The 57,671-nt window shown below is 41.1% G+C and carries 53 protein-coding genes and 1 tRNA gene; 17 read left to right on the top strand and 37 right to left on the bottom strand.

Annotation, left to right across the window (positions count from 1 at the left end; all coding sequences use genetic code 11):
* The first annotated feature begins 48 nt into the window (after positions 1 to 48).
* Positions 49 to 822, top strand: a complete 774-nt coding sequence (locus G5T77_RS02745) for a M48 family metallopeptidase (RefSeq protein WP_125279059.1) — start codon at positions 49 to 51, stop codon at positions 820 to 822.
* Positions 823 to 962: 140 nt separating this feature from the next.
* Here the strand turns inward: G5T77_RS02745 and slyD are convergent, their stop codons facing one another.
* The 3 genes from slyD to G5T77_RS02730 all read right to left on the bottom strand — a co-directional run bounded on the left by slyD (position 963) and on the right by G5T77_RS02730 (position 4,394).
* The gene (slyD, locus tag G5T77_RS02740) at positions 963 to 1,445 is read right to left on the bottom strand and encodes a peptidylprolyl isomerase (protein ID WP_004784172.1); all 483 of its coding nucleotides are present in this window, start codon (positions 1,443 to 1,445) and stop codon (positions 963 to 965) included.
* A 136-nt stretch (positions 1,446 to 1,581) separates the two neighbouring features.
* The gene (locus G5T77_RS02735; protein ID WP_166136073.1) at positions 1,582 to 2,868 is read right to left on the bottom strand and encodes an NAD(P)/FAD-dependent oxidoreductase; all 1,287 of its coding nucleotides are present in this window, start codon (positions 2,866 to 2,868) and stop codon (positions 1,582 to 1,584) included.
* 212 nt (positions 2,869 to 3,080) lie between these two features.
* A complete protein-coding gene (locus G5T77_RS02730) occupies positions 3,081 to 4,394 on the bottom strand; it encodes a D-alanyl-D-alanine carboxypeptidase PBP6B (protein WP_166136076.1) in 1,314 nt (437 codons plus the stop codon).
* Between the two features lie 175 nt (positions 4,395 to 4,569).
* Here G5T77_RS02730 and G5T77_RS02725 point away from each other — a divergent pair, with 175 nt between their 5' ends.
* Positions 4,570 to 6,273: a M61 family metallopeptidase gene (locus G5T77_RS02725; RefSeq protein ID WP_166136079.1), complete on the top strand. Its 1,704-nt coding sequence runs from the start codon at positions 4,570 to 4,572 to the stop codon at positions 6,271 to 6,273.
* A 67-nt stretch (positions 6,274 to 6,340) separates the two neighbouring features.
* On the opposite strand, the gene paaI is transcribed toward G5T77_RS02725, so the two are convergent.
* From paaI to G5T77_RS02710, 3 genes are all read right to left on the bottom strand, one after another.
* Positions 6,341 to 6,733, bottom strand: coding sequence for a hydroxyphenylacetyl-CoA thioesterase PaaI (paaI, locus tag G5T77_RS02720; RefSeq protein WP_166136082.1), 393 nt, complete (start codon positions 6,731 to 6,733; stop codon positions 6,341 to 6,343).
* A gap of 170 nt (positions 6,734 to 6,903) precedes the next feature.
* Positions 6,904 to 7,302, bottom strand: a complete 399-nt coding sequence (gene uraH / locus G5T77_RS02715) for a hydroxyisourate hydrolase (protein ID WP_166136085.1) — start codon at positions 7,300 to 7,302, stop codon at positions 6,904 to 6,906.
* Positions 7,303 to 7,333: 31 nt separating this feature from the next.
* Positions 7,334 to 7,777 carry a heme-binding protein gene (locus G5T77_RS02710; RefSeq protein WP_240904205.1) on the bottom strand — a complete coding sequence of 148 codons (444 nt, stop codon included), beginning with the start codon at positions 7,775 to 7,777 and terminating at the stop codon, positions 7,334 to 7,336.
* A 174-nt stretch (positions 7,778 to 7,951) separates the two neighbouring features.
* On the opposite strand from G5T77_RS02710, the gene G5T77_RS02705 reads away from it, so the two are divergent.
* A complete protein-coding gene (locus G5T77_RS02705; RefSeq protein WP_166136088.1) occupies positions 7,952 to 8,623 on the top strand; it encodes a heavy metal response regulator transcription factor in 672 nt (223 codons plus the stop codon).
* A complete protein-coding gene (locus tag G5T77_RS02700) occupies positions 8,620 to 9,978 on the top strand; it encodes a heavy metal sensor histidine kinase (RefSeq protein ID WP_166136091.1) in 1,359 nt (452 codons plus the stop codon). The genes G5T77_RS02705 and G5T77_RS02700 overlap by 4 nt, the downstream gene beginning before the upstream one ends.
* A gap of 8 nt (positions 9,979 to 9,986) precedes the next feature.
* Here G5T77_RS02700 and G5T77_RS02695 read toward each other — a convergent pair whose 3' ends face one another.
* Positions 9,987 to 10,769: an rRNA large subunit pseudouridine synthase E gene (locus tag G5T77_RS02695; protein WP_166136094.1), complete on the bottom strand. Its 783-nt coding sequence runs from the start codon at positions 10,767 to 10,769 to the stop codon at positions 9,987 to 9,989.
* A gap of 857 nt (positions 10,770 to 11,626) precedes the next feature.
* Between G5T77_RS02695 and G5T77_RS02690 the strand changes: the two genes are divergently transcribed.
* Positions 11,627 to 11,812 (top strand): hypothetical protein, encoded by a 186-nt coding sequence (locus tag G5T77_RS02690; protein WP_166136097.1) that lies wholly within the window; start codon positions 11,627 to 11,629, stop codon positions 11,810 to 11,812.
* A 679-nt stretch (positions 11,813 to 12,491) separates the two neighbouring features.
* On the opposite strand, the gene G5T77_RS02685 is transcribed toward G5T77_RS02690, so the two are convergent.
* A complete protein-coding gene (locus tag G5T77_RS02685) occupies positions 12,492 to 12,650 on the bottom strand; it encodes a hypothetical protein (RefSeq protein WP_166136100.1) in 159 nt (52 codons plus the stop codon).
* Between the two features lie 877 nt (positions 12,651 to 13,527).
* On the opposite strand from G5T77_RS02685, the gene G5T77_RS17365 reads away from it, so the two are divergent.
* The 3 genes from G5T77_RS17365 (at position 13,528) to G5T77_RS02675 (ending at position 16,458) form a co-directional block, all read left to right on the top strand.
* Positions 13,528 to 13,656, top strand: a complete 129-nt coding sequence (locus G5T77_RS17365) for a hypothetical protein (protein ID WP_004784138.1) — start codon at positions 13,528 to 13,530, stop codon at positions 13,654 to 13,656.
* Positions 13,657 to 13,817: 161 nt separating this feature from the next.
* Entirely contained in the window at positions 13,818 to 14,381 is a 564-nt protein-coding gene (locus G5T77_RS02680; RefSeq protein WP_166136103.1) for a M23 family metallopeptidase, read from the top strand.
* A gap of 88 nt (positions 14,382 to 14,469) precedes the next feature.
* Entirely contained in the window at positions 14,470 to 16,458 is a 1,989-nt protein-coding gene (locus G5T77_RS02675; RefSeq protein ID WP_166136106.1) for an acyltransferase family protein, read from the top strand.
* A gap of 74 nt (positions 16,459 to 16,532) precedes the next feature.
* On the opposite strand, the gene G5T77_RS02670 is transcribed toward G5T77_RS02675, so the two are convergent.
* Positions 16,533 to 17,735 (bottom strand): YbfB/YjiJ family MFS transporter, encoded by a 1,203-nt coding sequence (locus tag G5T77_RS02670; protein WP_166136109.1) that lies wholly within the window; start codon positions 17,733 to 17,735, stop codon positions 16,533 to 16,535.
* Positions 17,736 to 17,944: 209 nt separating this feature from the next.
* A complete protein-coding gene (locus G5T77_RS02665) occupies positions 17,945 to 19,180 on the bottom strand; it encodes a pyridoxal phosphate-dependent aminotransferase (protein ID WP_166136112.1) in 1,236 nt (411 codons plus the stop codon).
* A 152-nt stretch (positions 19,181 to 19,332) separates the two neighbouring features.
* On the opposite strand from G5T77_RS02665, the gene msrB reads away from it, so the two are divergent.
* Complete coding sequence (gene msrB / locus G5T77_RS02660) at positions 19,333 to 19,752, top strand: peptide-methionine (R)-S-oxide reductase MsrB (protein WP_004784131.1); 420 nt, start codon at positions 19,333 to 19,335, stop codon at positions 19,750 to 19,752.
* Entirely contained in the window at positions 19,749 to 20,225 is a 477-nt protein-coding gene (locus tag G5T77_RS02655; RefSeq protein ID WP_004784130.1) for a glutathione peroxidase, read from the top strand. Before msrB ends, G5T77_RS02655 begins: the two co-directional genes overlap by 4 nt.
* 129 nt (positions 20,226 to 20,354) lie before the next feature.
* Here G5T77_RS02655 and dapC read toward each other — a convergent pair whose 3' ends face one another.
* The 6 genes from dapC to G5T77_RS02625 all read right to left on the bottom strand — a co-directional run bounded on the left by dapC (position 20,355) and on the right by G5T77_RS02625 (position 27,381).
* Entirely contained in the window at positions 20,355 to 21,524 is a 1,170-nt protein-coding gene (gene dapC, locus G5T77_RS02650; RefSeq protein WP_159123250.1) for a succinyldiaminopimelate transaminase, read from the bottom strand.
* Between the two features lie 22 nt (positions 21,525 to 21,546).
* On the bottom strand, positions 21,547 to 24,213 hold the full coding sequence (gene glnD, locus G5T77_RS02645; protein WP_166136115.1) for a [protein-PII] uridylyltransferase: 2,667 nt from the start codon (positions 24,211 to 24,213) through the stop codon (positions 21,547 to 21,549).
* A gap of 23 nt (positions 24,214 to 24,236) precedes the next feature.
* Positions 24,237 to 25,451 (bottom strand): formate-dependent phosphoribosylglycinamide formyltransferase, encoded by a 1,215-nt coding sequence (gene purT / locus G5T77_RS02640; protein ID WP_171521865.1) that lies wholly within the window; start codon positions 25,449 to 25,451, stop codon positions 24,237 to 24,239.
* A gap of 127 nt (positions 25,452 to 25,578) precedes the next feature.
* A complete protein-coding gene (locus G5T77_RS02635) occupies positions 25,579 to 26,211 on the bottom strand; it encodes a hypothetical protein (protein WP_171523031.1) in 633 nt (210 codons plus the stop codon).
* Positions 26,212 to 26,308: 97 nt separating this feature from the next.
* Positions 26,309 to 26,656 carry an L-valine transporter subunit YgaH gene (gene ygaH / locus G5T77_RS02630; RefSeq protein ID WP_159123254.1) on the bottom strand — a complete coding sequence of 116 codons (348 nt, stop codon included), beginning with the start codon at positions 26,654 to 26,656 and terminating at the stop codon, positions 26,309 to 26,311.
* Positions 26,653 to 27,381, bottom strand: a complete 729-nt coding sequence (locus tag G5T77_RS02625) for an AzlC family ABC transporter permease (protein ID WP_171505577.1) — start codon at positions 27,379 to 27,381, stop codon at positions 26,653 to 26,655. The genes ygaH and G5T77_RS02625 overlap by 4 nt, the downstream gene beginning before the upstream one ends.
* Before the next feature lie 128 nt (positions 27,382 to 27,509).
* Between G5T77_RS02625 and G5T77_RS02620 the strand changes: the two genes are divergently transcribed.
* Complete coding sequence (locus G5T77_RS02620) at positions 27,510 to 28,004, top strand: hypothetical protein (protein WP_159123256.1); 495 nt, start codon at positions 27,510 to 27,512, stop codon at positions 28,002 to 28,004.
* A gap of 527 nt (positions 28,005 to 28,531) precedes the next feature.
* Here the strand turns inward: G5T77_RS02620 and G5T77_RS02615 are convergent.
* The 9 genes from G5T77_RS02615 to G5T77_RS02575 form a co-directional block, all read right to left on the bottom strand.
* Positions 28,532 to 29,146 carry a superoxide dismutase gene (locus G5T77_RS02615; protein WP_166136124.1) on the bottom strand — a complete coding sequence of 205 codons (615 nt, stop codon included), beginning with the start codon at positions 29,144 to 29,146 and terminating at the stop codon, positions 28,532 to 28,534.
* Between the two features lie 213 nt (positions 29,147 to 29,359).
* Positions 29,360 to 30,451 carry a redox-regulated ATPase YchF gene (gene ychF / locus G5T77_RS02610; protein ID WP_166136128.1) on the bottom strand — a complete coding sequence of 364 codons (1,092 nt, stop codon included), beginning with the start codon at positions 30,449 to 30,451 and terminating at the stop codon, positions 29,360 to 29,362.
* Positions 30,452 to 30,562: 111 nt separating this feature from the next.
* Positions 30,563 to 31,222: a methionine ABC transporter permease gene (locus G5T77_RS02605; RefSeq protein ID WP_159123258.1), complete on the bottom strand. Its 660-nt coding sequence runs from the start codon at positions 31,220 to 31,222 to the stop codon at positions 30,563 to 30,565.
* On the bottom strand, positions 31,203 to 32,273 hold the full coding sequence (locus G5T77_RS02600) for an ATP-binding cassette domain-containing protein (protein WP_166136197.1): 1,071 nt from the start codon (positions 32,271 to 32,273) through the stop codon (positions 31,203 to 31,205). The genes G5T77_RS02605 and G5T77_RS02600 overlap by 20 nt, the downstream gene beginning before the upstream one ends.
* 10 nt (positions 32,274 to 32,283) lie before the next feature.
* Positions 32,284 to 33,126 carry a MetQ/NlpA family ABC transporter substrate-binding protein gene (locus G5T77_RS02595; protein WP_166136131.1) on the bottom strand — a complete coding sequence of 281 codons (843 nt, stop codon included), beginning with the start codon at positions 33,124 to 33,126 and terminating at the stop codon, positions 32,284 to 32,286.
* 9 nt (positions 33,127 to 33,135) lie between these two features.
* Entirely contained in the window at positions 33,136 to 33,966 is an 831-nt protein-coding gene (locus G5T77_RS02590; RefSeq protein ID WP_166136134.1) for a MetQ/NlpA family ABC transporter substrate-binding protein, read from the bottom strand.
* Positions 33,967 to 33,985: 19 nt separating this feature from the next.
* A complete protein-coding gene (locus G5T77_RS02585; RefSeq protein ID WP_166136137.1) occupies positions 33,986 to 35,410 on the bottom strand; it encodes an LLM class flavin-dependent oxidoreductase in 1,425 nt (474 codons plus the stop codon).
* Complete coding sequence (locus tag G5T77_RS02580; protein ID WP_166136140.1) at positions 35,410 to 36,633, bottom strand: SfnB family sulfur acquisition oxidoreductase; 1,224 nt, start codon at positions 36,631 to 36,633, stop codon at positions 35,410 to 35,412. The genes G5T77_RS02585 and G5T77_RS02580 overlap by 1 nt, the downstream gene beginning before the upstream one ends.
* Before the next feature lie 11 nt (positions 36,634 to 36,644).
* Complete coding sequence (locus G5T77_RS02575; protein WP_166136143.1) at positions 36,645 to 37,847, bottom strand: SfnB family sulfur acquisition oxidoreductase; 1,203 nt, start codon at positions 37,845 to 37,847, stop codon at positions 36,645 to 36,647.
* A gap of 381 nt (positions 37,848 to 38,228) precedes the next feature.
* On the opposite strand from G5T77_RS02575, the gene G5T77_RS02570 reads away from it, so the two are divergent.
* Positions 38,229 to 38,993, top strand: coding sequence for a glutathione S-transferase family protein (locus tag G5T77_RS02570; RefSeq protein ID WP_166136146.1), 765 nt, complete (start codon positions 38,229 to 38,231; stop codon positions 38,991 to 38,993).
* 167 nt (positions 38,994 to 39,160) lie between these two features.
* Here the strand turns inward: G5T77_RS02570 and G5T77_RS17055 are convergent, their stop codons facing one another.
* Positions 39,161 to 41,086 carry a hypothetical protein gene (locus G5T77_RS17055; RefSeq protein WP_205683236.1) on the bottom strand — a complete coding sequence of 642 codons (1,926 nt, stop codon included), beginning with the start codon at positions 41,084 to 41,086 and terminating at the stop codon, positions 39,161 to 39,163.
* A gap of 360 nt (positions 41,087 to 41,446) precedes the next feature.
* Between G5T77_RS17055 and G5T77_RS02560 the strand changes: the two genes are divergently transcribed.
* The gene (locus G5T77_RS02560) at positions 41,447 to 41,917 is read left to right on the top strand and encodes an Lrp/AsnC family transcriptional regulator (RefSeq protein WP_004784091.1); all 471 of its coding nucleotides are present in this window, start codon (positions 41,447 to 41,449) and stop codon (positions 41,915 to 41,917) included.
* A gap of 64 nt (positions 41,918 to 41,981) precedes the next feature.
* Here the strand turns inward: G5T77_RS02560 and G5T77_RS02555 are convergent, their stop codons facing one another.
* A complete protein-coding gene (locus G5T77_RS02555; RefSeq protein ID WP_004784089.1) occupies positions 41,982 to 42,731 on the bottom strand; it encodes a YebC/PmpR family DNA-binding transcriptional regulator in 750 nt (249 codons plus the stop codon).
* Positions 42,732 to 42,959: 228 nt separating this feature from the next.
* Complete coding sequence (locus tag G5T77_RS02550) at positions 42,960 to 43,514, bottom strand: 1-acyl-sn-glycerol-3-phosphate acyltransferase (RefSeq protein WP_166136149.1); 555 nt, start codon at positions 43,512 to 43,514, stop codon at positions 42,960 to 42,962.
* 795 nt (positions 43,515 to 44,309) lie between these two features.
* On the opposite strand from G5T77_RS02550, the gene G5T77_RS02545 reads away from it, so the two are divergent.
* The 4 genes from G5T77_RS02545 (at position 44,310) to G5T77_RS02530 (ending at position 46,489) form a co-directional block, all read left to right on the top strand.
* Positions 44,310 to 44,386 (top strand) — tRNA-Ile (locus G5T77_RS02545).
* 206 nt (positions 44,387 to 44,592) lie between these two features.
* Entirely contained in the window at positions 44,593 to 45,783 is a 1,191-nt protein-coding gene (locus G5T77_RS02540) for a tyrosine-type recombinase/integrase (RefSeq protein ID WP_166136151.1), read from the top strand.
* 168 nt (positions 45,784 to 45,951) lie between these two features.
* Positions 45,952 to 46,212, top strand: a complete 261-nt coding sequence (locus tag G5T77_RS02535) for a hypothetical protein (RefSeq protein ID WP_166136154.1) — start codon at positions 45,952 to 45,954, stop codon at positions 46,210 to 46,212.
* 43 nt (positions 46,213 to 46,255) lie between these two features.
* Positions 46,256 to 46,489, top strand: coding sequence for an AlpA family phage regulatory protein (locus tag G5T77_RS02530; RefSeq protein WP_166136157.1), 234 nt, complete (start codon positions 46,256 to 46,258; stop codon positions 46,487 to 46,489).
* Between the two features lie 366 nt (positions 46,490 to 46,855).
* Here G5T77_RS02530 and G5T77_RS02525 read toward each other — a convergent pair whose 3' ends face one another.
* The 9 genes from G5T77_RS02525 to G5T77_RS02485 all read right to left on the bottom strand — a co-directional run.
* On the bottom strand, positions 46,856 to 49,921 hold the full coding sequence (locus G5T77_RS02525) for a tyrosine-type recombinase/integrase (RefSeq protein ID WP_166136160.1): 3,066 nt from the start codon (positions 49,919 to 49,921) through the stop codon (positions 46,856 to 46,858).
* 775 nt (positions 49,922 to 50,696) lie between these two features.
* Positions 50,697 to 50,903 carry an AbrB/MazE/SpoVT family DNA-binding domain-containing protein gene (locus tag G5T77_RS02520; protein WP_166136163.1) on the bottom strand — a complete coding sequence of 69 codons (207 nt, stop codon included), beginning with the start codon at positions 50,901 to 50,903 and terminating at the stop codon, positions 50,697 to 50,699.
* 343 nt (positions 50,904 to 51,246) lie between these two features.
* Positions 51,247 to 51,951, bottom strand: a complete 705-nt coding sequence (arsH, locus tag G5T77_RS02515) for an arsenical resistance protein ArsH (protein WP_166136166.1) — start codon at positions 51,949 to 51,951, stop codon at positions 51,247 to 51,249.
* A 5-nt stretch (positions 51,952 to 51,956) separates the two neighbouring features.
* Positions 51,957 to 52,997: an ACR3 family arsenite efflux transporter gene (gene arsB, locus G5T77_RS02510; RefSeq protein WP_166136169.1), complete on the bottom strand. Its 1,041-nt coding sequence runs from the start codon at positions 52,995 to 52,997 to the stop codon at positions 51,957 to 51,959.
* A gap of 3 nt (positions 52,998 to 53,000) precedes the next feature.
* Complete coding sequence (locus G5T77_RS02505; RefSeq protein ID WP_166136172.1) at positions 53,001 to 53,474, bottom strand: arsenate reductase ArsC; 474 nt, start codon at positions 53,472 to 53,474, stop codon at positions 53,001 to 53,003.
* A 5-nt stretch (positions 53,475 to 53,479) separates the two neighbouring features.
* On the bottom strand, positions 53,480 to 53,803 hold the full coding sequence (locus G5T77_RS02500) for a metalloregulator ArsR/SmtB family transcription factor (RefSeq protein ID WP_166136176.1): 324 nt from the start codon (positions 53,801 to 53,803) through the stop codon (positions 53,480 to 53,482).
* 342 nt (positions 53,804 to 54,145) lie between these two features.
* Positions 54,146 to 56,338, bottom strand: a complete 2,193-nt coding sequence (locus G5T77_RS02495; protein ID WP_166136179.1) for a PhoX family phosphatase — start codon at positions 56,336 to 56,338, stop codon at positions 54,146 to 54,148.
* 204 nt (positions 56,339 to 56,542) lie between these two features.
* The gene (gene tatC / locus G5T77_RS02490) at positions 56,543 to 57,301 is read right to left on the bottom strand and encodes a twin-arginine translocase subunit TatC (RefSeq protein ID WP_166136182.1); all 759 of its coding nucleotides are present in this window, start codon (positions 57,299 to 57,301) and stop codon (positions 56,543 to 56,545) included.
* Positions 57,298 to 57,671 (bottom strand): twin-arginine translocase subunit TatB (locus G5T77_RS02485; RefSeq protein ID WP_166236185.1); only part of this gene is annotated, 374 nt, incomplete at its 5' end. The genes tatC and G5T77_RS02485, both read right to left, overlap by 4 nt.

Here is a 57,671-nt window from a genome sequence, read left to right as displayed (position 1 = left end):
ATTTTTTACAATGTAAATTAACCTTTTGCTTATGGTGGAGTCACTATAATGAAAAACAAATTCTTGTTAGGTATGGGTGCAGCCGCAGCCATTACTTTGTCTGGTTGTACAACTATTGCCGATATTGCAGGTGCAGATACTGCGACTTTAAATGCTTCAGCCAGCCAAAGCTACAATGCCATGGTGGCAGACGCTAAAGCGAAAGGCCAACTGGATACCAGTTCAGCGACATATAGTCGTATTAATGCTGTTTTTAACCGTTTAAAACCTTATGCCAACCAGCTGAACCAGACAGGCACTGCATTCCAATGGCAGTTGGCCGTACTGAAATCTGATCAGGTCAACGCTTTTGTGGCACCTGGTGGTAAAGTGGTGTTCTATACCGGTATCGTGAACAAGCTGAATCTGACCGATGCGGAGATCGCAGCCATTATGGGTCATGAAATGGTCCATGCCCTGGAAGAGCATGCGAAACAGAAACTTGGTGCACAAGCTCTGACTGACCTGGCATTGGGTATTGGTTTAAATGCAGCGGGCGTAGGACAAGGTGGCGCTGCAGTGGCACAATTGGGTAGCCAGATCGGTATCGGTTTGCCTTACTCACGTAACCTGGAAAGTCGTGCGGACCAAGGTGGTTTAACTCTCATGGCGCGCGCTGGCTATAATCCAAACGCAGCGATTACCCTTTGGGAAAAAATGAACAAGCTTGAAGGTGGTAGCACTGGCGCGACTTTCCTGTCTACTCACCCATCGAACAGTCAACGTATTGCAGCAATGCGTCAAAATCTGCCAGCAGCAATGCAGATCTATAACAAACGTTAATGATTGTGTAATTTGAGTGATTCGTGATTTTAATGATGAAAAGCAGGGCAGTAGTCCTGCTTTTTTTATATTTAAAATCTTAAGGCAATAAAAAAGGCAAAGTTTTCACTTTGCCTTTTTGTGCTAAAGACTGGGAAGTCTTAGTGGTGGTGACCACCTGCACCGTGTACGTGACCGTGATCAAGTTCTTCTTGAGAAGGTTCACGGATAGACACGATTTCAACTTCGAAAGTTAAATCTTGACCAGCAAGCGGGAAGTTAGCATCAACAACAACATTGTCACCTTCAACTGCTTTAACAGTTACGATTTGAACGCCGTCATCAGTTTGTGCTTGGAATTGCATGCCTGCTTGGATGTTGTCTACGCCTTGGAACATTTGTTTAGGCACTTCTTGCACTAGCTCTGGGTTATATTCGCCATAGCCTTCAGCAGCAGGAACATTTACAGTGAATTTTTCACCAACAGTTTTGCCTTCTAAAGCTTTTTCTAAACCAGGGATGATGTTACCTGCACCGTGCAAATAGGCAAGTGGTTCACCTTGAGATTTGTCGAGAGTTTCACCCTCTGCGTTAGTCAATGTGTAGTGGAAAGAAACCACGAGGTTATTTGCAATAGCAGTCATATTAATTGATCCATTCAATTTTTTAAGGGTACATCATAAAGTGAAATTGTATTTTTGTAGACTAAAAATAGCAAAAAAATGCAATTTGACATGTTTAATGACGATTTTTTCATATATGAGGACAATATTTACAATTTCAATGCAATTTCAGCTTGGGTGCAATTTTTCGTGTAACAAAGTCTTTGGCAGTTAACAGGCCAGCATGGGTATAGCCATGAATAGTGGCCTGATGAATCCGGTACAGGGATACATACATGGATTTCGCGACAAAGCCTTGAACATTGACCTGACCCAATAATTCACCGACAGCGCTGTTTTGACTTAAAGACACTAATGAACCTTTGTCAGAAAACTTGAACATCGGTAAATAACTTTCGCCATTAATGCGTGCTTTTAAGGCTCTGACCAGAAAAGCGGCCTGCTGGCTGGCGACCTGTGCACGGGGGCCTAAAACCGGTTGATCTGCTTCAGGCTGACAGTGAGCACAATCACCAAAAACGAAAATATCCGGGTCTGACAGAGTTTGCAGAGTTGCATAAACTTTTAGGCGATTAATGTTGTCTTTTTCCAGCTCTTTAAGTTTTGCCAGAACTTCAGGTGCTTTAATTCCAGCAGCCCAGACTTTAATTTCTGCTTCGAGGCTTGAACCATCTGCAAAATAAATCTGGTCTTCATCGACTTTAGCGACCCTATGACTGGTTAATACCTCAATACCTAGACGATCGAGTTGCTCCATGGTGTGTTCAGCCATTTTCTCAGACAGTGCAGGTAAGATTCGGTCAGCGGCTTCAATCAAAGTGATTTTGACTTTATTTGGATCGATCTTGTTCAGACCATATTTAAAAAAGTTTTGTTTGGCGATCACCAGCTCGGCAGCCAGTTCTACACCAGTTGCACCGGCTCCAATAATGGCAATTTTAAGCTCACGCGAAGAGGTCTGATTTTGAGCATTGAGATAAAGATGTAGCAGATCCTGCTGAAAGACATCGGCCTGCTGGCGGCTGTCGAGAAAATGACAGTATTGGGCAACACCTTCCGTATTAAAATCATTGGAAGTGGAACCTAATGCCAGCACCAGCGTGTCATAGCTGATGTGTTTCTTCTGTTTAGGCTGAGCTTTTTTAGAAAAGTAATCTGTTTCCAGAACAATTTCTTTAGCCTTACGATCCAGATCAACAAATGTTCCCAGCACAAAGTGATAATGATGAGCTGCAGCATGACTAAAATAATTGGTTTCTTCTGCATGCGGATTAAGCGTACCTGCAGCAATTTCATGCAATAAGGGTTTCCAGATATGTGTCAGTTTCTGATCTACCAACGTGATATGCGCTTGGCCACTTTTGCCTAAGGTTTCGCCCAGTTGAGTAGCTAGCTCCAATCCACCTGCGCCACCACCTACAATTACGATTCGATGTGCTGTCATATATTATTAACCTATTTATTTTTCTAATAAAAATAAGAGAAATTTAGACCAAATATACTATGGCATGGGCAGCAGGCCGTCTTGATTAGAATTGTTATACAAATTACAAAACGTAGCAATTATGGCAGAAGAGGTAAAATCGACGAGAGAAGAGAAGAAATCTATGGTGGGAGTTAGAAGACAAATGAGGGCCTTCTAACTGTATTCAGCGTTTATTTCTGGATTGGATAGAGTTTGGCACTTGGTGCATTTTCTGCAAAGATGCCAAAGAAGCTAGATAACCAGCTCAGGAATTTCTGGAAGAAACCGGCTTCTTCAAGTTCCACCATATCTTCAATCTGGATGGTACGAATAAGCTGATTATTCTGATACACATGAATCGTCGCTAATGGCATCACTTTGGCCATAGGTGCAATCAACTCAGAAGCAGTCATTTCTACATTAATATGGGTCTGGGTTTCATGGAGCGGTTCAATGCTTTGCATTACACCATCACCTGTATTCAACATTACCCGTTGATGGTTTTGATCGAACTGGTTCAGGTCAATGGCATAATTCTGATCATATAAAGATGTCGTAATAATCTGCGGCTGTTTAGTCTGAACCTTAAACATTTTCAAAGTCGATTTGATCACCGGTAATTCAGCGAGTAGCTGTTTGTCTTTAATGGCGACTTCATTACGGGTATAGGTATACGCCAGATTCATCAACTTATGCGACACTTCAGCGCGTTTGGCAGCACTTTTGGTACCTAGAACTACCACGATCAAACGACGGTGGGGCAGTTCCATATCATAAGTTGGACGATTGGCGGTGAGCGCCAGGTTATAGCCGGCTGCACGAGTAAAGCCAGTTTTTAAACCATCGACGCTTGAGTCCACTTGCAACACACGGTTAGTGGCACGGTGGAAATGGTTGTTATAGCTAAAACTTGGCTGTTTGGAATAATACAGATAGTCCGGAGTCTGATTGACTACAGCTGCCGACAAACGCGCCAGATCCGCTGCAGTAGAATAGTGCTCAGGCATGGTAATACCGGCCGGATTCTGGAAATGGGTATGAACCATACCTAAAGCTTTTGCTTCCCGATTCATTCGCTCGACAAAGCTCGGAATATCACCTGAAATTTTTTCTGCCAATGTCACAGCAGCATCATTCGCCGACATGATAATCAGACCTGCCAGAAGTTGATCAATCGAAATCTGCTCACCTTCTTTCAGGTACATTTGTGACTCATCCCACATCACTGTTTTCACAATCGGTGTTGCAGTTAATACTTCACTTTTATCTAATTTACCCGCCTGAATTTCTTTCAATGCAATATAAGCGACCATCATTTTGGTGAGGGAAGCTGGAGCACGTTGAACGTCGGCATTGTGTTCGGCAATGACTTGGCCTGACTGTGAGTCAAGAATGGTCCAGGCTTCTGCTTCAACGCTTTCAGGCAAAATATTCAGAAGGGCAGCATATGAAATTGCAGGCACAAACAGGCTGAGAACTGCAAGCAGTGAGATGATGTATTTCAAAGGTGTTCCTTAATAACCAACCGGTCGATGAACGATTTAATTTTCACGCATGCTATGCCTTTTTTTTAAGGATAGCTAGTCAGAAATGTAGACAAATGCGACAGCTAAGCAATACTGGCCTAAAAAATGCTAAGCTAAGCTATAACTCATTTATTTGTATTTTATATCGCCCATTATGTTGCATTATCAAATCGAATTTGACGATTATCGTCAGCACCTTATTCACGTAACTCTTCGCTTTTTAGCAGACCCAACACAAGTCCTTTCTTTACCGACCTGGATTCCGGGTAGTTACCTGATTCGCGAGTTCTCCAAGCATATTGAAGCAGTCAAGGCTTATGATGAGGATGGACGCCAGCTACAAATCCAGAAGTTTGAAAAGAATAAATGGCGTTTATTCAATACGGATCATGAACTGATTACGGTGGAATATGATGTCTATGCGTATGACCTGTCTGTTCGTGGTGCATATGTGGATCAAAACCGTCTTTATGTGAACCCGGCTTGTGCATGTTTAGGGCTGGAAGGTCAGGAACATAAAGAAATTGAAGTAGAAGTATTCCTGCCGGATGAGCTAAAACATTTCCAGCTTGCGACAGGTATGCAGGCTAAAAGTCTGGTGAAAGGTCGTTATACCTTAAAAGCTAAAAACTATGCTGAACTGATTGATGCGCCGTTTGAACTGGCAGAGCAGACCCGTTTCAGCTTTGAAGCCAATGGCATTCCGCATGAGTTTGTGGTGTCAGGCAAGCATGCGATGAATGAACAGCGTATGAAGCAGGACATTGAAAAAATCTGTGCGACAGAAATTTCCATGTTCGGTTCTGCGCCATTCAATGATTATACCTTTATGACCATAGCCACCGGGAACAGCTATGGCGGTTTGGAGCATCCAAACTCAACCAGTCTGATTACACCGCGTGATGATTTCCCTAAAGTAGATGAGCCTGAAGAGCCATCGAAAGATTATCAGCGTTTCCTTGGCCTATGTAGTCATGAGTATTTCCATTCATGGTTAGTGAAATTTATTCGTCCAGAAAACTTCGTGAATTATGATCTAAATAAAGAAGGCTATACCTCTTTGCTTTGGATCTTTGAAGGGTTTACGTCGTATTATGATGACCTGATTCTGCTCCGTAGTGGCGTGATTAATCAGGAATCTTATATTGCATTGCTCAAAGCGCAGATTGACCGTTATTTGCAAAACCCGGGACGTTTTATTCAGTCAGTATCTGAGTCTAGCTTTGATGCCTGGGTAAAATTCTATCGTCAGGATGAAAACTCAAATAATGCCGGTACCAGCTACTACAATAAAGGCTGTTTAGTTGCACTTTGTCTGGATCTAGGTTTACGTCTGCGTGGCTCAAGTCTGGACGCTTTGATGCGTAAGCTATATGAAAATACGCAAAATGGCATTCAGGTCAATGAACGCACTATTTTCGAATTGTGTCAGGAATTGACTGGTGATAACTGGTTAGAACAGATTAATCACCTGATCAATACCACAGATGAATTGCCTTTAGATCAGTTACTACCTGAATTTGGCGTGAGCTATACACTGAAAAATGACAAGTCATTACCATTTGGTTTGAAACTTGCAGATAAGCCTGAAGGTGTGCTGGTTCAGTCTGCACGTCGTGATGGAGCAGGGGTGAAAGCGGGCCTTTCAGCGAATGATGTAATTGTGGCGATTGATGGCCTTAAAGCAACGACGAAACTTGTCGAGAAATATGCGAAACAGGAAGGTACGTATACTGTCCATGCATTCCGTCGTGATGAGCTGATGACTTTTGAAGTTCAAAATGGTGGTTCTGAACTGACTGAAGTTGAGTTAAAAGTTGAAGATCAAGCTAAAGCCGAGAAATGGTTGAAAGCTTAATCAGAATGTTGCTATTAAAAAAACCGCTGTTAAGACAGCGGTTTTTTTATTGGGTTTTTTAGATGATTTATTTAATGATCAGTCGTGAAGTTCCACGGAACTCAGCCACGATTTGCTCTTTCTGATTCAGGATCTGAATATCGTAAATTCCACTACGACCGCTACTGGCCTTATGTTCAGCTATGGCGGTAAGGGTATCACCTAACAAAGCTGGTTTTAAATAATGAATCCCGCAATGTTGGCCGACTGCTGGGTATTCGCCGGTATTGCAGGCAATGGCAAATGCAGCATCAGCTAATGCAAAAATCACAGCGCCGTTACAGGTCTGATGTCCCTGTAAATGTTGTTCAGACACTTTAAGTTCAATCTTCGCATGATTGTGGTTATAGGAAATTAGATGTGCACCGAGATACTGAATTAATCGGTCCTGATTAAACATCTGGTTCACTTGCTGATCCATTGCAGAACTCCTTTTTTAGATACACTTTGTTTTAAAAATATTAATTATGTGAATCATAAATAACATTCCAGGAGATAAATAACAAGCGAAAGCCAGATGAATGATGCAATGCAGCTGTTTTACGCTTCAAAATAAAGCGCCATGAAAATGATGCTTTTAGGGATTAAGAATTAGTTGCCACGATAGGTAGAATAACCATAAGAGCTCAGTAATAACGGAATATGATAATGCTCCAAAGCACCGTCAATCGTAAATACCACAGGTACTTCAGGGAAGAAGGTGCGTTGATTGTTGGCCTTAAACCAGTCACCGGTTTTAAAAGTCACTTTATAGATGCCTTTCTGTAAAGCTATATCTTTAGGATAAAACTCTTTAATACGGCCATTGGCATCTGTTTTTAACTCATTCAGTTTTACCCACTTGTCACCCTGCTGAGCTTCCAAAATCACCGCGACATTGGCGGAAGGCAGACCAGTTTCCTGATTCAGCACATGCACACTTAAAGGATTCTGTGCAAAAGAAAAGCTTGCTGTCGCCGCTAGAAGAGCACCAAAAATAATTTTTTTCATAGGTCTGTTCCTATTCAATAGATAGATAAAATTAAAGTTGTTTTAAAGTATGTTGAATGCCTTGTGCGGCACATTGATGATCCTGTTCAGAGCCACCAGAGCCTGCAACGCCAACAGCGCCAATGAGCTGGTTTTTATAAACCACAGGTACCCCGCCGCCCAATAATAACAATTCATCCAGGGTATTTAAATTTTGTGCATCCGGGTTCTTTTGTGCATGACGCATGAAATCCAATGTACTGGTCTTAGTCGAGTATGCAGTAAAGGCTTTACGCTGTGATGCAGTTAAATTGTGAATTCCGACAGATTCATGCCGTTGACTGGCCAAGACATTGCCGCCTTGATCCAGTACTGTGACTGCAGCGGGTTTGCTGGCTTTCTGACAAGCTTGCATGACGTTCTCAGTAAGCTGATTTGCTGTACTCAAGTCCATAATATAGGCCGTTTTTAATTCAGCATGGCTTAAGCTAACCATTGCTAAACTCGCTAGATATAAAAATATTTTTCTCTGATTTAATCTACTTCTCATGATAATGTTCAGTCATATAGAAATTGAGAAGATCATAATCAAAGAATGGAAGCTCATGGATGACAATCAGATTACCAATTTGTAATCTTTGCGCCGTATGAAATTGATTAAACTCAGCCCATGCATATTTTAATTGTAGAAGATGAAACCAAAATTGCCGGCTTCTTGGCTACAGGCTTAAATGAATCCGGCTACCAGACTACACAAGTGGGTAATGGCCTGCATGCCTTATCGGTGCTGGAACAGCAACAGATTGATCTGGTATTGCTGGATGTGATGCTGCCCGACCTAGACGGCTGGCAAGTCCTCAAAACCTTGCGTACTTTTTCTAAAGTGCCCGTACTTATGCTGACTGCCAAAGATCATGTGCTTGACCGGGTCAAAGGATTGGAACTGGGTGCAGATGACTATTTAACTAAGCCTTTCTCTTATATCGAACTTTTGGCCAGAATCAAAAGCCTGCTGCGCCGTGTACCAAAAACTGAACACGAAACGTATCAGGTGGCCAATTTAGAGCTGAATCGTTTAACCCGGGAAGTATTTCGAGACCAGCAAAAAATTGAGCTTACCCAAAAAGAGTTTGCACTTTTGCAGTTGCTGATGGAACACCAGTCCGAAGTGTTAACCCGGACACAAATTGCTTCACTGGTCTGGAATATTAATTTTAATACTGATACCAATGTCGTTGATGTTGCTGTACGCCGATTACGTTCTAAAATTGATGATCACTTTAGTCCAAAACTTATTCATACTGTACGCGGTATGGGCTATAAAATGGATGTGCAAGCATGAAAATGCATTTGGGCACACGTCTCGGCATCGCTTTTGGCCTCATTTCTTGTATCGTTTTTTTAAGCATCGGCGGATTGTCCTATCACAATATGCAGCAGATGGTGCTACAACAGCAGGATGAAGCTTTGGCCTTGCGGATTTCCAGGATTGAAATATTTCTGGCTGATCAGCAAAGCTTTCAGGTGCTGATCGAACATCCAGAGCTTTATGAGAATATGCTTGGACAGGAAGACAACTTACTGATCCTTAAAAACGCGCAGAATACATTAATTGATATTAATCCTTTAAATATTACTATTCCTCTATTGGATTATCACACCAGGCTGAATTATCAAAATAATAAGCTTGAACAACCCACGACCCGTTTGGCATTTAAGCAAGTGGACTTTAATGGACAGTCTTATCAACTGATTGCCGGTAAGCAGCTCGCAGCAGGGCAACAGGTTTTAAAACATTACCTGATAAAATTAGTGATCTACACTCTGCTTGGTATTATTTTATCTACTTTGTTAGCCTGGCTGATGGGACACTATCTACTGCGATCCATGCGCCAATTAATTTACGCCACTCAGCAAATTAATGTGCAGCAGCTGGATCAGCGTATCGAGTTGCCATCCCGAACTATTGAGGTGCAGCAACTAACAGAGGCTATGAATGCCATGCTGGACCGAATACAGCAAGGCTATGAACAGTTGGCCCGATTTTCTGAAGATATTTCCCATGAATTACGAACGCCCCTGAATAACTTGATGGGGCAAACCCAGATTGCCTTGTCGAAGTCACGTAGTCGCGATGAATTAGAAAATTTGCTGTATTCCCATCTGGAAGAGTATGAACGTCTGACCCAGATGATTGAAAATATGCTATTTATCGCCCGGGTGGAACATGGCCACTATCAGATAGAAAAACAGACACTAGAACTGAGCCAGATCATAGAAGATTTGCTGGCATATTTTGAGTTTCTGGCAGAAGAAAAAAATATATCTATTTATACGGATATTCCGGCTCAACTGAATATAGCTGCGCATCCGGAACATCTGCAACGTGCGCTTGCCAATTTACTCAGCAACGCAGTGCAGTATGGAAAGGAAAATGGCGAGATCAGAATCACGGCGATGACTACAGAAAATAGCTGTCGGATTGATGTGCTGACAGCAGGTGTACAGATCCCCGAGCAGCATTTAGCCCATCTGTTTGAACGCTTTTATCAAGTTGATAGCAGCCGGCATCAAAAAGCCCAAACGGGTGGTTTGGGCTTGGCGATTGTGCAGTCCATTATGCAGTTGCATCAGGGGGAAGTTCAGGTGAATAACCATTCTCAAGGGGTGGTCTTTAGTTTGATCTTCCCGATCTAAGCAGTGGCTTAACGTGTACGACGGCCACGACTCTTGGTATTTGGACGGGTGGTACCATTGGTCTTGCGACGTGGTTTTTCACCTTCTTCCATTTGCCAGATACGTGGTGTACCGGTTTTTTTCTTGGTGCCGTCTTTCGTTACTTTCTTGTTAATCGGTTTACCACCGGTGCCACCCGGTTTCTTCACATAAGAACGCGAACGATACGGTTCCTGTGCAGGCACATCTTTAAAGTCTGGATAAAGTAGGGGTTCAATTTCTTTAGTTTCACCTGGCTGTAAACCTAATTGAACCAGATCAATTGAACCGATTTTGGTACGGATCAAACGTAAGGTAGGAAAACCAACGGCTGCAGTCATACGACGTACCTGACGGTTACGGCCTTCACAGATTGAAATTTCGACCCATGAAGTTGGAACAGAAGCACGGAAACGTACAGGAGGATTGCGCTCCCATAACCATTCCGGTTCAATGACTTTAATTGCTTTAGCTGGCAGCGTAATACCGTCATTCAGTTCAACACCCCTACGAAGCTGTTCTAGAGCTTCTTCGGTTATATCCCCATCGACCTGAACCAGATAAGTTTTGAATTTTTTGCTGGCTGGATTGGTAATATATTGGTTTAAACCACCATGATCGGTCAGGAACATCAAACCTTCAGAATCCATATCCAGACGACCGGCAATACGCAGATCCGGATCGTCTACGAAATCCGCCATAGTCTGATGTTTTTCATCTGGACGAAATTGGGAGAGGACGTCATAAGGCTTGTTAAGAATGACAATTTTCACTTTAACCTACTAAAATATATAAAATAATTCTGGTGTGGCAGTCATGTTGCCCATTGTGATACTCCTTTACTTATAAGTAGGAGATAAGGGAAGACATAAAAGAGTCCACTAAGTGGAAGCTATCATAGCAGATTCTGATTTATCTTCCTTGAATTTATGTTTTGTATCTAATCTGATTGCGACCATGCCGCTTTAAAATGATGTACTTTTTGTATTCAAATATGATCTTCCGTTTAAGAATGTTAATCCTCAATGATCTTCATTTTCTACTGAACTTGTCGAGTCAGTTAAGGGAAGATCAGACAATTCAAGGCTAAGCAAAAAATTGACAATGATTTTTATAGAGCTGAAATGGTCTTAACGGATTTACATACCATACAAAAGCTTTCCAAACTGGCTTAGACCACTACAAAGCAAGCTGATATTTTAATTTCACAGTTTCTAATATTTTTAATTTTGAGGTGAACAATGAAATTGTTGACTTTAATTAGTATGGGTATTGCAGCGAGTTATTGTTATAAAAGCATCAAACATAACAAGCAAAATCTTTCAAATCTAAGTTTTGATGAAGTGATAAATCAACACATTTTACGAGATTTTATAGCCTGAGCATTATTCATATTTACCGTTAGCTTAAGCTAATTATAAATAGAGAATCTCAACATATCCTGTTGGGATTTTTTATTTTTATCATTTAAATATTTTTAGATAAGATGAGTAAGAAAATTTATATCAAAATGAAAGTTACATGATTAATCTATTAAATAGTCAATTAATACAACTCTATAAAGCAATGTAAACGAAAAATTCAAATCTTCTGCTAAATTAAAAAATAAACCAAATGTGTGGAGGTTTGTATGAGAAATATACCAGAAGGAACCCAGGTTATTCATCATATATCAGCTCAGGACGGTGCATTCTATAAGGAAGAAAATGGAATTCTGAAAGTCTGGAATAGTGGCATTTGGGTGAATGCGATTGTACCAAATCTGGAAAAGATGATGGAGCTTGATTTTGAGTTAGAAGTACTCAAATCTATGTAGTAATTTAAAATTTAAAGATCCTTCTATTTAGGATCTTTAAATTTATATATTGAGGTTTTAAAAATAATAAAAAATATCTTTACGGAAAAAGAGAATTTTATTGAAAATAAATTAGCAGTCGTTGATTATTTAAAAATATAGATCTGATGTTTAGTTTCAATTTGATATCAAATAAGGAAAATAAATTATGAAATAGTAAATTAAAACCTATGAAATGACTTAAAAAGACATTAAGTTCAGAAGCTTAAATTTTGGAATGGCAATATATTACATAGAAAAATTTTTTATAAACAAAGATTATTTTATGATTTCAAAGAAATAATCTATTAATTTTTTAAATAAAATTTTTTAAGTAATTGATAATTAAAAATATATTGATTGATAATTAAGGTTTAATTTATAGTTTTACTCTCTTATATTGTGTTTTACTTTAGTTTAAATATTCAAGATTATGTAATATTTTGTTATTTGGTTTTATGCTTATGTAGTGTATAAATAATATACAACTCTCCATGAGGGTAAAACACATGACTAAAGCAGAATTAGCTGTCTCCGCATTGGTCGTATTCCTTATTACCTTGATGGTTTATGGAGTAGGACAATCATTGAGTTATTAAAATAACTTTTTTCTAATGATTCCCGTATGTAAATAAAGCCCTTCGTGGGCTTTATTTTGTTTTTAGTCTGAGTCACTCTTCTGATTTTCAGAATATTCTAGTGCAGCTTTTTGTGCTTCTGCGGCGGCTTTAGCTTCCAAAGGAATAGCATCTGCTGCAATAGTAGAAGTACCATAAAGGCCTATCATAATGAGTATTAGAATTTTCGAAAACTGTTTCATATGAAATCCTCTAATTTTCTAAAACTTGATTTCAGTGTAGGGGATAAAACTCTCTGGGCATGTATGGGCGGTGTCTGCTTATGTAAGATATTCGGGCTTAGCGTGAAAACCCTTTCACCTTATGTAAGAACAATTATCTTATGAATTATTTTGTAGAATTAATTAAAGAAATGTTTTAGAAATTGAAAACATTAAATGTTCTTAAATTTATAACTTGGAAGATATAAATTTTATAACCTTAAAATTTAATTCCTTTAAAGAAAATATTACCATTTATTGAATAAAATAATGTGGATTAAAAAATAGTTCAAATAGGAACAATAAAAATATTATAGAGCTAAGAATATTTGAACCTTAGCAGATTCTATGCAAGTAGTAGCACAATCAAAATTAATAAATTGTTAAACTTCAAAATGGTGACAAGATGACTCTGAATACAGATCTAATATTCAATCTACCTTATCATCCAGTTATTCCTTGACTGCGAAAACTGTGGCATACATTTTATAGCCTCTCGTACTAAATATACTATTACTGCGTTAGTTCGATTCTGAACTGGAAACTTTGTGAACGTTGATACATCAATGCTAAATTTGGATCATCACGTTGGATCCACATCTATTGTTAGATTTTTGAAGGGTTTTATTCAGAAAACCATATTTATATTCAGAGTTAAAACAGGTATCAACATGCAACGCTATGTAAGCGATGTAAATACCTCGAATAAAGATCTAATCAGAATTGAATGACTTAACTAAAGATGCTTTTACATTGACGTATTTGGATACAGCTCAGCGATTGGCTTATTTTATATAAAGGTTAGAGTGATTAATGCAACTTCCAGTGATAGAGACAGTTCTCCAAAGGAGTTTATTCTATGGCTAAATCAAGAGCAAAACACAAGCAGGTTCAGCAAAAGGATAAAAAGGACAGTGCTCAAAATGAAGAGCAACAACAGCAACAGCAGCAACCCTCTAAACCATCTCGTGCGAAAAAGCGTAAATAAAATTTAGACTTGATTCAACAAAACCCTCAGCTGAGGGTTTTGTTATTTTTAAGACTGTTTCCGACAAATAATCTGGAAAAAACATCACTAAAAATAACAGGATTTTGACTTTAAATTTTTCTGTATTCCTTAAGATAAAACGAACCACTCATTAAACGGCAATGCGAGCTATTGTGAAAATTCCCAAAATCCTGCTTTTAATATTTTCCTTAAGCATATTACTTACTGCCTGTCAGCCACCGCCATCAGGTGAGCCAGCGGGCTGGAAAAGCCCGTATCTGTACTGGCAATTAAAAAAATCTGAGCTGATGAGACCGGTAGAAATTCCTGTACAAGGAGTAAAACCTCGCCAGATTCAGGATACTTGGGGTGGAGCGCGCAGTGAGGGACGTAAACACGAAGGAACCGATATTTTTGCTCAACGAGGTACACCGGTAGTCAGTGCGACCCAAGGGATCGTCCGCAAGATTGGAACCAATAATTTAGGAGGTAAAGTTATCTGGATTACTGGTCCGAATTTAAGCCAACATTATTATGCACATCTGGAGGATTATGCTGAACATATTCAGGAAGGAGACTGGGTAGAAGCAGGTGAAATCATTGCCTATGTCGGTAATACCGGTAATGCGAAAAATACACCACCACATTTGCATTATGGGATTTATCTCAGTGGGGAAGGTGCAACCAATCCTTATCCTTATTTAAAGGTAGAAGAATTGGAATAAGTGCAGGTGAATGTAAAAAAAATGTAAAAGATCGCCATCTAAAGAATGAAAAGCATAAAATAGCGTATCTCCCGCTTTTCCTGTTTTTATGAGTTTTGCTTATCGACCAGATATCGATGGCCTGAGAGCTATTGCAGTATCATTGGTTATTTTCAATCACCTGGGCTGGTCATTATTTTCTGGCGGCTATATTGGTGTTGATATTTTCTTTGTCATTTCCGGCTATCTCATCACGACCATTCTGACGCGCGATATTGAGTTGCAGCAATTTTCAATTGCACGGTTTTATAAGAAACGGGTGATCCGTCTGGCACCTGCATATTTTACTGTACTGGCAATTGTCAGTCTGATTGCTTGGCAGGTGATGTTGCCGGGTGAACTGACAGAATATTTCAAAAGTGTCATGTATGCGACTGTACTTATTGCCAATCTGTATATGCGGAATGAGGTAGGAGATTATTTCAGTCCGAATGTAGAAAATGTGCCTTTGTTGCATTTATGGTCATTGGGCGTAGAAGAGCAATTTTATATTTTCTGGCCGCTCTTGCTATGGCTATTTTTGAGTAAAACCTCGCGTAAATATCTTTGGCTCGTCATCAGTGTATTCATTGTCGCTTTGGTTCTATATGCCCAGCAGCAACTGACTCAAAACCCGGCCAAAGCTTATTATAGTATGCCGGTACGGGCATTTGAGTTGTTGATTGGTGCATTGATTAGCTGCTTGCCAAAACCAAATCTGCCAAAAAAACTATTACAGGGATTGGTCTGGGCTGGGGTAAGTGTTCTATTTGCAACTGCAATTTATTTTGATCAGCAAACCCCATTCCCAGGACTGATGGCATTGATCCCGTGTCTTGCAACAGCACTGATTATTTATCTGGGACAATCCATAGCTTCAAGTAATTTATTGCTAAGTAATCGTCTTAGTACATGGATTGGCAAAATTTCATATCCTCTGTATTTATGGCACTGGCCAATCATCGTGTTCTTTGGCATTTATATGCTGCCATTGAATCTGGAAAATCAGATTATTATTGTTTTTCTATCATTTATATGTGCATTTCTGACTTATAAACTGGCTGAAACACCACTGAAACGCTTTGTGATGGCTGCAAATTATAAAGTGATTATTCTTGGATTTCTGTTACCTGCAGCCAGTTTTATTGCGATCGCCCAAACCATCAAAACACATGAAGGTTTCCCGGAGCGTTTTCCGCAGTCTGTATATGCAAAACAGGAAGCATTACATACCTATGCTCATGTGATTCGCAGTAACTGTATGGATACCGCGGATCCAAATGTTTTGCCCAGTGCTCAAGATTGTGTCTTAGGGCAATCTAAAGAAGATATTGATTTCTTGTTGATTGGCGATTCGCATGCTAATGCCTATACTGCAATGCTAGATGAATGGGCAAAGGATGCTGATTTACGTGGTTATGATGCAACGCAAAGTTCAACTTTTTATCTGCCAGGTGTGCAGCGATTTGAGTTAAAGCTGAATCAATGGAAAGAACTGACCAAATTCCAAAAACGTAATGATGCTATTACTGCACATCTTAAAGAAACCCATTATCCAATGATTATTCTGGCGGGATCTTATGCGCAGTATTTTGACGATGATGTAAAACTTAAAGATAGTGTCCATCATACTGAGGAAGAGATATTTAAAGCAGGTTTGATAAAAGCCTTAGAAATTGCCCATCAATCTAGTGATCAGGTGGTGCTAATTAATGATGTACCACATCTAGACTGGGAAGGGATTCCATCTGATTGTAATATTCGTAAAGAGATTTTTCATCGAGACGCTTCATGTACAGTTTCTCGAAAAAGTTATGAAGCACATTTAAAGCAATTCAATCAGATTTTGGCAGAAGCAAAACTGAAATATCCGCAATTGAAAATCGTTGATCCAACCAAAGTCATCTGTGATCAGCAGGCATGTAAAACGATGCTGAATGATGTGCCTTTGTATCGTTTTAAGGATGATAATCATCTTAATGATCAGGGTTCACGGCAATTGGGTGTTGAATATCTAAAACAGTTTGGTAACCCGCTTAAAGATTTGAAGAAAGATTAAATGGAATAAAACCACGTTTAATGATGTGGTTTTATTCCCTGGGATTTGGGGCATTGACCGATTTTAATCTTTATTTAATTCTTTTCTTCTTGAACAGAAATCGGTTGCTCATTCGTCTTATATTTGGAAGAACGTGTATTCCAGAACAGTTGCAAAGTTCCGGCTAATAAAACTAAAGCGGCCAGCATAAACTGTTGATGGTAGTTCAATCCTAGATATTGCAGGGAGCTAAAACTCAATCCTCCAATCAGCTGAACAGCAGCAAAACATAGAGTCGCAATGCTCCAAAGCTTTTTATAGGCCAGTCCATACAGCTGCAAAATGGTATAAGAAGTGAGGAAAACCACAGCGGGATTCAACATTCCGGTAAAAAAAGAAGAACTGAAAGTGAGAAACGGATTAGCATTTAGAGTCGCAATGAAAATCGCCAGAATATATACACTATAAAGAATCTTCAGGGCAGTAAAATTGCCAAATTTTCTTGCAAGAACATAAGCAGAAAAAGCACCTAAGGCACTGCCCAATCCATATAGAATCCAGTTAAAGTTAATCCAGAACAAGCTTAATCCTAGTTCATGGCTGAGATAGTCAATCCAGAACAGGGAATGCGGAATATAGGCAAATGCACTACAGGCATAAACCGCCAGTAAACTATAAAAGACTGTATTTAAAGGTGCTTGCGCAGGATGAGAAACAGATTGTTTAGCTAGATAGGGTTTAAATTGTGGTATCAGTAGGCTTAAGCAGATACAAATCATCAGGGCAAACCCACATAAGATCAGCCAGGCCGTACGTATGGAAATCTGGTCAAGATAAGGCAAAAACAGGGTAGCTAATAAAACCCCTAATCCAATCCCGCTAAAACCAATAAAATTGATTTTAAAACGGTCTTTTAAATCACAGCACTGAGCCACGACACTTGGTGACAAAATCATGAGCAGGCCACCACTAATACCGGAAATCACGCGCCAGCTGATATACCAGATTTCAGAAAACCCTGAAAAAGCGCAACAGAATAGGCTAACCATTCCAGCTATTGCAGCAAGCTGGATATAAGTACTCATGCTTCGGTCTTGGGGCAAGCGCATCGCTGCAAAAGCACCGATTAAATAGCCCAGCAGATTGGCACTACCCAAAAGACTGGCAAAGCTCGTGCTCCAGGCAAAGGCTTCACGTGTACCAGGTAACAATGCGGTATAGGAAAAACGCAGAATGCCGATGCCTAAGCACATGCTCAGGCAGAGAAAAAGGCTAAGCTTGACCGTATTTGAGAACATCCATGCACTCTTGGATTTTTATATTTGTTCAAAAAATAGCATGAATCATCAAGCTAAAGGAGAAAAGGCTGAATAGATTTTATTAAAAAAAGAAACTCTAGATTAACAGCATGCTTCTATTGTAAATATCTGTAAAGCTTATCGCGGAACTTTTTAGACAATAAAAAACCGCATTCATGAATGCGGTTTTTTGGAATTAATTTTATAAATTAACGCATTTTTGCCAAGAAACGGCCTAAACGGGTAATCGCTTCACGCAGTTCATTTTCTGCTGGCAGGAATACCACACGGAAGTGATCCGGTGTTGGCCAGTTGAAGCCAGTACCTTGAACCAATAGAACTTTTTCGGCACGTAACAGATCAAGCATCAGTTTCTCGTCATCCTCAACTGGATAGATTTCAGGATCAAGACGAGGGAAACAGTACATCGCACCTTCAGGTTTTACACAAGATACCCCTGGAATCTCGTTCAGCATTTCCCAGGCAATATTGCGCTGTTCATATAGACGGCCACCTGGGCGGATCAGGTCATTAATAGACTGATAGCCACCGAGTGCAGTCTGAATTGCATATTGTGCTTGGTGATTCGCGCAAAGACGCATTGAAGCCAGCATATCTAGGCCTTCAATGTAGTCCATTGCCCGTGATTTATCACCAGTAATCGCCATCCAGCCTGAGCGATAGCCAGCAATACGATAGGCCTTAGATAAACCGTTGAACGATACACATAATTGCTTGCCTGCGAGTGAAGCTACTGACACATGTTCAATGCCATCGTAAACGATCTTGTCATAGATTTCGTCTGCAAACAGGATTAAGTCATATTTCTTCGCCAAATCAACGATTTGCTGTAATATATGACGCGGATAAACCGAACCGGTCGGGTTATTTGGGTTGATAATCACGATCCCGCGGGTATTTGGCGTGATTTTGCTTTCCATATCCGCAATATCTGGATACCAGTGATCTTCTTCATCACATTTATAGTGAATCGCAGTACCGCCAGACAGGTTCACTGCCGCAGTCCATAATGGATAATCCGGCATTGGAATCAGCATTTCATCACCGTCATCCAGTAGGCCTTGCATCGCCATTACAATCAGTTCAGATACGCCATTGCCGACATACACGTCGTTCACGTGCATATCCAGAATGCCTTTTTGCTGGTAATACTGGCAGATCGCTTTACGTGCCGGGAAAATCCCTTTGGAATCCGTATAACCAATCGCATTTGGCAGGTTCAGTGCAACATCATTAATGATTTCTTGCGGGGCTTCAAAGCCGAATGGGGCGGGATTCCCGATATTCAGTTTAATAATTTTATGTCCGGCTTCTTCCATCTCGTTGGCCGCTCGTAACACTGGTCCGCGAATGTCGTAGCAAACATGCTCAAGCTTAGACGATTTCTTGATCTCGCGAGGGGGGGTGTTACCAATACCGGACATAATTCCATCCAATTAATTTTTAAGTTAAACCTATAGATTACGCAAATATCACAATCTATGCTGAAATTTCGCTAGAAATTTTTTCATCTCTAGCGTAAATATGGAAGTACTGAAGCATGACATTGAATGTCAAAGATTTAAAGGAGTTAGTGATGGGAAAACTCAATAAAACAGACCGGGAATGGCAAAGAGAGTTATCACCAGAAGAGTTTCGCATTACGCGTGAAAAAGGAACTGAACCGGCATTCACAGGTAAGTACTGGAATACAAAACAGGAAGGGACTTATGTCTGCCGTTGCTGTGGTACACCACTGTTTTCTTCAACCACTAAATATGACAGCGGTTGCGGTTGGCCAAGCTTCTATCGTCCTGTGAGCAGCTCAGTTGTAGAAGAATTACCTGATACTTCACATGGTATGGTGAGAACAGAAATTGTTTGTCATCATTGTGATGCACATTTGGGACACGTTTTCCCGGATGGTCCGGAACCGACTGGCTTACGTTATTGTGTAAACTCGGCCTCTTTAGAATTACAAACACAAGAAAAAACTGACGAGGAAACTTATCCATGACCAGCATTTATCAGTTTGAAGCTGAGTTGTTAGATGGGAAAAACAAACGGCTTGCAGATTATGAAGGAAAAGTACTTTTAATCGTAAATACCGCGAGTAAATGTGGTTTCACTCCACAATTTGCAGGTCTGGAAAAGCTTTACCAGAAATATAAAGAGCAGGGACTGGAAGTTTTAGGTTTTCCATGCAACCAGTTTGGCGGACAGGATCCAGGTTCAAATGAACAGATCGGGGAATTTTGCCAGAAAAATTATGGGGTTTCTTTCCCAATGTTTTCCAAGGTAGATGTTAAAGGTCCGGAAGCGCATGCAATCTTCCGTTACTTGACCAATAATTCCAAAGGAATTCTAGGAAATGGCATTAAGTGGAATTTCACCAAATTTCTGATTGGTCGTGATGGCAAGGTATTAAACCGTTTTGCACCTACCACCAAACCTGAAGATCTCGAAACAGAAATTGAAAAGGTTTTATAAGTTTATTTGAAATGTCTAATTTCTAATGAATAGAAAATAAGTGAAATAGAAGAATAATTTGTAGCCAAAATCCATAAAAAACCCACTTCTGGAAAGTGGGTTTTTTATTTGTGTTTAGATCTTAAAAGATTAAAGAATCGCTTTTAAACGCTGAATTACCTGTTCACATTGTGCCAGATCAGCCACCAATGCCAGACGCACATGATTTTCACCCGGGTTACCTTGCGTAGTTTCACGAGACAGATAACGGCCTGGCAATACTTTGATATGCGCTTTTTCCATCAACATTTTGGCAAAAGCTTCATCATTGTCCACTTTGAGCCAATAGTAGAAACCCGCATCCGGTTTTTTCAGCGGAAGCAAGTGCCCCAATTCTTTCTGGAACAGATCGAACTTGGCACGATACTGTACCCGGTTTTCTTCCACATGCGCTTCATCACTCCAGGCTGCAATTGATGCTAACTGGTGTTGCACCGGCATCGCTGCACCGTGATAAGTACGGTATTGCAGATAAGGTTTGAGTAAAGTGGCATCACCTGCAACAAAGCCTGAACGCATGCCTGGCAGGTTGGAGCGTTTAGATAGAGAATGGAAAACGACACAGTTTTTATAGTCATCTCGGCCAATCTCGGCACACACTTCCAGTAAACCTGTCGGTGCTTCATCAAACCAGAGTTCTGAATAGCATTCATCAGAAGCAATGACAAAATCATATTTGTCTGACAGTGCAATCAGCTTTTTAAACTGCTCTTTAGAAAGAACAGCACCTGTTGGGTTGCCCGGTGTACACACAAATAACAGGGCAGTTTTTTCCCAGACTTCAGCCGGAACTGAATCAAAGTCGCCTAAGTAGTCATTTTCTTCAGTACAGTTAATGAAATAAGGTTTTGCACCTGCAAGCAGGGTAGCACCTTCATAAATCTGGTAGAAAGGGTTTGGCATCACCACATAAGGCGCATCTTCACGATTAATCAGCGCCTGAACAAAAGAAAAGATTGCTTCACGGGTACCAGAGACCGGTAATACATTGCTGTCTGCACTGATGCTATTCAGTTTAAAACGACGAGTCAGCCAGTTGGCAATGCTTTCTCGTAATTCAGGTAAGCCTTTGCTGTTCGGATAAGTCGATAGATGCTGAAAATTATCAATAATCGCCTGTTTCACAAACTCGGGTGCTGGATGCTTTGGTTCACCAATTGAAAGGGGAATCAAAGGCATATTCGCAGGCTGGATATCCGCAAAAAGTTTATTCAACTTTTCAAACGGATATGGATGCAATAAAGACAAGCTAGAGTTCATGAATGTGTTACCGAGCAGTGTGTTAGTGTTGAGCATTGACCTGATGTGAGGCCTCATCTAGAGCAGCTTTTAATGCCGCTGCAAAATTGTCAGACTCTATTTGGGTCATTGGGCTGCCATCTTTTTTGGTGACAAAGAAAATATCTTCAGCACGTTCGCCAAGCGTAGCAATTTTGGCAGAGTGAATATCCAGACCCTGCATCATAAATAAACCGCCAATTTTCGCAAGTAAACCAGGATGGTCAAGTGTCGCAATTTCAACCATATTCTGGTTTAAAGCTTCATTAAGGGTGATATCGACGGTATTTTCAATATCAAAATGACGTAACTGACGCGGAATCCGGCGCTGCATCAGACCTGGATATTCATCAGAATGACTTAAGGCATCCTGTAAGGCTTCAATGACAGTTGCCTCACGTTCCGGATCGGTCAATAACGTGCCAAAACGGTCAAGGACGACATAGGTATCCAAACTGAAAGCTTTGGTTGCGGTAATAATCCGGGCATCCTGAACGTCCAGATTCATGCGATCCAGAACAGCAACCGTGGTAGCGAACAGATTTGGTTTGTCTTGGGTATAGATGAAGATCTGCACGGCATCCTGTGCATATTTACGATGTGCACGCATTAATACCAATGGTGCAGGATTATCGCCATGTTCCAGAATGGCGCGGGTATGCCAGGCGATTTCATCGGCAGATTCTTTCAGGAAGTAGTCATCGCCCAGTTCCTGCCAGACTTTTTCGACATCATAAAGCGAGAAATGTTCCACTAGACGTTCACTGGCTTCGAACTTGGTATCTTCAATCAGCATCTGGTAATCAACCGGACGGCCCAAGCCAGAACGAATCACATCACGCGCATGCGTATAGAGTTGACGCATCAAAGATGAACGCCAGGTATTCCAGAGTTTTGGATTGGTCGCATTAATATCTGCCACGGTTAGGGTATACAGATAATCCAGATGCTCCATATCTCCCATTTTTTCAGCAAATTCTTTGACCACATCCGGATCGGAAATGTCTTTTTTCTGTGAGGTCACTGACATGGACAAATGGTTTTCAATCAGCCAGGCAACCAGATTGCATTCACGTTCGGTAAAGCCATGGGTACGGCAGAACTGAATCGCATCGGCTGCACCAAGCTCACTATGATCACCGCCACGACCTTTGGCAATGTCATGGAAAATAGCCGCTAGATAAACAATGTCACGACGTGCCAGACGCTGGAACACGGAGCTGACCACTGGGAATTCTTTGGCAAATTCGGGTTCTTTGAAGCGGTTCAGATTGCGGATCAAGAGCAGGGTATGTGCATCCACGGTATAGATATGGAACAGGTCATATTGCATCAAGCCGGTAATCTGTCCGAAAGCCGGAATATATTTGCCCAGAACACCATAACGTTTCATCGCAACTAGCGTTTCGTACAGGCGATGCGGTGAACGAATGATGGCCATAAACAGGGCTTGGTGTACCGCATTATCACGGAAATCCTGATCAATACGTTTAGCTGCCAGGGTAAGCAGACGTAAAGTACGAGCACGAATGCCCTCAATTTCAGGACGATTGGCCAGCAAATAGAAAATTTCCAGAATGGCACTTGGCTTTTCCGAGAAAATCTTGTGATGTTGAACTGCTAACTTGCCATCGACCAGTTTAAAGTTTTCATTAATTTCTTCAATCTGGCGTTCATATTGGGGTAAACGTGGGGTAATGACTGATTCATTAAAATAAGCCAGTAGCATTTCATTCAGAGTCGAAACCTGCTGCGCGCTACGGTAATAGCGCTTCATGAACTGTTCGATTGGATAGTTCGGTGACTGACCTTCTTCACGGGTATAGCCAAACATCGCTGCAATATCCCGTTGATAATCAAACAGCAGGCGGTTTTCATCGCGCTTGGTCAGGCGGTGTAAATGATGACGAATTTCCCAGAGAAAGCTTTCAGCTTCTTCGAGTACGGCAAGTTCAAACTCTGAAATAAAGCCCAGATGCACCAGGTCATAAATACGGTTGACACGGAAATGACGTTTGGCAATCCAGCCAATCTGGTTAATATCACGGATACCGCCCGGTGCATTTTTAATATCCGGTTCCAGATTGCTTTCAGTATTATTGTGCTGAGCATAGCGTTTGTGCTGCTCGTCCATTTTCGCATCAAAAAAGGTTTTATCAGTCCAGGTTTGTGACACGATCCGGCGTGGCCACTTGGTTAAATTTTCATTGCCAATAATCAGACGTGCCTCGATCAAGGACGTCGCTACAGTAAGGTCGCTGCTGGCCTGATTGACACATTCATTGATGGTACGAACACTGATGCCCGGTTTGAAATTGCCCACATCCCAAAGCGAAGAAATAAAGCTGGAGATCAGCTTTTCCTGCTCTGAAGTGAAATCATCTTCTGAGAGGATCATGATATCGACATCTGAATATGGCAGCATTTCGCGGCGGCCATAACCGCCGACTGCGAAAAGCGCCAAATCGGTCTGATCAAGTTCAGCATGATTCCACAGAAATTGCAGGGCTTCATCAATCAGGTTAGAACGGGCCTGAATGATGTCACGGATGGACTGTCCATTTTCAAAACATTCCTGAAGCTGATTTTCTACATCGCTACGCCATTGATTGATCGCTTTGATGTCATTGTGACTTTTAATGTAATTCAGCAGCGGGGAGGTATTGATCATGAACAGTGGTCCGTTGTATTTACTTAATTTTGATGAACATTAACTTGGTCAGCAACCTGTTGAGCCAGCTCGCGAGCCTGTTCAATGCTTTCTGCACGCGCAGTCGCGACACCCATACGGCGGCGTTTAAAACCTTCAGGTTTACCAAACAGGCGTAAATCGGTATCGGCATGGGCTAAAGCAAGATTCAGGCCAGAAAATGAAAGATTGCGATCATCGACACCTGCGTAAATCACGGCACTGGCAGCCACACTATGGCGAGCTGTATTGACTGGTAGGCCTAAAATAGCACGGGCATGCAGTTCAAATTCACTCTGGAACTGGGAAGCTAATGTAACCAGACCAGTGTCATGCGGGCGAGGTGAAACCTCACTAAACCATACTTTGTCGCCTTTGACAAAGAGTTCTACACCAAAAATACCGCAACCGCCCAATGCTGTGGTAACTTTATTCGCGATACGTTTTGATTCTTCCAAAGCTGCCGGGCTCATTGGCTGAGGTTGCCAGCTTTCTACATAGTCACCTGAGTCCTGACGGTGTCCAATCGGATCACAGTAAGAGGTTTCGATTTCGCCAGTTTGAGGATTTTTAGCCCGCACAGTAAGCAGGGTAATTTCAAAATCAAAATCAATCTGTGACTCGACAATCACTTTGCCCTGATTAACTCGACCACCTGTTTGCGCATATTCCCAGGCAGCATCGACTTCTTCAAAACTTTTCACGCGAGATTGGCCTTTACCTGAAGAAGACATCACCGGTTTCACAAAGTTTGGATAACCAATGTCATCACAGGCTGCGCGGAAAGATTCCAGAGAATCGGCGAAGCGATAAGCAGACGTCGGTAAGCCTAGTTCTTCAGCTGCCAGACGACGAATGCCTTCACGGTTCATGGTCAGGTTCACTGCTTTGGCAGAAGGAATTACAGTTGCAATATTCTGTTCTTCGATTTCAACCAATACTTCAGTTGCAATCGCTTCAATTTCAGGAACAATGAGATGCGGCTGAATTTTTTGAATGAGCTGTTTGAGTTCCGCTGCATCTGCCATATTTAAGGCATAAGAAAAATGTGCCACCTGCATGGCAGGAGCATCTGCATAACGATCTGCAGCATGAACTTCTACACCTAAACGTTGCAAGGAAATCACCACTTCCTTACCTAGTTCTCCTGAACCTAGCAATAGAACTTTAAAAGCTGAAGATTGAAGAGGAGTACCAATAGTCACGTTCATGTGTATTATCCATGCTTGATTTTATGGACTTTTAGCATAACAGAACTCAATGCCGAGATAAGCCGAGTTTCATACAAAATTGTGATATTGGCCAGCAGTTTTATTTATAAAAGTTTATAGAGAATCGCATCTGAAATCAGGCAGTTTGCTTTACTGTATTTTTCACAGGGTTTAAATGATAAATCCGGTTTTGCGGATTGAGTTTTTCCATATGCAAAATTTGCTTGTCATTGAGCTGAAGTTGATGGAGAAGTTTCAGACTCTGTATTCTCTTAAAGGCGTAAAAGGGAATGACAAAAGGACAGATAAAACCAAATATCCATAGCAATAAACCAAATCCTGAAAATTGCAGTGCATCGTGGAATACAGTGAAAAAGTGGAATTGATGATTTGACACTGCGACAAGTGCAAAAAATAGAAACAGTAAAATTATACTAAAGCAAAATACATAAATGAGATTTGGAATGCCTTTATGTAACAGGCTCCATCGGCTAAAAATGATTTGTTTAGGATGCAGATGGATCACCTGTTGAGTCTGATTGTAGAGGGCAATGATTTTATTTTTGCCATGCTTCTGAATATAAATGACACAGATATGATCTGCGGGTTCAGCAACCACTTCTACAAAATGACCAGTAAAATTCTGTGCATTGATAAAACATTCAAAATAACAGCCGGGTAATTCGTATTGATTAAAAATAGCTAACATTTCATCACGTCGATGATGAATAAATATTTTCCCTTCGAGCTTTTGCTTTGGCTCGAACATGCCAATATTTTCCTTATTTTTTTCTTCTTATATAAAAAAGACTTATGCCTTTAATTTAGCATAAGTCTTGAATGAGATTTCTAATTTTCTAAAAAGCTTAAAAAGGCACAGAGATATACGTATAAATCAGGCCATAGGTTAAGGCTGCAGTTAAGGTCGCCATGACGATTTTCTTGAACTTAAAATATAGTCCGGCCAGCACAATAAAACCGATCAGCATGGCAAAGCTTTTATCTGGCGTTTCCAATAAGGGCGGTAAGGTCGCCACAACCAGCATGGAACTGATAGCAGCAATCCCAATTGAACCCAAAGCAATTTTCAGCCATAGCGCACCACGTTTTTGCGAACCCTGCTGAAATTTTTGAATTACATAGAAAGGGCCAAAACGTGAGGCAAAATTGGCAATCCCGACAATAATTCCGACCAAGATAATTTCAAGATTCATGATTGATCTCCTGCATATTCAGGATCTGGTTTTTTCAGCACATAGTGCTTGAACAGGCCGGCCAAAATGCCGGAACTGATGCCGATAAAGATCGCAGCGGACAGATCGATAAAATAACAGGCAACTGCTGAGACAATAATCGTGATGGTCACCACAAAGGTGTGTTTCTTTTCAAAGGCTGCCAATAAGAAACTTAAGAACAGGGCAGGTAGCAGGAAATCTAAAGCCGCCTGCAAGAATTGTGGCAAATTACTGACTTGATCAGCAAATAATCCACCTAAAAATGAACCTGTCGCCCAAGACAGCCAGCTAAACAGACTTAGACCTAACATCCATGATTCTGACCATTCTTGGCGCCGTTGCGACAGCTTGATCATACCTGAAGCAAAGACTTCATCAGTAAGACCCCAAGCCCAGACTGCGGTTTTCTTCAGGTTTAAACGATCTTGGATCAGGTTTTGTAAAGCTGGGCCGTATAAAAGATGGCGAATGTCCAAAGCAATCACGGTCAGTGCCGTCATCCAGATCGATGTACCGCTACCAAGTAGTGCTACAACTAAAAACTGACTGGCACCGGCATACATGGAGCAGGATAAAAATAAAGCTTCCCAAGCAGTAAAGCCGAACTGGGTGGCAGAAACGCCAAAGGCAAAGGAGACCGGAAGGTAAGTAAATATAATGGCCTGGCTATCTTTGGCACCTTGCCAGAAACCGGCAGGTTGCATCGCTACTGGATTGTGGTCAGACACAAAACACCTTAAGGGAGAGAGTTAAAACAGGGATTAAATCAAGATTGTGTATTGTACGCGAATTTACTAGCATAGTGCCGAAATGTTTAACTGGCGATTCTGATATGTTGATGTTCAAGACACGTGCAATGCTGGTCGGTGTTTTAATCGGCAGCACCTTATTTCTTCAAGCTTGTGGAAATGACAGTCAAGCGCCAAAGGCCGAAATTAAAGCGGCACCTAAACTCTCCAATGATGCGACGACTTATGCCAATGCTGCATGGCAATTCATGAATGAAGTCGATCCGCTGGTCTATAACAAGGAAATGGAGCAGATCGATGCTCAGGTACGTCAACCGGCCCGTAAATTGAGTACTGACTGGCGCATTAATGTGAAAATGACTGACTCAGTGACGGAAGGAAAATATGCCTTATGTCGCAAAGCTTTAACCAGTCTGGAAATCTGGGCACGTAGCACCGTTGAAAATAGCAGTAGCGTGGCACAAAAACAGGCCGACTATGAGCGTGATAAACAGCAATGTCAGGGAGCTATTGCTCATCCTGAACTGGGAAATACTGATCCAAAGCAGAAAGGTAATGCAGTAGCTGAACAGTCTTAATCGGATTTTATAATCTTCAGGCGGGACTTCGGTTCCGCTTTTTTGTTATAAAAAACGATTCTATTTATATAAATAAACAATAATTAAAATCAAAAAGATTGCCCTGAACCATTAAAAAAGTCCTATAATTGACTCATAATCAAGCGATTTAGAGATAAAAGTTAATTTTTGGAGTCATTTTAAATGTTCAATAAATTGTTTTTAGCGATAAGTATGAGTGCTGTTTTAGTAAGTGGAGTACAAGCTTCTTATGCGTGTGAAGTGGCACCATGTACCAATGGCTTCGATAGCGTCAATGTCTGTGAATTGCGTTCTTAAATTTTAAATCCATCTCCCTATAGAAAAAATTAAACAGCAAAAATTAAAAGAAGCCTCAGAATAAGGCTTCCCATACAATAGACGATCATGTCTTAAAGCAACATGAACAGACGTTCTAGATACAACACTGCTCCGCCCAAAAGTATACTGAGGCCGCAGAGCAAACGTAAAGAGTGCCAAGACATGAGATTACGTCCTACTGTGTTCATTTATGTTGAAAGTGCTTCTAGATAACGGCGATTCACTTCCTTCCAGTTCACAACATTAAAGAAAGCGGCAATATATTCAGGACGACGGTTCTGGTATTTCAAATAGTACGCATGTTCCCAGACATCCAGACCTAGAATCGGGGTATTGCCATGCATGAGGGGTGAGTCCTGATTGGCACTGTTTTCTACAATAATGGTTTGATCAGGTGCCACGCTGAGCCAGGCCCATCCGCTACCAAAACGGGTCAGGGCTGCTTTGGTAAAAGCTTCTTTAAAGGCTTCAAAGCCGCCAAGCTCCTTGTCGATCGCCTGTGCAATTTCACCTTCAGGATTGCCACCTCCACTTGGACTCATTACTGTCCAGAACAGGGAATGGTTGGCATGACCGCCGCCATTATTAATCACATTATTTTTCAGATCTTCAGGGACCTGATTGGCTTTGCTCACCAGTTCTTCTACAGAAAGATCTTCCCATTCTGTGCCTTCAATACCTGCATTGATGTTGTTGATATAAGTTTGATGGTGCTTGGCATGGTGGATTTCCATGGTTTTAGCATCAATATGCGGTTCCAATGCATCATAAGCATAAGGGAGTTCGGGAAGGGTATAGCTCATTTTTAATTGTCCTTAAGCGTGATTGAGTGAGTGGAATTCTCGACTAAATTTTAAAATACGCTTGAGTTGTATTAAATACAATGAGAATTATTATCATTAATGTTATGGGAAGAGATTTTTATAAATAGGATGTAAAGATGCGTATGAGAATAGCAAGAAGCCAAATTTAGTAACAAAAAAGCCCCAGATTTGGGGCTTTTCTTTGGCTTCAACTTATACGTTGAAACGGAAGTGCAGAACGTCACCGTCCTGAACGATATAAGTTTTACCCTCTAGACGCCATTTACCTGCTTCTTTAGCGCCAGCTTCGCCGTTATACTGTACAAAATCATCATAAGCAATACATTCTGCACGGATGAAGCCTTTTTCGAAGTCAGTGTGAATGACACCCGCTGCCTGAGGCGCAGTAGCGCCGACTTTAACCGTCCAGGCGCGAACTTCCTGTACACCGGCAGTGAAGTAAGTTTGTAGGCCAAGCAGTGAATAACCTGCGCGGATCACCACGTTCAGACCTGGCTCTTCCATACCCATTGCTTCCAGGAACTCAGCACGGTCTTCATCTTCAAGCAATGAAATTTCAGCTTCGATCTGGTTGCAAAGCGGAACCACGATTGCATTTTCAGCAGCTGCCAGTTCACGTACCGCATCGAGGTGCGGGTTATTTTCAAAACCGTCTTCTGCCACGTTAGCGATGTACATCGTTGGTTTAAGCGTTAACAAACCAAAGCCACGTACCAGTTTACGTTCGTCATCATCCAGATTTGCTGCACGGGCAGGTTTGCCTTCATCAAGCAAAGGTAGGATTTTTTCAAGAACGGCTTTAGTGGCTACAGCTTCTTTATCGCCACCTTTTGCAGACTTCGCCAGACGAGTCACTGCTTTAGTCACAGTTTCAAGGTCAGCTAGAGCAAGTTCAGTGTTAATCGTTGCGATGTCATCAAGCGGATCAATTTTACCGTTGACGTGAATCACGTTTTCATCTTCGAAACAACGAACAACATGAGCAATTGCATCAGTTTCACGGATATTCGCCAGGAACTGGTTACCCAGACCTTCGCCTTTAGATGCACCAGCAACCAGACCCGCGATGTCCACAAATTCCATGGTAGTTGGTACCATGCGTTGTGGTTTTACGATTTCAGCAAGTTTATCCAAGCGTGGATCTGGTACAGGCACGATACCGGTGTTTGGTTCAATCGTACAGAATGGGAAGTTTTCCGCAGCAATTGCAGCTTTAGTTAATGCATTGAAAAGCGTAGATTTACCAACGTTAGGCAGGCCTACAATACCACAATTAAAACCCATGAAATAACTCACAAAGCGTTATATAAAAATTGCCAGTGATTTTACATGAAAGCCATGACAAAGTCAGGTCATGGCTGGGTGCTTTGTTGAAAACTTATGAAATAGATGTTTTTAAATTTTACGTTTATCGAGCTGATTCGATAGGGTGTCACCAGTGGCCTGAACCAGCATGACCAGAATCACCAGCACCACAATCACCGCCAGCATGATCTGCATGTCAAAACGCTGATAACCATAACGGTAGGCAATGTCGCCCAGACCACCGGCACCAATAGCACCGGCAATTGCTGATGAGTTAATCATGGTCACCAAAGTGACGGTAAAACCGGCCACAATCCCTGGTAAAGCTTCAGGTAATAGCACATGCCAGATAATTTGCTTACGGTTACAGCCAATCGCTTGAGCCGCTTCAATCAGTCCCTGATCTACTTCACGTAAACTCACTTCAGCAATACGCGCAAAGAAAGGAGTCGCGGCCAACGTTAAAGGTACAACTGCTGCCCAGACGCCATAGCTGGTGCCTACAATCCAGCGGGTAAGGGGAATTAAAGCGACCATTAAAATCAGGAAAGGCACCGAACGGGTAATATTTACAATCCAGCCCAGAGCCTGATTAATGGGTTTGGATGGATAGATCCCGTGTTCAGATGTACTGACCAGTACTACTGCCATCGGTAAACCAATCAGAAAGGCAACGATTGCGGATACACCAACCATGATGAGGGTATCGGTGGTTCCTGTTAGTAATAAATCAATGAGTTGGTCGTGCATAGCCAATCACCTCAATCTGTGCAATGTGTTGTTTTAGTTTTTGCTGAAGTAAGTCAGTATCCAGATTTAGATCGGCAACTGCGACAATCAGGCTACCGACCAGATGATTCTGGATGCTGTCGATATGACTTTGATAGAGATGCACCGGATGCTCGAACTGTTCGAAAATCACTTTCAAATCTGGGGAATACTGAACACTAGAGGCATAGCGCAGTTTGATAATGCTATGCGTGGTATCTGTTGTCACTTCAGGACTGATCGAAAATGGCAGTTCCAGCTGTTCCAGATTCAGCAGTTCCTGGGTAATCTGCTGCTGTGGATTGGAAAACACTGACCAGACTTCACCCGCTTCAACAATTTCACCTTTTTCAATCACGACGACTTGATCGCAGATTTCACGAATGACCTGCATTTCATGGGTGATTAGTACAATAGTGATGCCGAGTTTCTGGTTGATTTCTTTCAGTAAAGACAGCACCACTGAGGTACTTTCCGGATCCAGTGCAGAAGTGGCTTCATCACAGAGTAGAATTTCCGGGTGATGCACCAGCGCGCGGGCAATACCGACACGCTGTTTTTGGCCACCGGATAGCTGAGAAGGGTAGTTCTGAGCCTTATCGCTTAAGCCGACCAGTTGCAGCACTTCGTTTACACGCGCATCAATGTCTGATTTTTTATAATTTGCAACTTTTAAAGGCAGAGCTACATTTTCCCAGACGGTTTTGGCAGACATCAGGTTGAAGTGCTGAAAAATCATGCCAATACGCTGACGAAGCTGGATCAGTTCAGCATGGGTTAAGCCAGCCAAATCCTGCTGATGGATATGGATATGACCTTCGCTAATCTGTTCCAGACCATTTAGGGTACGTAGCAGCGAGGATTTCCCCGCACCACTTTTCCCGATAATCCCGAAGATCTTGCCTTCAGGAATATCCAGATTGATGTTTTTCAAGGCATGTACCGATTTGCCTTGTACCTCATAGTATTTATTCAGGTCACGGATTTTGATATGTGGGACGGAAAACGCCACCTGAGAACCAAAACTCACCATAGTATTCACCTTATTTCCAGCCTTCAAACCACATACCAGTACCAAAATCCTGGTCCAGAATTGCTTTGACTTTTTCAGAATTCTGGAAAGCTTTTACGAAAGTCGCCAGTTTCTGGTTTTTATCTTCATAGTCTTTGCGTGTCACAAACAGAATGGCGTATTTCTTGTCGATTGGATCCAGGAACAGAGCATCATGTGGATCTGCTGCTTTAGCAAGTTTTAGATAATGTGGATAACCAAAGATCAGATCAGCTTCATTCAAGGCATGTGCCGTTTGTGGGCCTTCAACTTCAATAAACTGCAACTGTTTAGGATTATTCTTGATGTCCTTAACGGTTGATAATTCATTGTTGATATTTTTCAGTTCAATCAGTTTTGCACGGTTAAGAAGGATCAAGGCACGTGCCAGATTCACCGGATCATTTGGAATGACCACACGGGCATTTTGTGGTAACTCATCCAGCGATTTATATTTCTTAGAATATAAACCGACATGGCTACCCGTACCGGGCGCGAAACTATGTAGATCGAAGTTGGTTTCGCGAATGACATTTCTTAAGTACACACTTTGTTGAAAAAAGTTGACATCAATATCACCGTTTTGTACCGCGACATTGGGTGCATGCCAGTCGGAAAATTCAACCAGTTTCACATTAATACCTTGCGGTTTCAGTTCATCAGCCACACTTTGCAATAAGTCTGCATAAGGTGGGCTAATGCCAATGGTCAGTACATCTTCCTGCTGCTGACCCTTGGTCCAACGGTAAGCCGCCAGACCAAGAATAAGTGCGAGGATGACGCCGCCAATGATCCACTTCTTTGCATTCGAATTTGACGAATTTACTTGTGTCATAACTACACCTTATTTCCAGCCCGGGAACCAGAGTTTCGCACCGAAGTCAGCATCTAATGCTTCCTTCACGCGAGGTGAGTTCTGATAGATTTCAACAAATTTTTTCAGCTTGTCATTTTTGTCCTGATAGTCCTCACGTACCGCAAATAGGATCGCGTAACGGTTGTCTTTGTTAGAGTCAAATAACAACGCTTGTTCTGGATCAGCTGTTTTAGCCAGACGTAGATAGTGCGGGTAACCGAAAGCCAGATCAACATCATCAATGGCACGTGCAGTTTGCGGACCTTCAACTTCAACGAACTGTAGATTCTTCGGATTCGCTGCAATATCTTTCAGGCTAGACAGGTGGTTATTTGGATCTTTCAATGTCACCAGATTCGCTTGTTGTAATAACAGCAGAGCACGGCCCTGGTTGACTGGATCGTTTGGTACTACAACTTTCGCGCCGTCTTTTAGCTTATCCAGACTGTTAATTTTCTTGGAATATAGGCCAACATGCGTCGCTGCACCTTTGGCAAAAGCTTTGATTTTAAAATCAGTTTCTTTTTTAGCATTATCTAAAAACGGCTGATGCTGGAAGAAGTTGGCATCAATATCGCCATGATTCAGGGTGATATTCGGTGTATTCCAGTCCGAGAACTCGACCAGTTTGACATTGATGCCTTGCTGTTTGGCTTCTTCGGCTGCGACTTGTAAAGGTTTAGCGAAGGACGGGCTGATCCCAATCACCAGTTCATCCGAACCGGATTTCTTTTGCTGGTTCCACACCACCAGTCCGATAATCACGGCGGCAATAATCACCCCAATCATGGTGAATTTTGTTTTAGCGGTTTGTGCCATATTGCACCTCAAAATAAATTTATGCTGATTGTTTTTGCTTTAAGTTTGTGTTCGCGGTAGAGGCAGAGTTTTGACATCGGAATTGCTGTACTGGATGCGCGCTAGGTAAGCGGTCACCTTGCTGAAACAGTTTGTGTCTGAAACTGCCTTGTTCATATTCAGTTTTATAGCGTCCGCGCTGCTGTAATTCAGGAATCACAAATTGGATAAAATCCTGATGCGATTCAGGTGCCACCGTGCGGGTCAGGTTGAAGCCATCAATACCAGTTTCATCAATCAGCTGAATCAGTTTTTCTGCCACCGTTGCGCCACTACCTACGATCAGTGGATAACGACCACCCAGCTCATGTTGAGCTTTTAGGTCATTGGGTGTGATCTGTTGCTCTTTGAATTTGTCATTAACCGTCGCAATACTATTGGTCTTCTTGTAAGGAATTGGTTCATCATCAGCAAATTTGGACAGGTCAATGCCAACTGAGCTGGAATAATGTGCAAGACCTGCTTCAGGGCTGGCATAGGCGCGATATTCATCCAGCTTTTGCTGTGCTAGTTCATCCGTTGCTGCAGTGACCACGGTAATGCCGACAAAAATCTTGATCGCTTCAGGATCACGACCTTGTTCAGTGGCCTGACGACGAATCTGATCCACCTGTTTTTTGATTTTGTCTGGATGATCTCCGCCAATAAACATGCCTTCAGCATGCTGGGTGGCAAAAGCCATACCACGCGGTGAAGCCCCTGCCTGGAACAGCACCGGCGTACGTTGAACAGAAGGGGAAACCTGGAATACACCCTGGCTGCGATAGAACTGGCCCTGATGATTGATCTGATGAACCTTGGCTGGATCAGTAAAAATTCGATTTTGCTTATCTTTTAAAACCGCATTATCTTCCCAAGAGCCTTCCCAGAACTTGTAACACAGTTGTAAAAATTCCTCAGCCTGTTCATAACGCAGGTCATGATCTTTCAAACCATTTTCACCAATCAGGCGCTGCGCACTGTCTAGATAACCCGTGACAATATTCCAGCCGATACGGCCATGGGTCAGGTGATCCAGACTGGCAAAGCGGCGGGCGAACTGATATGGCGATTCATAGCTGAGATTCACCGTGACACCAAAACCGAGATTCTCAGTGACTGCTGCCATGGCAGATACCAACGTGCTTGGGTCATGGCTGGGTAACTGAATGGATTCTCTTAGAGTCAGGTCAATGCCGTTCTGATAGACATCATAGACTCCGGTAATGTCGGCAATGAACAGGCCGTCAAACAGACCTTTTTCCAGCGTTTTCGCCAGATCAGTCCAGTAGCTCAGTTCATTAAAACGGTGTGATTCATCCCGCGGATGAGCCCACAAGCCATGATTGATATGACCCACGCAGTTCATATCAAAAGCGTTCAGCAGGATTTTTTTAGTTTTCGAGTTTGTTGTAGTCTTTGTCATTACAATGTCCCCCGGCGTGGAGGCAGAACACCATTCAGCAAATAATTGGCGATAAAATAGTATTTCCATCGTGAAGCATCATGCAGGGTATGCACGCGGGCATTACGCCAGAAACGATCCAAGCCATCTTCGCGCTGGCTACCACGACTGCCAGCCAGTTCAATCAGCTTCGATGATGCTTTTAATGCGGTTTCAGAACTGTGTGCACGCACTTTGGCTACATCTAGAGAGGCTTTGGCAACACTGACCTCAGTCGGAGCAACCTTGGCGGCATCAACAGAGCGGGCGGCCTGTTTGAGTAACACTTCAGAAGCACGCACATCAGCTACCACACGGCCCAGTTCAAGTTTGGTCAGCGGATCATCGGTGGCCTTGTCCACACCAGAATCAATCCACGGACGCGCCTGACGTACACGGTCCAAGGTTTCCTCAAATGCAGCACGGGCAATGCCGGTTTCAATGGAGGCATGTAGCAATTGTGCGAAAGGACCGGAAATGGTTGGGCGGGAATAGGCCTTATCAAAACGTACCACATCTTCCTCAAGCACCTGCACGTTGTCGAATTTCACCGTGCCGCTGCCAGTGGTACGCTGGCCAAAACCGCTCCAGTCATCAATCAGGGTCAGACCTTCACTGTCACGTGGGACAAAGGCCAGGAATTGCTGTTCGCTTTCATGCACGACCAGTGTCGGAATGCGGTGCGCAAACAGGCTGCCGGTGCAATAGAATTTTTCGCCGTTAATGACATAACCTTGCTCGGTTTTGCGAATCGCAGTTTGGCGCTGTGCAGCAGTCTTGGTCTTGAATTCAGCCAAGGCATTACCAAAACGAGCACCTTTTAAGACTTCGGCATAGAGTTTCTGTTTTTGTTCCTCCGTGCCGTTATTGCGCAGGATTTCCAGACCATAGAAATGGTTTTGCGGAATCTGACCGATTGATCCATCCACACCGCTCATCAGGGCAATCACTTGTGCCACCGTATAGCTAGATACTTCTGCACCACCATATTCTTTAGGTACAGTAATCGCCCAGAGTCCGGACTGGCTATAAGCCTCGATTTCTTCGAAAGGCAGAATACGTTCAGCATCACGTTGTACTGAATTAATCTTGAACTGCTCTGCCAGATTATGGGCAATTTCTAGTGCTTCTTCATCAGATTTGATGATGTGCGCATGTGCCAGCTGTTCTGACTGCAATGGACTAATGTTTTGAAATGAAGTCATGGCAAATATCCTTAAATCCAGGCGTGGCGGGCAGGGAGTTTATGATTTAGGTAATAATCCCCAAGTGCATGCAGCTTCCAGCGAATCGGGTCATGCAAGGTATGCACACGGGCATTACGCCAATGCTGATCCAGATTGTGCTGACTGAGGCTGGAGCGACTTCCACCCAATTCCAGTAATTTTTCCGAGATATGTAGCGCAGCATCGTTGGCATAGACCTTGGCTTCAGCCACTAGAATTGAGGCTTTGGCTGCCTGCTCATCAGTCACAGATTCCAGCTGATCCAGTTCATCCAGATATTCAGCGGCTTCATCCAGCAGTAAAATCGCGGCATCGAGCAGCACAGATGATTTGCCAACTTCCTGCAGGGTATAATGTTCTAAGCTGGCTTTTTCGACTTGAGCATCGACAATTGGACGTGCTTTTTGTACGGCAGTCAGCGTATCGGCAAAAGCAGCTTCGGCAATGCCGACATCAATCGCGACCTGCATCAATTGGGAATAGGCACCGCGGTAGCTTGGTTGATTTCCTAACAGACGCTCATCAAAAATCAATAGCGGATCAACTTCGACATGCTGAAGTTTGACGGTACCACTCGAAGTCGTGCGTTGACCAAAGCCATTCCAATTGTCGATCACTTCCACACCTTCAGCATTGCGGTCGATAATGGTTAGTACTACATGGCCTTCTGGATGAATCGCTTTAATCGCTAACCAGTGCGCGAAGCTACTACCAGTTGAATAGAATTTCTCGCCATCCACAAAATAGCGGCCATTTTCAAATGTTAAAGTGGTGGCAAGCGTCTTGGTATCTTTGGTATTGCGCTCTGGACCGCCATTCGCCAGACGCTTACCTTTTAGAATTTCGTTATAAATAAACTGTTTTTGTTCTTCTGTGCCCATGATCTCGATCATGTTGAGTAATGCGATCTGGTTCTGCGGAATTTGCCCGACACTTGAGTCAGCCTTATTAATAATCCGGAATACATGAGCCAGGGTTTTATTGGCAACAAATGCACCGCCGTACTGTTTCGGAATACGCATGCCGCCCAGGCCTTTCTGGCTGAACAGGTCAATCTCAGCAAAAGGTAATAGACGTTGCTGATCACGCTGATTACGGCCTTCCAGGGCAAAGTCTGCAACCTGATAAGCAGCATTAATCGCGTCGAGATCATTTTCGATGATATGAACTTTTTCAGAAGTTAAACGAGACATAATGACATCCTAAATCGATGCCAAAACGTTACAGCGAAAGCTTTATGTAATTAAGCAATTGCTTTTGCAAAGCTTATAAAAAAAGCTCTTTAAGATAAAAACTGCTAGATTCTTATAAATTTGGAATATAGTAACTGATTAAAATTAAATAGATTTTGAATAATTTCTTAATTTTAATAGATGTTTTTAAAGCAGTGCATATCTGCTTTATAGATAATCAAGACAAAAAAATGTATAAAAATACTCATCGCCGTGTTGAATAAGCAACATCTTTATTTTGAATAAAAAGTTCATTGTATTTCTAGTCTGGGGTGACTAAAGTATCCGACTAAATTAGATGGTTTTAATGCGATCTAACCTAAATACAAGCATGGAGAATTTATGCGCATCTTATACCAGTTTCCACTTTCTCATTTTTGTGAAAAGGCACGCTGGATGCTGGATTACAAAGAGCTGGAATATGTCGCGCAAAACCTCATGCCGGGTGCCCATCGTGCCTTTGCCCGCCTGAAAACTGGACAAAACCGTTTACCGATTCTGCGTGATCAGGAACGGTGGATTGCGGATTCGACCAAAATCGCTCTATATCTGGATGAGCAATATCCTGAACACCGTCTGCTACCTGCAGAAGCAAGCTTGCGTCAGCAGGCACTAGATATTGATGAAATCACCCAGGAATTAGGCCGCCATGTGCGTCGCTGGATGCTGGCTCAGGCTTTATCGCATGATCATGAATCGATGGATATTCTGATTGGAGAAAAAGGCTATCTGCGTCAGTTTGAAAAATTCTCCAAGCCATTGCTAAAAACCATTTTGACCAAGGGTTATGCCTTAACTGAAGAAACACTGGAACAGTCCAAACAATTTATCAAGGATTCGGTTGAGCAGCTTAATCAGATCCGTATGGAAAAAGAAGGACCTTATCTCGTCGGTTCGCGTTTCTCTCTGGCCGATATTGCTGTCTGTTCGATTCTGGCCCCTCTATTGGCTATTCCGGGAACGCCGTGGGAGAGGGAAAGCTTTGAATCGATGTCGGATGAATACCGGGAATATCAAAGTCATCTGGCTGAGTTGCCATTAGGGCAATATATTCAAAAGATGTATCGTAATGAGCGCAATGCCCGTGTTGATTGGCGCGGTGTATAAAATTAAAAATGAAATAAAAAAACGCGCATAAAGCGCGTTTTTTTATGAGATTAGAATTAACTCCAAGGGCTGGTTTGATCAATATCACTTGTTTTACTGAAGCCACTGAGCAGTGAGCTAAAGTCAAACTTCGGCAGGGAACTACCACTTGAGAGATTGGTAATAGTTTATTTAATGGTTGGGAGGATTTCAGTAATGCTGATATTCGTAGCCGTATCAGTATTACTAATGCCGGAAATCAATTTGCTAAGATCAGGCAGTTGTAGGGACGAGTTGTTACCGACTAAATTGCCAAGACTATCCGTGAATGCATCCAGACCTAAACCCTCTAAGCTTGGCACGCCAGAACCGAGTGACCCGAGCAGGTCGCCAATTTCAGGAAACTGAACACCATCCAGAAGATCCGAGAATTGACCTTCGCTATCAATCAGCGCAATCACTGGTTTTAGTGCTGTAATCACATTGTTGAGGTCGCTGGATAAGGTGAGCAGTAATGGGTTATTCACAAAATCCAGCACCACTTGTACGCCATTCAAGACATCGTAAAGAGAATTCACGATTTCTGCCTGATCAGCGTCAAGAACGTCACTATTCGCTAATAGATTCAACAGTGGATTGATGCCTTTTAGTACATCCGCGATGGTGTCTGGCACATTACCTGAACCTGCAGAACTGATTGCAGATACCAATGTAGTCACACTACCAACCACTGTTGGTAAAACTTGGGTAAGTTGATCCATATCAATGGATGAGTTACCTGTATCAATCGATGCAAGCAGTGGCATCAGGCTTTGCGTTACAGTTTGCGCAATGGTGCCCGTATCGATATTGCCTGAATTGCTGATTAGACCACTGAGCAAATTGGTAATAGCACCGATATCAAGGTCACTGCTTGCATTGCTCATTAGGTTACTGGCTAACAGATTGACTGAACTGGTATCTAAACTACCTGTTGAGCCACCGATCAATCCGCTGATCAAGTCAACAATTGCACCGATGTCGAGATCACTAGCGGCATTGCCACTGATGAGACCACCGACTAGGTTGGCAATTTGACCAATATCTACATCGCCAAGTCCGCCAGAACCACCAATTAAGTCACTAACCAGTTCAGCAATTTGTGCGATATCAATATCGCCACCTTGAATCAAGCCACCGACGAGGCCTGCAATTGCTCCGATATTAATACCATCAAATCCGCTAGAGCCACCGATTAAGCCGCTAACTAGTTGAGCGATTTGCGTAATATCAATGTCACCGCCTTGAATCAAGCCGCCGACTAGACCCGCTATTGCGCCGATATCAATGCCGCCTAATCCACCAGAACCACCAATTAAACCACTAGCCAGTTCAGCAATTTGAGCAATATCGATATCGCCATTACCACCAATAAGGTTGCTAACTAAGCCAGCGATTGAACCTATATCAATACCATTAAGTCCACTAGAGCCACCAATCAGACCGCTCAATAGTTGGGTGATTTGAGTAATATCAATATCACCACCTTGGATGAGACCACTGACGATACCGACGATGGCACCAATGTCTGTTCCACCAAGACCACCAGTACCTCCAATCCGGCCACTCAGCAGTTGAGTGATTTGGGTAAGATCAAGGTCGCCACCTTGCAATAAGTTGCCAGCCAGTTCAGCAATTTTACTAAGATCTAGATTACCAGTACTGCCACCCATCAATCCACTGACCAATTTGATAACTGCATTTAAATCCAGGGTTGATGTATTACTACCCATTAAACTGCCAAGCAGATTGCTGATTGAACCTATGTCAAAACTGCCACCATTGGCTTTCGTTAATTGGCTAATTAAACTGTTGATATCAAGTTTAGAAGCATTTGAGCCTGTAAATTGGCTAATTAAATCAGTGAGGGAACTGGAAGCTAAACTCTTGCCAGAAAGCAGGCTGTTTAAGAGAGAATCTAGGGAAGGGGTAGAGGGGGTAGAACCTGTAATAGAACCAATAATGCCAGAAAGACTGCCACCCAATAAACCACCAAGTAAACTCGTATTTTGTATCTCTGTCGTGAGCACTGGACTGAGTTTAGTTTTAATTGAACTAAGAATACTAAAAGCCATAATCGTTTTGCGAATTTTTATCTTGTTATGTTTGTTGTGTGTTTTAGATAAAACGCTCAATTCTTATTCAATTTCTATACAAGTGTAAATCTAAGTTGGATTAATCATGCTTTGAAAATCCAGTTATCAGCGTCATAGTATTTATTCATAAATAGTTTAGTGATAAATAAGAATGATTTATTTAAAAGCGTCGCTTATCGAAAATTTGTTTTATACGACGAATGACCATAAGCATGACTTAAAACTGGTCATTGAGAGGGGTCTGGCATTTTTTTTCAAATAACTGGTAATTTACGAAAAATTTATCAATACTATCAGCAAAACAATGATGTATTTGAATAAAATGGCAAGAGATTAAAGATGGAATTAGATCGTTTTGATAAGCACATTCTTGAAATTTTGACCCATGAAGATGTCAATCTGAATGAACTCTCGGAGAGAGTAAATTTATCTGTGAGTTCGGTACACCGCAGGATCAAGCATTTGATCGATCATAATATTATCAGTGGCTTGAAGCGCGAGATTAATTATCAAAAATTGGGCTTTAGCCTGCATGTGCTGTTGCAGGTTTCCTTGAGTAAGCATGATAGCGATACTTTTGCCAAATTTTTAGAAGAATTAGAAAATATTCCGGAAGTCATTAACGCTTTCCTTGTGACAGGGCAGTCTGCGGATTTTATTGTCGAAGTTGTGGCACGTGATATGGAAAATTATAGTCAGATTCTATTAAGCCGAATCGGCAAGATCGAGCATGTCGTAGCGCTGCATTCCAGCTTCGTGATTAAGGAATATAATGTCTTTAACTGTAGTGGTCTTTTAAATAAGGTTTAAAATTCCAGGCTTTTTAGCGCATATAAAAAACGCACCCGAAGGTGCGTTTTAATCTCATAGAAGATTAGGCATCGAGTTGCGCTAAAACTTCATCAGAGAATTCAACGTTGGTATAAACGTTTTGAACATCGTCTAGGTCTTCAAGCATATCGATCATTTTCATGATTTTTTTCGCTTGGTCGATATCTGTGATTTCAGCTTTGGTAGACGGGCTCATCACCACTTCAGCGTTATCAGATTTTAAACCTGCAGCAGCTAAAGCATCTTGTACTGTACCGAAGCTTTCAGGCGTAGTGATCACCAGGATTTCATCTTCATCCACTTCGATGTCTTCAGCACCCGCTTCAAGCGCCACTTCCATGATTTGATCTTCTAAAGACACATCTTCAAAAGTAATTTCGCCACGTTTAGTGAATAGGAAGGATACTGAACCGTTGGTACCGAGGTTACCATCAGTTTTAGTAAAGCAGTGACGTACATCAGGAACCGTACGGTTCAGGTTATCTGTCATGGTTTCAACAATAACCGCAACGCCGCCTACGCCATAACCTTCATAGGTTACTTCTTTCAGATCATCGTTATCTTCACCACCGGCACCACGCTGAATTGCACGGTTGATCACATCACGTGTCATGTTTACAGATAATGCTTTTTCTACAACAGCACGTAGACGAGGATTACTACCCGCATCAGCGCCACCGAGTTTAGCAGCAGTTGTTAATTCACGAATGTACTTGGTAAACAACTTACCACGACTGGCATCTTGTTTTGCTTTACGATGCTTAATATTGGCCCACTTGGAATGACCCGCCATGCGAAATATGCTCCTTGTAGATTGGCTGTATGCCTATCGAATTGCGCCGATTCTACCATAAGCTCTTTTTTTGAAAAAAGAGTCTGGATTTGAGATTTAATGATAATGCCAAAAAAATAGGCAATAAAATAGAAAGGCAAAGCAATAAATGTAAATAAAAACTTAAGAAAATACCTAAATAAGAAAAGGGCAGAAGAAACATTATTCTCAACCCCTTTTATGGAAAGTTTATTCCGGGATAATGATATCCAGACCAACATTCTCTTTATAGAGCTGCTTGATTAAAGCCAGATCATGCGCGAGATCAGTCGGGTAGATTTTGCCAAAAATCCCGCCTTGCTTGGTCTTGGAATTGGCGTACATAAGCACAATTGGCACATTGGCAGCTTTGGCAATATGCCAGAAACCGGTACGGATCGGTTTACGCGCTTCACCATTTTTGGCACGGGTGGCTTCAGGTGCGATCACCAGATTGAATTTTTCATTATTCTGAAAATGTTCAACCATTACGCTGACAATATCTTTATTGGCTTTACGGTCGACCGCGATACCACCCATGGCTTCCAGAATTGGTTTCATTGGGCCTTTGAACAGTTCTTTCTTGATCAGGGTATGAATTTTGATGTCATACATTTTAAAGAGTGCCAAAGATAGAACTGCATCCATCATGGATGTATGTTCAAATCCGACAATGACCTGTTTATCTTCGAGTACATCGGGTTCGACATGATATTGCCAACCGGCAAGTTTAAATGCAGATTCGCCAATAAATTTGTTTAGCATAAGTAGAAAGAAATAAGAGCTAACGGTATGAACTGCATAATTTCTTCCTGTTCTTATTCACAGTCAATAGGCTTTAATTAAAATTCATTAATAATATAAAAAATCCAAAATCAAAAAAGTATATTAAATAGTTTTTTAAGACCTGAAAGATATAAATAAATACTTAATAATCCTTGAGATATATCATCTTATATAAAATAAGTCTTAAAATGATGAAAAAATGACTATCCAGCACAAATTTTAGTTATTAGACTTTTGTCGAAGAAAAGAAGAAATTGTGTCTTTTCTATTTTCTGGTCATTTTCTCTCTGAGATTGAAACCTATGACGTATATTACAGCTTTCATGTTCTCAATGCTTCTGTTAGCACTGGTTATTGTATGGTCTTTAATCGAAATCTATATGGATTTACGTAAAGACGAGAAATTGGAATCGGAATTTTAGTCTTTATAGATTTTTAAAGAATATTCTAGGATTATATTTCTATACTTAATAGTTGGTATTTTTATTGATTATGGTTATATTGAGACGTAAAAGCGATTAATTTATTGGTTTGATATTCGAATAATTAGCGTGCTCTCTTTATTTTAGATAGAAAATATAGATGTCATATTAGGCTTTTGCTAGCTTAACTTAGACTGAAGTCTTAAATCCTAAGCAGGGCAGTTATTAAGGATAAAAAATGATTGCTGGCTAAGTGTGCAAGCAGAAAGAAAAGTACTTGTTTTTTGATCTAATCTTGGCTAGTATTCAATGCGCCTGAACTAGTTGAAATATAACAAATTCAGTCTATATAGGGCCTATAGCTCAGTTGGTTAGAGCAGCGGACTCATAATCCGTTGGTCGACAGTTCAAGTCTGTCTGGGCCCACCAAATTTCATTCTCATACTATTCTTATGTGAAATATAAAACCCTAATTCTAAAAGAATTAGGGTTTTTTTATTGCCTAAAAAATACACATATGTACGCATATGTTCACATACGTTCGCGTATAAAAATGGACCCTGTGTATCCTATTGTGTGTATCCCGAGTTCACCCTATAACGAGGATACAAAGTTTCAACTGAGAGTTTTAGACCATGACTAGAAAACGATTTTTAAGTGATCTGAAATGCGATGCATTGAAAGCAAAAGAGAAGGAATATCGGGTTGGTGATGTTCCGGGTCTTTATCTGAGGATTCAAACTTCAGGTAAAAAATCCTGGCAAATGCGTAAAAAGAATAGTCAGGGAAAATGGGCATGGATCGGTTTAGGGACTTATCCAGAAGTTTCTCTTAAAGAGGCTCGTGAAAAAGTGAGAGATATAGAAAAGGGTATAGTGGTACCGCTTACCCGTAAAGAAAAAGCGTTGAAATTGCAAGAAGAGAATAAAGAGCTGTTTGAACAGTTGATGTGGGAATGGTTGGATACCAAAAAAAATTCGTGGACAGCACAAACATTTAAAAAGGAGGTTCAATCTATCGAGAGGCATCTCTTACCTGTATTTGGCAAAAGAAAATTTGCAGAGATCAAGACTCAAGAATGGCAAAAATTTTTTCAGGGTAAACAAAGAAAAGAGAAGATTTTTAACCGAGTCGAGAAACTACTTTCCTATGTTCGGAATGCCTATGATTACGCCATTCATCATGAGCGGATGCAACGCAACCCTGTAGCAACCCTGAAAAAATACCTGGATAAGAATATAGGAAATAATATGAAGCACATTGATATTCGTGAATTGCCTGAAATGCTTCAAAAGATCAGAAATTATCGAACCCGACAAATCGCTATTGGTTTGGAATTATTAATTCTCATGTTTCCAAGACCAGGTGAATTAAGAATCGCGACATGGGATCAGTTTGATTTCGATCTCAAAATTTGGAAAAGGCCAGGTTCCATGATGAAAATGAGAAAAGATCACGATATTCCCTTATCTCCACAAGTTATTAAGTTGCTGGAGGAGTTAAAGGCAATTCCTGGGCGAGAAAGTAAATATTTATTTCCTTCCAGAGACAGTGCAATGAAGCCGATCAGTAATCTGACTTTTAATGCTGCTTTGAACAGAATGGGCTACAAAGACAAGCAAAATCCACATGGCTTTCGCCATATTGCAGCCACCCAATTGAACGATATTTTAAGTGATAAACAGCAGGTGATAGAAGCCTGCCTAGCACACCTTAAGGCGGGGATGCCTGGTACTTATAATAAAGGTCAGCATTTTCGGGAGCGTATTAAAGTCATGGAATGGTGGGGTAACTATATAGACTCTATTGTTACAAAATGCATCTAATTTTACAAAGAAAATATAAAAAAACTCCTACAGGGTGTTGCAAATATTTTCTAGTGAGGTAGTGTTTAGTTATTAATCACCACCTCATTAAAATGTATGAGTAACCCCAAAGATAATGTCAAGAATTTTTTAATTCGGAAGTATTTCTTATTATGTACACAGGAAAAAGTGTCTGATTTAATCACACAAGAGTGTATACATAAAAATAGTTTTGATGCCATTGAAAAATTCTTGCCTTGGAGAATTAAATTATTGGATCTTTGTAAAATAATGGGTATTACTAGAGCACAATTAAAAAAAATTGCTGATAGTGATCCAACTTTTCCTCATCCACAAAAGGATTTTACCCAGCGTCGTGCAGGAGTGTATTACGATACAAAGCAAATAGAAACATGGTTGCAAAACAATTGGGAAATTAATGCAGATTAATTTCAATTATTTAAATAAAAACCTCCAGAGGAGAACAGAAACTATGCCAAGTGGTCATCACGATCATAATAATGGTAAAGTATTTGAAAGCCTTCTTTTAAAGCTTCATCAGGTGTGCGAGCTTTTAAATATTTCTAGAACAAGCTTATATAAGCTTATGAAAATAGATCCTACATTTCCTCGACCCAAAAAAATTGTAAGTTCTCTGCAAGGTGGGAATTTGTTTATAGCTGAGGAGCTTTGGGCCTGGTATAGAAATAAATTCCTGGGAGAGTAGGTTTATTAAGCCCCTGTAACTAGGGGCTTTTTTTAATAAATAGAATATGAATCAGGAAGTCGTTCTCGATATAGAACTCTTATTTCATCAAAGCTAATGTCAGGATTCTGGTCTATCAGTTCTTCAATCCATAAATAGATGGCCCGATAATTACTACAGTTATTATCTTCATTAAAGAACAGTCCTAGCGTATATCCATCGAGAATTTGAAACTCATGAATTAGTTTACGCAATATATTATTGATCTTTTCTCTATTAAGCATCAGCGTATCTCTTATTATCATTGATGATTCTTTTTAATATAAATTTTAGGGCTTGTCTAATTCCAAGATGTAACTGAAGTTTATAGATTATTTGGTATTTATTCTAAATAAAAACCTTTTGATTAAATACACATAAGAGAATAAGACTGTACTTAAGAAAACTGAGTGATTTATTGGTAATTTTTGATTTTAAGTATACACGGAAAGAATTTTGAAAGTTTCCAGGTATTAGGTTGGTCTGATTAATTTTTTGAATACATTTAATTGATGATAAATCTATATTTTTTATCCTTTTTGGTATTTCAATGGTCCAGTAGCGAGTGGGAAAAAGTGGGTGGATTGCCTCGAAAAAGATATTAATTTGATCTAGTTCTTTAATGTGGAATATTAATCCTGATTCAGAGGTATTCACCTTTTGAATAAATATTTTTAATCCTTGAATGAGATTTTTATTATCTTTGGAATAATCACCCAGCTGTTTAAAAAAATATGGAATCAGTTTCTTTTCTTCAAAAGTTTCTACGCAGGGCAATATGCGTCTATCTTTGTCAGGATTGATGATGAACCTTGACCTGCCTTTCTGATTTTTCAGCATCTGTAATTTGTTGATATTGTCTTTACATGCCTGAATGAAAGCCCGTGGGAGGTTCAATTTTTTGGCGATGTAATCAATATCATCAAATCGTTCACAGTGTCTAATGATCTGGATTGCCATATGAGCGGAGATACCTGATGTAGCCGTGCCCGGATAATATTTTTCGTTACCGCACTCATTTTTTCGGGTAACGGATGGTTTGGCTCTTTTAGAACTTTTTCTATGTGTAGCGCTATTTATCAGGTGTTCAGCAGTCAAATTTAGCCTAAGCATCGGACTTAAACTACTTGGATGAATGTCTTTCGAAGTGGGTTTGATTGAGAGGCCAGGATAAATGGTTTTAAGAGTTGAATAGGGAATAGATGGATCATATTGACTGAGCTTGTATCCTGCCATGATAAAGCATAAGTGCAGATAGCTTTTAAAGGTTTCTGTTGGCGTGATATGCCCGAGTAAATGGGCAAGAATATACCAGAGATCCTGTGCTGTTTTACCACGTATCAGGTCACTGCGTATCCGCGCATAATCTTGCTGAGTATAATCACTAAAGACCTTGACCAGTTCATAGGGCATATTGAGGATCAGTGCTAGATGATTGGCCGCAGAATGTCTGAGAGTATGAAATGAATACTGACACCCCGGTAAGACCGTACTGATCAGATTCGAGAAAATCTGAGAGACAAAATGTGCGGATAAGCGTTCACTGCTATTCCACAAGGTAAATACATAGTCATCTTTACTGAAGCTGATGCGTCTGGATAAACAGTAGTCCTTAAATGTTTCATGTTCATTGGGACATAACAGTGTACTGACCGGGATATTACGTTCAGCGCTGTCCGTTTTTAATGTATGTTCCTGCTGGCTGGTGCGGTAAGGCCTAATCCAGATGGATGTACATGCGGGGCCTTCCAGATCTTTAATTCTCAGGCCTAAAATTTCATTAATCCGCATCCCGGTACGAAAAGCGAGGATAAAGATAATTTTGAGCATCTCGGCATCATGCTGATTAAAGCTGTCACACTTTACGTAAGCAGGGATAAGATCAAGTACAGCGCAAAATACTTTGGCTGAGATAATTTGTGTCTTGGGATGAGAGGATGCCTGAAGATCGCGGTACAAAGGAAAATCTTCTGATTTAAACAGAATTTTTTGGAAATGATGAAATCGTCGTAGCAGATCGAGTTTTTGATGCGAGGACTTGGTGTTTTCTCCCATAACCCTGCTGTAGATGTCCTCAAGGTGGGTATTGAAATCAGGATCTTCCATATAGGGAAGCGCATGTAACAACCAGGCTTCTGCAAACTTGGCATAGTAGCTATAGATCGAGGATCGCCTTAATTTCTGCTGGTAACCTAAATATTTGAGCCAAGCTTCTGTGTCGAGATTGAAGAGCTGGCTTAAGTGCTGTACTTGCGCTGTACTGGGTTGAAACATACTGATCAGCCATAGGCAGATTCGGATTGAGGCTTCAGACAGGACAGCGTGTTCTTGGGTCACATAGTCGATGAGTTCAGTCAAACCGTCTTGATTGTGTCGAATGGTCTTGAGCAAATACCTATGCAGTTTTTTGATACTGACCAGTGATTGTTTATTCATCACAGCGGTTGAGCATTTTACTGAAGGCCTATTCGTGATGTGACCCTCATTTAACTCTGCTGAAAACAGAGGTGGATCCAGATAGTTTTTGAATGATGTCAGGCTTAAGCCGCAGGTTTCATTTTTGTCTTCCAGGCAGCGGCTTAAAGCGGTATCCAGTGTGACATGATCCAGTTGCACCCAATGAGAACTTGCCGAGGCCAGAAGTTTAGTAATCTCAGAATATTGACCGGTAAACTCCATTTTCCTGAAGATGATACTGAGATAGTCAAAGGCATTCATGCGTACAGGTGGGGAGTGTTCAAGGTATCGGACCAGCCAGAGTTGAGTGATGCGGTCTAAAACCAGTGTGCGTGATTTTCTCAGTGGTGCTTCAGGATGGTAGATGTCCCCATAACCCGGGGATAAGGGTTCAAGAAAGACCAGATGCAGATCTATAGCCTTAAAGTGCTGGATCATCAGTCCTTGCTGTAACTGTTCAAGAAATGCATCCAGAGTATTGCGAGTAGAGATCCCGGCAAAGAGAATGCCCGAGATCAGAATGTTGCCAATGATTTCTGCATCAGAGAATTGCGATGCCGTGTTCCAGTAACGCCACAGCCTTTGATGGACCATATGAACGTACTTGGAGCGCTCAAGCCACTCCCGGTTGAATTCCATGGGCTCACGTTCAATGCTCAGAAATTGCCGGGAGGGTAGATCAAGTTCGATTTCATAGCGATGGTTGAATAGCATGATCTGCCTGCGGTAGCAGTGATACAGCATTTTTTTATAACGAACCGAGGAGGCTTCTCGTTCAATGGCCTCTTCGAGCTTTTCTAATAGTCCCAAGTGCTGATGATGCTGATAGGCCTCGAAGAACTCATCCAAAGGCAGATGCGTCTGGATAAAGTTTTGGGCCTGCTGCATCTCCTTTTGTATGACTTGTTTCCGTTCTGTATGACGGCGCTCACTGGCGAACTTAGAGATCTTTGGCATCAGTCATTCATCCCGTCAATTGGAAAGCGACCTGTGCCTCGAACTATGCCGATCACAGCAACTATTTTTGCTTGAGATAACGCCAAGGGAAGAAGCCCAGAGAGTATTCTTTTATTCATAGAGGTTTCTTATTATTTTTATGTCCTGTCTCTATGATAAAACTGAAATTTAACTTATGAACGCATGATCAAAAACTTGGGAATAAAGGGGCAGGTTTTTGTTGAAAAGATGGTATGTCTAAAGATATAAAAAAGAGTTTTATAAACTGCTATTTTAAATAATATATTGAAAATTAAGGGTTTTTGTTTCTAAAAATCTTCTTGATTTTAAGCCTAATTGTATTTTTATTAATGAGCGATAAGGTAGTATGAGAAACCAAATAAATTTTTGTATTTCATTTAATGTTTATAATGTTAGTTAATTATAGAAATTCTTAATGGGAGAAAATTAAATGAACTCAGAAGAAGAGAAAAAACGTGAAGTATTGGGTAAACAAATAGTCTGTGATCTATTAGAGATTGCTCGGCTTACTCAGCAGCCTATTAAGAAATGCGTTTGAATACCAACGGTGTATTTGAAGAAGTAAAAAATCCTAAGAAATGAATGGAGAGAAGTATTCGATTAATTGAATAATAAGAAATGGAATGCTGTTAAAGGGCATTAAGAAGAAAGAAGAAGTATATCGAGAGCGGAAATAGGAGCCTATAGCCCCATCTTTATTCTTTGATGTTGTTTGTTAGCGAGAGGCGAATGACTTAAAGTTCACACGTAATGGCTAACTCTGATCAGTACGTTCCAGTTTGAATCCTGGTTCAAATTCATTGATTGCTTCTAACATAATATCCCAAGGATTATCGATAGGGAGTAATAAGACACCAGGGCCAAACCTTTTAATTGCAACTTCATTACCTTTAAAACGAAATGCTTTGGGTAATCTGATAAGCTGACTTCGACCAATTTGAAAAACTTTAGCAACTTCCATTTTGTTCTCCAGATAGCATGTGATTTTAGCTTATATCGTAGCATTAAAAGCCCTTGCATATATCTATCTAATAAAGCCTATTTTGGAAAATGATTAGCCGCAAAATCAATAACTATTTGGACACCTATTCTTGTTTCATCTGGACATTTTTTTCTGCTTTAGGTTTAAATGAGACTACATAAATTCGTGAAACATTGCTCACTTAATGACTGTGGAACATGAAAAATCCATGAAGAAGCCCAATCGGTATTGTTTGGGCTTCTTTATGTGTATTAAGTTTTTGATTTTTATACAATATAATGAATAATTTCTTATAACGTGTATTATGTTAATTTTAGGAAATTTAAAGACTCTGTTGATTTACACGCTTAGATAATTCTTCAGCACTTTCTACCCGTTCAGAGTAGCGGTCAGTGAGGTATGAGGACTGTCCTCTCGTTAAGAGCGTAAACTTGTATAACTCTTCCATCACATCCACGATCCTAGTGTAGTAAGAAGAGAGCTTCATACGACCATCCTCTTCAAACTCTAGGAATGCTTTAGGTACTGATGATTGATTCGGAATCGTGATCATCCGCATCCAGCGCCCTAAAATACGTAATTGATTGACCACATTAAATGATTGAGAACCTCCACACACTTGCATTACAGCTAAGGTTTTACCTTGAGTTGCACGTATTGCACCTGCGGCAAGTGGAATCCAGTCGATTTGAGCTTTCAAGATGGAACTCATTGAGCCGTGACGTTCAGGAGAGCACCACACCATACCTTCTGACCATGTTAAGAGTTCATGTAGTTCTTTAACCTTTGGATGTTCCATATCGCCATCTTCAGGGAGAGGTAGACCTTTAGGATGGAAAATTTTAACTTCGGCACCGAAATACTCTAGGATTCGGCCAGCTTCTTGAACAGCTAAACGGCTATATGATCTATCACGGTTTGAACCATACAGGAGCAGTATTTTTGGTGGATGATCTAGCTCTTTGGCTTGAACTTTTTCTAAAGTAGGCTTTTCTAAAAGACTTAAATCAATATTCGGTAAATTCATCAGATTTATACCTCTTTAAAAACTTTTGTTCTCAGCCATAAAGACACTGATACCAGCATAATGAGCACCGGTACTTCAACTAATGGACCTATCACCGTAGTAAATGCAACAGGCGAAGCCAGTCCAAAAGTGGCAATAGCGACAGCAAGCGCCAATTCAAAATTGTTGCCTGCAGCAGTAAAGGAAATAGCGGTAGTTTTAGGGTAGTCATTGCCCATCCATTTGCTCATAAAGAAGCTAATGAAGAACATTACAATGAAGTAGAAGGTTAAAGGGATTGCGATTCTCAGCACGTCTAGAGGTAAATGAACGACTTCACCACCTTTTAGACTAAACATGGCTACAATCGTAAATAAGAGCGCAATCAGGCTAAGTGGACTGATCTTGGGAATAAACTTGGTTTGATACCATAGCAACCCTTTTTGCTTCACTAAAATCATTCGGGTTAAGAAACCAAGTAGAAATGGTATGCCGAGATAAACGAGGACAGCATGAGTAATTGTCCAAAAGCTCACATCAATGACCTGTGCTTCCACACCAAAATAAGGCGGTAAGAAGGTCAGGAAAAGCCAAGCATAGGTACTAAAAAACAAAATTTGGAAAATACTGTTAAAAGCCACCAATGCCGCTACGTACTGATTATCGCCACAAGCTAATCCATTCCATACCAACACCATAGCGATGCATCGAGCTAATCCAATCAAGATTAAGCCTGTCATATATTCAGGATAGGAATGTAAGAAAACTATTGCCAGGATAAACATCAGACATGGAGCTATCAGCCAGTTCTGAATAAGGGATAAAGTCAGAGTGCATTTATCCTCGAACACTTTTGGCAAAGTTGCATAATCGACTTTAGCGAGTGGTGGATACATCATCAGAATGAGCCCTATTGCGATAGGAATATTCACTGAATCCACGCTTAATTTATCCAGTGCAACAGAGGCTTGAGGAAAGAACACGCCAATGCCTACCCCTAATGCCATGGCAATAAAAATCCATAGGGTCAGGTTTCGGTCTAGAAAAGAAAGTCTTGAGTTAGACATGGCTTACTCGATATTAGAAATCTTGCTGATTTCATTGATTAGTTCAGAACGAGAAAGGCTATTTACATCAAGTGCAAATAAAGCGTCTAAGCGTCTATTAATGTGATCAACAGTCCTTAAGAATGCTTGAAGTTTTTCTTCTTCAGGAAGGTCTAAATGTGATGGGTCGGCTAATCCCCAATGAGCTTTAATTGCATCATTCAAATATAGGGGACATGACTCTTGAGCAGCCGAATCACATACTGTAATCACAACATCAGGTTGGTATCGTTCACAGTCATCCATTGTTTTGCTGGATAAGCCTTCTGTAGATAGTCCTAAGTTTTCCAAAGTCTTAATTGTTAAGGGATGAACTTTGCCTGTCGGCTTACTGCCAGCACTATAAGCTTTCCATCCTTCAGGAGCGCGGCTGTTAAATAACACTTCTGAAAGGACGCTACGGCAACTATTGCCTGTACATAAGAAAAGGAATTTCATAGTTATTAATCACAATGAATAGAGATAGAGGTATCGGTAGAGGTGCTATTAATCATGTCTTCGTTTTGATTCGAGATGATATTTAGTACAGCTTTAGCCCATTCAGGAAGATTTGGGTTCAGACGGTAATAGACCCATTGTCCTTGTCGCTGATCTAGCAAAATCGAAAGGTTTCTAAGTAATGCTAGGTGTCTGGAAATCTTAGGCTGACTAAGCTGCAAACGTTCAGTGAGTTCACAAACGCAAATATTCTGCTTAGCTATAACAAGCTTTAAGATATCCAAGCGAGTTGGATCAGAAAGGCATTTAAAGAAATCAGTTTGATCCATTAAGTTGACTCAATTTATACTCTTATTTAAATATACGTATATCCATATATTGAGTCAATTTATATCTATTTAACATAGTGACGATTATATGAACTCTAAAGCGTCCAAGTAAGATAGGAATCTCTGTTCACTTTTCTGTGAGATTTAGTGTCCATTAAAATAAGAATACGCAATTAGCAACTGAATAAAAAACTCTCTAGGTAAATTAATGTCTTAAACAGGAAATTGATATCGAGCCCAGCATCCATTACACCAAAATATGAAATATTAAGAACTTTATAGACATCTGTTTTAGTAATAAAGATGCTGGCATTAAGCCAGCATTTTAAATTTTTGAGTTCTTTAACCCGCTATTGACCCGCCATCCTTACGAGTGATTACTACAGTTGCAGAGCGTGGCCGGGAAGTAGCAGATGAGTTAGTCTGTGATGCAGGCCAATGACTAGTGGGCTTATCATAACTTCGAGAATCTTCTCCAGGATGCTGTACGTTGATGAAAATCGCTTTATAGTCTGGTGTCATGGTTACCCCCGTAATCTCGCAGCCTTTCGGACCTGTCAGGAAACGACGTAAAGTTTGATCTGAGACTTGAGCACCGACTATAGTTTCCTGACCAGAAGATGTGGTTGTTCGAGTACCATCTCCAACCTTACCAGGTAAAGCAGCCAACATCATACAATTGGTCGTATCTGTATAAGCACCATCATCAGTCTGAATCCAGAGTACACCACGAGGGTCAAACCACATTCCATCTGGTGAAGACAAGTCATTATTATCATTTAAACCCGACAGGTTGATGTTCTGTGCCATTTTAGCTTCAGCACCAAATAGGTAAATATCCCATTTGAATGTGATGGCTGTAGTCGTATCCTTATCTTCATGTAAACGGATAATATGACCATTTACATTACCTTTGCCACCTTCAGGATCGCTATAGTTACGTGGATTGGCTGCATCTAAGGCATGTGTAGTGCCGCGGTTAGAGTTATTAGTGAGCGTAACATAGACTTCTCCATTTTCAGGATTGACTGCAACCCATTCTGGACGATCCATTTTAGTAGCGCCTACGCTATCTGCTGCTAGACGGGCAAAGGTCACGACATCCGCCTGGGAACTAAAAGGGTAGATATTGTTCAGCTCATTCAACCCATTAATACCATAACTCAGCTCAATCCATCGACCATTTCCGTCTGCATTGAATTTGGCAACATAAAGTTTGCCATGATCCATATATTTATCTCCGGCTGCATAACCGCCATTGCGGTCTTTTTCACTCCATTTGTAGTCAGAGACAAACTTATAGATGTATTCTCCACGTGAGTCATCGCCCATATAGAAAGCCAGGTTATCATCTTCACGAGCACGACTAGCACGACAGTCTTCATGGGCAAAACGCCCTAAGGCTGTACGCTTAACTGGATTTTGTCGGCTATCAAATGGATCAATTTCTACAATCCAGCCAAAAGTATTTGGGCCATTACGATAATCCTTGCTGGCATCACCGGCAGTAATATCTGCGCTCCATCGATCATAAAGATCCTGAGGTTCAATTGTACCTATTGCAGATTCCCAGCCATAACGTGAGCTTGAACCTGCTTTTAAACCATAACGCTCCAAAGCGATCTTTTCTTGCGCTAAGCGATGAACATCATCAGTTTTGCTACGGACAAAGTAACCAATAAAGTTTTCTTCAGTGGTGAGATAAGTACCCCAGGGGGTATAGCCGTTGCCGCAGTTGTTATGCGTACCGCGTGTTAATTTTCCACCTGGTGAAAAGCGTGTAGATAGAAGAGTAGATCCACTCGCAGGACCTGAAAAGCTCATGACAGTTGAGGCAGTAATTCGACGGTTATAAATTGAATTTTTGACAATTTCTATTTTTTGATTGGAATTGTCTTTTTTGATATGAACAATTGAAACACCATGTGCATTTGTCTCACGAATGACTTCATCTTCAGGGCGGTGACCATCAACTTTGGTTGGACCTTGAGGATGTAAAAAAGTCGGATTGATATATTCATGGTTCATAACGAGTAGACCGTGCTCAGACACAGTCGGGTCATAGCGGCCAGTAGTGATATTTAAGCCAAAAAAACTCATTCCATCATGGCAGTCGCCAGAGCGAAACTGAAAGCTTGGACCATTCGGGATATTGTTATCATCCCAGTCTGAATATGCAGGATTAATAGAATCTCCAAGTGCATACAGGACATTGGCTTCATAACCGTCTGGTACAGTGACGATATCATTCAAGTTTTTAGCAACTGGTGTAAAGTTCAATTGCTCTGGTTTTGCATTTGGGTCAGTAGCAGGCGGGTTTGGTGAAGTCTCGGTTGGTGGCAGAGTAGAGCCATTATCGTTATCCCCACATCCAGTCAGAGAAGATGCAAGGGCCAATGCTGCAGCCCCACTTGCAGTTTTGGCAATCAAGTCACGACGAGAGATAGATTGTTCTAAAATATCCCGAAAATGATGATTATCTGACGTATTATTATCCAATTCCTGATTTTCATCATAAGGTAAGTAGTCTGTCATTGTTTTATTCCCATAACTAAGGTCTGGTTGTTTTAAAGTCAGGAATAAATTAGCGGTTAAATATGACAGTCGGGTGAAGCTAATATTGCGGATTTATTAAATATAATATTGATTTATAAATCAAAAATAAAAGCAGCTTAAGCTGCTCATAGAGAATTTTCTTCTTTTATGTTGTTTTTATTATTATTCAGTTATGTCCAGGCATCATTTTTCTATCCATTTTCCTGCTGCTAAACCTAATTCAAATAACAGCCACATTGGAACAGCTAACATAATCATTGATAGGGCATCGGGTGGTGTCACAAACATGGCAATAAAAAAACAGCCCACCACAATAAATCGTCTTTTTTCCACCAAGGTCTGTGTGCTGACAACACCAATTATAATAAGTAGGAGCGTGATAATAGGGATTTCAAAAGTAAATCCGAAAACTAAAAATAGTTTTAAACAAAAAGCCAGATAACTATTGATATCGGTCATCGGCGCAACAGTCTCAGGTGATACGCTGATAAAAAAATGAAGGATAGAAGGTAAAGCGATTAAATAGGCAAAAGCAATACCTGCATAAAACAGTACAATACTGCTGATTAATAGTGGTAAAGCTAACTTTTTTTCTTTTACGTACAATGCTGGTCTAACGAAGGCCCAAAGTTGATACAAAATAAAAGGCATGGCAATAAGTAAAGCAATAAAGAAGTTCAACTTAAATGGAGCCATGAAAGTCGCAGTCACATCTGTTGCAATCATGGTGGAGCTTTCAGGTAACTGAGCGCGTAAAGGCTCTGATAAAAGCTGATAAGTTTGTGTTGCAAAAGGCAGTAAACATAAGAATAGTCCTAATAATACGCCCACAATTTTGAAAAGGTGCTTTCGAAGAATCACTAGATGCCTGGTAATTGGCATTTCTTCTAACGGGATTTGCCGGGTATCGTTGTTTGTTTGAGTCGAAGGCAAAATACTCATACGGCCACCTTTATATCAGTATAAGTTTTTTCTTGTTTTGTTAATTTATTCAGCTGGATTGGCGGTAAATGAACAGGTGAAACTGATTCATTAATTAATTGGTAAGTCAGGTCATGGTTCAAAAGATGTTGTTCCGGATTTCTAATGAGGGGCTGATGGATTACATTTATATTATCCATTTGTGCCTGCATTTTGATTTCTAATTCTTGAATACGTTTCAGCTCGCTTTGCATTTGCTCCCGTAGTTCCGATAGTCGCAATTCACGGTCAAGATCATTTTGTATATTACCGGCGATCCTTTTGATTTTGGCTGACCATTTACCTATAAAACGTACCGCCTCAGGGAGTTTATCTGGTCCAAGAATGAGCA

This window comes from Acinetobacter sp. GFQ9D191M (assembly GCF_011174875.1).
Classification (GTDB): domain Bacteria; phylum Pseudomonadota; class Gammaproteobacteria; order Pseudomonadales; family Moraxellaceae; genus Acinetobacter.
The sequence above is the reverse complement of the archived record's forward strand: the minus strand, read 5'-3'. Positions and strand labels throughout refer to the sequence as shown.

Excerpts from the sequence above, each read along its gene's own strand:
- G5T77_RS02585 (WP_166136137.1), bottom strand. The coding sequence starts at position 35,410 with ATGACAAAGACTACAACAAACTCGAAAACTAAAAAAATCCTGCTGAAC.
- G5T77_RS02745 (WP_125279059.1), top strand. The coding sequence starts at position 49 with ATGAAAAACAAATTCTTGTTAGGTATGGGTGCAGCCGCAGCCATTACT.
- G5T77_RS17365 (WP_004784138.1), top strand. The coding sequence starts at position 13,528 with ATGGCTAAATCAAGAGCAAAACACAAGCAGGTTCAGCAAAAGGATAAA.
- G5T77_RS02690 (WP_166136097.1), top strand. The coding sequence starts at position 11,627 with ATGAGAAATATACCAGAAGGAACCCAGGTTATTCATCATATATCAGCT.
- msrB (WP_004784131.1), top strand. The coding sequence starts at position 19,333 with ATGGGAAAACTCAATAAAACAGACCGGGAATGGCAAAGAGAGTTATCA.
- G5T77_RS02530 (WP_166136157.1), top strand. The coding sequence starts at position 46,256 with ATGCCAAGTGGTCATCACGATCATAATAATGGTAAAGTATTTGAAAGC.
- glnD (WP_166136115.1), bottom strand. The coding sequence starts at position 24,213 with ATGATCAATACCTCCCCGCTGCTGAATTACATTAAAAGTCACAATGAC.
- arsB (WP_166136169.1), bottom strand. The coding sequence starts at position 52,997 with ATGTCTAACTCAAGACTTTCTTTTCTAGACCGAAACCTGACCCTATGG.
- G5T77_RS02495 (WP_166136179.1), bottom strand. The coding sequence starts at position 56,338 with ATGACAGACTACTTACCTTATGATGAAAATCAGGAATTGGATAATAAT.
- slyD (WP_004784172.1), bottom strand. The coding sequence starts at position 1,445 with ATGACTGCTATTGCAAATAACCTCGTGGTTTCTTTCCACTACACATTG.
- G5T77_RS02620 (WP_159123256.1), top strand. The coding sequence starts at position 27,510 with ATGTTGATGTTCAAGACACGTGCAATGCTGGTCGGTGTTTTAATCGGC.
- G5T77_RS17055 (WP_205683236.1), bottom strand. The coding sequence starts at position 41,086 with ATGGCTTTTAGTATTCTTAGTTCAATTAAAACTAAACTCAGTCCAGTG.
- G5T77_RS02625 (WP_171505577.1), bottom strand. The coding sequence starts at position 27,381 with ATGCAACCTGCCGGTTTCTGGCAAGGTGCCAAAGATAGCCAGGCCATT.
- uraH (WP_166136085.1), bottom strand. The coding sequence starts at position 7,302 with ATGAAAAAAATTATTTTTGGTGCTCTTCTAGCGGCGACAGCAAGCTTT.
- G5T77_RS02520 (WP_166136163.1), bottom strand. The coding sequence starts at position 50,903 with ATGGAAGTTGCTAAAGTTTTTCAAATTGGTCGAAGTCAGCTTATCAGA.
- G5T77_RS02735 (WP_166136073.1), bottom strand. The coding sequence starts at position 2,868 with ATGACAGCACATCGAATCGTAATTGTAGGTGGTGGCGCAGGTGGATTG.
- G5T77_RS02500 (WP_166136176.1), bottom strand. The coding sequence starts at position 53,803 with ATGGATCAAACTGATTTCTTTAAATGCCTTTCTGATCCAACTCGCTTG.
- G5T77_RS02670 (WP_166136109.1), bottom strand. The coding sequence starts at position 17,735 with ATGTTCTCAAATACGGTCAAGCTTAGCCTTTTTCTCTGCCTGAGCATG.
- G5T77_RS02550 (WP_166136149.1), bottom strand. The coding sequence starts at position 43,514 with ATGCTAAACAAATTTATTGGCGAATCTGCATTTAAACTTGCCGGTTGG.
- G5T77_RS02680 (WP_166136103.1), top strand. The coding sequence starts at position 13,818 with ATGCGAGCTATTGTGAAAATTCCCAAAATCCTGCTTTTAATATTTTCC.
- arsH (WP_166136166.1), bottom strand. The coding sequence starts at position 51,951 with ATGAATTTACCGAATATTGATTTAAGTCTTTTAGAAAAGCCTACTTTA.
- G5T77_RS02505 (WP_166136172.1), bottom strand. The coding sequence starts at position 53,474 with ATGAAATTCCTTTTCTTATGTACAGGCAATAGTTGCCGTAGCGTCCTT.
- G5T77_RS02675 (WP_166136106.1), top strand. The coding sequence starts at position 14,470 with ATGAGTTTTGCTTATCGACCAGATATCGATGGCCTGAGAGCTATTGCA.
- G5T77_RS02600 (WP_166136197.1), bottom strand. The coding sequence starts at position 32,273 with ATGGTGAGTTTTGGTTCTCAGGTGGCGTTTTCCGTCCCACATATCAAA.
- G5T77_RS02655 (WP_004784130.1), top strand. The coding sequence starts at position 19,749 with ATGACCAGCATTTATCAGTTTGAAGCTGAGTTGTTAGATGGGAAAAAC.
- G5T77_RS02560 (WP_004784091.1), top strand. The coding sequence starts at position 41,447 with ATGGAATTAGATCGTTTTGATAAGCACATTCTTGAAATTTTGACCCAT.
- tatC (WP_166136182.1), bottom strand. The coding sequence starts at position 57,301 with ATGAGTATTTTGCCTTCGACTCAAACAAACAACGATACCCGGCAAATC.
- G5T77_RS02570 (WP_166136146.1), top strand. The coding sequence starts at position 38,229 with ATGCGCATCTTATACCAGTTTCCACTTTCTCATTTTTGTGAAAAGGCA.
- ychF (WP_166136128.1), bottom strand. The coding sequence starts at position 30,451 with ATGGGTTTTAATTGTGGTATTGTAGGCCTGCCTAACGTTGGTAAATCT.
- G5T77_RS02525 (WP_166136160.1), bottom strand. The coding sequence starts at position 49,921 with ATGCCAAAGATCTCTAAGTTCGCCAGTGAGCGCCGTCATACAGAACGG.
- G5T77_RS02665 (WP_166136112.1), bottom strand. The coding sequence starts at position 19,180 with ATGTCCGGTATTGGTAACACCCCCCCTCGCGAGATCAAGAAATCGTCT.
- G5T77_RS02725 (WP_166136079.1), top strand. The coding sequence starts at position 4,570 with ATGTTGCATTATCAAATCGAATTTGACGATTATCGTCAGCACCTTATT.
- dapC (WP_159123250.1), bottom strand. The coding sequence starts at position 21,524 with ATGAACTCTAGCTTGTCTTTATTGCATCCATATCCGTTTGAAAAGTTG.
- G5T77_RS02605 (WP_159123258.1), bottom strand. The coding sequence starts at position 31,222 with ATGCACGACCAACTCATTGATTTATTACTAACAGGAACCACCGATACC.
- G5T77_RS02555 (WP_004784089.1), bottom strand. The coding sequence starts at position 42,731 with ATGGCGGGTCATTCCAAGTGGGCCAATATTAAGCATCGTAAAGCAAAA.
- G5T77_RS02705 (WP_166136088.1), top strand. The coding sequence starts at position 7,952 with ATGCATATTTTAATTGTAGAAGATGAAACCAAAATTGCCGGCTTCTTG.
- G5T77_RS02635 (WP_171523031.1), bottom strand. The coding sequence starts at position 26,211 with ATGTTCGAGCCAAAGCAAAAGCTCGAAGGGAAAATATTTATTCATCAT.
- G5T77_RS02575 (WP_166136143.1), bottom strand. The coding sequence starts at position 37,847 with ATGTCTCGTTTAACTTCTGAAAAAGTTCATATCATCGAAAATGATCTC.
- G5T77_RS02580 (WP_166136140.1), bottom strand. The coding sequence starts at position 36,633 with ATGACTTCATTTCAAAACATTAGTCCATTGCAGTCAGAACAGCTGGCA.
- G5T77_RS02615 (WP_166136124.1), bottom strand. The coding sequence starts at position 29,146 with ATGAGCTATACCCTTCCCGAACTCCCTTATGCTTATGATGCATTGGAA.
- ygaH (WP_159123254.1), bottom strand. The coding sequence starts at position 26,656 with ATGAATCTTGAAATTATCTTGGTCGGAATTATTGTCGGGATTGCCAAT.
- G5T77_RS02595 (WP_166136131.1), bottom strand. The coding sequence starts at position 33,126 with ATGACACAAGTAAATTCGTCAAATTCGAATGCAAAGAAGTGGATCATT.
- G5T77_RS02590 (WP_166136134.1), bottom strand. The coding sequence starts at position 33,966 with ATGGCACAAACCGCTAAAACAAAATTCACCATGATTGGGGTGATTATT.
- G5T77_RS02700 (WP_166136091.1), top strand. The coding sequence starts at position 8,620 with ATGAAAATGCATTTGGGCACACGTCTCGGCATCGCTTTTGGCCTCATT.
- G5T77_RS02710 (WP_240904205.1), bottom strand. The coding sequence starts at position 7,777 with ATGGTTAGCTTAAGCCATGCTGAATTAAAAACGGCCTATATTATGGAC.
- G5T77_RS02540 (WP_166136151.1), top strand. The coding sequence starts at position 44,593 with ATGACTAGAAAACGATTTTTAAGTGATCTGAAATGCGATGCATTGAAA.
- paaI (WP_166136082.1), bottom strand. The coding sequence starts at position 6,733 with ATGGATCAGCAAGTGAACCAGATGTTTAATCAGGACCGATTAATTCAG.
- G5T77_RS02685 (WP_166136100.1), bottom strand. The coding sequence starts at position 12,650 with ATGAAACAGTTTTCGAAAATTCTAATACTCATTATGATAGGCCTTTAT.